51 protein-coding genes and 2 pseudogenes (1 of these 53 running past the window's edge) are annotated in these 57,671 nt (G+C 67.2%); 27 read left to right on the top strand and 26 right to left on the bottom strand.

Annotated elements, in window-relative coordinates; translation table 11 throughout:
- Together secA and ACH438_RS00260 are read left to right on the top strand one after the other, a co-directional pair.
- Window positions 1-2,801, top strand: the 3' portion of a protein-coding gene (gene secA, locus ACH438_RS00265) for a preprotein translocase subunit SecA (RefSeq protein ID WP_396999481.1). Its footprint begins 37 nt before the window's first position; the window shows 2,801 of its 2,838 coding nt (coding positions 38-2,838); its start codon lies beyond the left edge, outside the window; its stop codon occupies window positions 2,799-2,801.
- A gap of 456 nt (window positions 2,802-3,257) precedes the next feature.
- Entirely contained in the window at window positions 3,258-6,434 is a 3,177-nt protein-coding gene (locus ACH438_RS00260; protein WP_396999479.1) for an AAA family ATPase, read from the top strand.
- 5 nt (window positions 6,435-6,439) lie between these two features.
- Here the strand turns inward: ACH438_RS00260 and ACH438_RS00255 are convergent, their stop codons facing one another.
- The 6 genes from ACH438_RS00255 to aroA form a co-directional block, all read right to left on the bottom strand.
- Window positions 6,440-6,757, bottom strand: coding sequence for a hypothetical protein (locus ACH438_RS00255; RefSeq protein WP_396999477.1), 318 nt, complete (start codon window positions 6,755-6,757; stop codon window positions 6,440-6,442).
- A gap of 49 nt (window positions 6,758-6,806) precedes the next feature.
- The gene (locus tag ACH438_RS00250; protein WP_396999475.1) at window positions 6,807-7,316 is read right to left on the bottom strand and encodes a nitroreductase family deazaflavin-dependent oxidoreductase; all 510 of its coding nucleotides are present in this window, start codon (window positions 7,314-7,316) and stop codon (window positions 6,807-6,809) included.
- Window positions 7,317-7,405: 89 nt separating this feature from the next.
- Window positions 7,406-7,840, bottom strand: coding sequence for a YbaB/EbfC family nucleoid-associated protein (locus ACH438_RS00245; RefSeq protein ID WP_396999473.1), 435 nt, complete (start codon window positions 7,838-7,840; stop codon window positions 7,406-7,408).
- Between the two features lie 86 nt (window positions 7,841-7,926).
- Window positions 7,927-8,289 carry a hypothetical protein gene (locus tag ACH438_RS00240; RefSeq protein ID WP_396999471.1) on the bottom strand — a complete coding sequence of 121 codons (363 nt, stop codon included), beginning with the start codon at window positions 8,287-8,289 and terminating at the stop codon, window positions 7,927-7,929.
- Window positions 8,290-8,348: 59 nt separating this feature from the next.
- Complete coding sequence (gene rsgA / locus ACH438_RS00235) at window positions 8,349-9,356, bottom strand: ribosome small subunit-dependent GTPase A (RefSeq protein ID WP_397000684.1); 1,008 nt, start codon at window positions 9,354-9,356, stop codon at window positions 8,349-8,351.
- The gene (gene aroA, locus ACH438_RS00230) at window positions 9,353-10,708 is read right to left on the bottom strand and encodes a 3-phosphoshikimate 1-carboxyvinyltransferase (RefSeq protein WP_396999469.1); all 1,356 of its coding nucleotides are present in this window, start codon (window positions 10,706-10,708) and stop codon (window positions 9,353-9,355) included. The genes rsgA and aroA overlap by 4 nt, the downstream gene beginning before the upstream one ends.
- A 105-nt stretch (window positions 10,709-10,813) precedes the next feature.
- Between aroA and ACH438_RS00225 the strand changes: the two genes are divergently transcribed.
- On the top strand, window positions 10,814-11,107 hold the full coding sequence (locus ACH438_RS00225; RefSeq protein WP_396999467.1) for a hypothetical protein: 294 nt from the start codon (window positions 10,814-10,816) through the stop codon (window positions 11,105-11,107).
- 45 nt (window positions 11,108-11,152) lie between these two features.
- On the opposite strand, the gene ACH438_RS00220 is transcribed toward ACH438_RS00225, so the two are convergent.
- Window positions 11,153-12,661 carry an aldehyde dehydrogenase family protein gene (locus tag ACH438_RS00220; RefSeq protein WP_396999465.1) on the bottom strand — a complete coding sequence of 503 codons (1,509 nt, stop codon included), beginning with the start codon at window positions 12,659-12,661 and terminating at the stop codon, window positions 11,153-11,155.
- A 235-nt stretch (window positions 12,662-12,896) separates the two neighbouring features.
- On the opposite strand from ACH438_RS00220, the gene ACH438_RS00215 reads away from it, so the two are divergent.
- Window positions 12,897-13,664: an SOS response-associated peptidase gene (locus ACH438_RS00215; RefSeq protein WP_397000682.1), complete on the top strand. Its 768-nt coding sequence runs from the start codon at window positions 12,897-12,899 to the stop codon at window positions 13,662-13,664.
- Between the two features lie 25 nt (window positions 13,665-13,689).
- Here the strand turns inward: ACH438_RS00215 and ACH438_RS00210 are convergent, their stop codons facing one another.
- The 4 genes from ACH438_RS00210 to ybaK form a co-directional block, all read right to left on the bottom strand.
- A complete protein-coding gene (locus ACH438_RS00210; RefSeq protein ID WP_396999463.1) occupies window positions 13,690-13,992 on the bottom strand; it encodes a hypothetical protein in 303 nt (100 codons plus the stop codon).
- Window positions 13,993-14,281: 289 nt separating this feature from the next.
- Complete coding sequence (locus ACH438_RS00205; RefSeq protein WP_397000680.1) at window positions 14,282-15,895, bottom strand: MDR family MFS transporter; 1,614 nt, start codon at window positions 15,893-15,895, stop codon at window positions 14,282-14,284.
- A 71-nt stretch (window positions 15,896-15,966) separates the two neighbouring features.
- Complete coding sequence (locus ACH438_RS00200) at window positions 15,967-16,506, bottom strand: MarR family winged helix-turn-helix transcriptional regulator (RefSeq protein WP_396999461.1); 540 nt, start codon at window positions 16,504-16,506, stop codon at window positions 15,967-15,969.
- Between the two features lie 147 nt (window positions 16,507-16,653).
- The gene (gene ybaK / locus ACH438_RS00195; protein WP_396999459.1) at window positions 16,654-17,166 is read right to left on the bottom strand and encodes a Cys-tRNA(Pro) deacylase; all 513 of its coding nucleotides are present in this window, start codon (window positions 17,164-17,166) and stop codon (window positions 16,654-16,656) included.
- Window positions 17,167-17,466: 300 nt separating this feature from the next.
- Between ybaK and ACH438_RS00190 the strand changes: the two genes are divergently transcribed.
- Together ACH438_RS00190 and rsrA are read left to right on the top strand one after the other, a co-directional pair.
- Window positions 17,467-18,132 carry a sigma-70 family RNA polymerase sigma factor gene (locus ACH438_RS00190; RefSeq protein ID WP_397000678.1) on the top strand — a complete coding sequence of 222 codons (666 nt, stop codon included), beginning with the start codon at window positions 17,467-17,469 and terminating at the stop codon, window positions 18,130-18,132.
- Window positions 18,133-18,140: 8 nt separating this feature from the next.
- Window positions 18,141-18,404, top strand: coding sequence for a mycothiol system anti-sigma-R factor (gene rsrA / locus ACH438_RS00185; protein WP_397000676.1), 264 nt, complete (start codon window positions 18,141-18,143; stop codon window positions 18,402-18,404).
- 80 nt (window positions 18,405-18,484) lie between these two features.
- Here the strand turns inward: rsrA and ACH438_RS00180 are convergent, their stop codons facing one another.
- On the bottom strand, window positions 18,485-18,559 hold the full coding sequence (locus tag ACH438_RS00180; RefSeq protein WP_153805149.1) for a 50S ribosomal protein bL37: 75 nt from the start codon (window positions 18,557-18,559) through the stop codon (window positions 18,485-18,487).
- A gap of 90 nt (window positions 18,560-18,649) precedes the next feature.
- Between ACH438_RS00180 and ACH438_RS00175 the strand changes: the two genes are divergently transcribed.
- Entirely contained in the window at window positions 18,650-18,865 is a 216-nt protein-coding gene (locus ACH438_RS00175) for a biotin/lipoyl-binding carrier protein (protein ID WP_396999457.1), read from the top strand.
- Between the two features lie 117 nt (window positions 18,866-18,982).
- Complete coding sequence (locus tag ACH438_RS00170; RefSeq protein WP_396999455.1) at window positions 18,983-20,497, top strand: sensor histidine kinase; 1,515 nt, start codon at window positions 18,983-18,985, stop codon at window positions 20,495-20,497.
- A gap of 265 nt (window positions 20,498-20,762) precedes the next feature.
- Here the strand turns inward: ACH438_RS00170 and ACH438_RS00165 are convergent, their stop codons facing one another.
- Together ACH438_RS00165 and ACH438_RS00160 are read right to left on the bottom strand one after the other, a co-directional pair.
- On the bottom strand, window positions 20,763-21,017 hold the full coding sequence (locus tag ACH438_RS00165; RefSeq protein ID WP_011211115.1) for a WhiB family transcriptional regulator: 255 nt from the start codon (window positions 21,015-21,017) through the stop codon (window positions 20,763-20,765).
- Between the two features lie 258 nt (window positions 21,018-21,275).
- On the bottom strand, window positions 21,276-22,214 hold the full coding sequence (locus ACH438_RS00160) for a diacylglycerol/lipid kinase family protein (RefSeq protein WP_396999453.1): 939 nt from the start codon (window positions 22,212-22,214) through the stop codon (window positions 21,276-21,278).
- 228 nt (window positions 22,215-22,442) lie between these two features.
- Here ACH438_RS00160 and ACH438_RS00155 point away from each other — a divergent pair, with 228 nt between their 5' ends.
- The gene (locus ACH438_RS00155) at window positions 22,443-22,871 is read left to right on the top strand and encodes a hypothetical protein (RefSeq protein ID WP_397000673.1); all 429 of its coding nucleotides are present in this window, start codon (window positions 22,443-22,445) and stop codon (window positions 22,869-22,871) included.
- 95 nt (window positions 22,872-22,966) lie between these two features.
- Here ACH438_RS00155 and ACH438_RS00150 read toward each other — a convergent pair whose 3' ends face one another.
- The 4 genes and pseudogenes from ACH438_RS00150 to ACH438_RS00135 form a co-directional block, all read right to left on the bottom strand.
- On the bottom strand, window positions 22,967-23,446 hold the full coding sequence (locus ACH438_RS00150; protein ID WP_396999451.1) for a GNAT family N-acetyltransferase: 480 nt from the start codon (window positions 23,444-23,446) through the stop codon (window positions 22,967-22,969).
- Window positions 23,447-23,456: 10 nt separating this feature from the next.
- Complete coding sequence (locus tag ACH438_RS00145; RefSeq protein ID WP_396999449.1) at window positions 23,457-24,059, bottom strand: acid phosphatase; 603 nt, start codon at window positions 24,057-24,059, stop codon at window positions 23,457-23,459.
- Window positions 24,060-24,125: 66 nt separating this feature from the next.
- On the bottom strand, window positions 24,126-25,346 hold the full coding sequence (locus tag ACH438_RS00140) for a PQQ-binding-like beta-propeller repeat protein (RefSeq protein ID WP_396999447.1): 1,221 nt from the start codon (window positions 25,344-25,346) through the stop codon (window positions 24,126-24,128).
- Window positions 25,347-27,043: 1,697 nt separating this feature from the next.
- Window positions 27,044-28,630, bottom strand: a pseudogene (locus ACH438_RS00135) (DEAD/DEAH box helicase); the annotation flags it as partial.
- Between the two features lie 469 nt (window positions 28,631-29,099).
- Between ACH438_RS00135 and ACH438_RS00130 the strand changes: the two are divergent.
- The 3 genes from ACH438_RS00130 to ACH438_RS00120 all read left to right on the top strand — a co-directional run bounded on the left by ACH438_RS00130 (window position 29,100) and on the right by ACH438_RS00120 (window position 31,313).
- Entirely contained in the window at window positions 29,100-30,155 is a 1,056-nt protein-coding gene (locus ACH438_RS00130) for an alpha/beta fold hydrolase (protein ID WP_396999445.1), read from the top strand.
- A 114-nt stretch (window positions 30,156-30,269) separates the two neighbouring features.
- Entirely contained in the window at window positions 30,270-30,971 is a 702-nt protein-coding gene (locus ACH438_RS00125) for a ferritin-like fold-containing protein (RefSeq protein ID WP_396999443.1), read from the top strand.
- Window positions 30,972-31,085: 114 nt separating this feature from the next.
- The gene (locus tag ACH438_RS00120) at window positions 31,086-31,313 is read left to right on the top strand and encodes a DUF3107 domain-containing protein (protein ID WP_396999441.1); all 228 of its coding nucleotides are present in this window, start codon (window positions 31,086-31,088) and stop codon (window positions 31,311-31,313) included.
- A gap of 94 nt (window positions 31,314-31,407) precedes the next feature.
- Here ACH438_RS00120 and ACH438_RS00115 read toward each other — a convergent pair whose 3' ends face one another.
- Window positions 31,408-32,073 (bottom strand): TetR/AcrR family transcriptional regulator, encoded by a 666-nt coding sequence (locus ACH438_RS00115; protein ID WP_396999439.1) that lies wholly within the window; start codon window positions 32,071-32,073, stop codon window positions 31,408-31,410.
- 382 nt (window positions 32,074-32,455) lie between these two features.
- Here ACH438_RS00115 and ACH438_RS00110 point away from each other — a divergent pair, with 382 nt between their 5' ends.
- The 3 genes from ACH438_RS00110 (at window position 32,456) to ACH438_RS00100 (ending at window position 35,879) form a co-directional block, all read left to right on the top strand.
- On the top strand, window positions 32,456-33,499 hold the full coding sequence (locus ACH438_RS00110; RefSeq protein ID WP_397000671.1) for a DUF3152 domain-containing protein: 1,044 nt from the start codon (window positions 32,456-32,458) through the stop codon (window positions 33,497-33,499).
- A gap of 116 nt (window positions 33,500-33,615) precedes the next feature.
- On the top strand, window positions 33,616-34,800 hold the full coding sequence (gene moeZ / locus ACH438_RS00105; RefSeq protein ID WP_396999437.1) for an adenylyltransferase/sulfurtransferase MoeZ: 1,185 nt from the start codon (window positions 33,616-33,618) through the stop codon (window positions 34,798-34,800).
- A 227-nt stretch (window positions 34,801-35,027) separates the two neighbouring features.
- A complete protein-coding gene (locus ACH438_RS00100) occupies window positions 35,028-35,879 on the top strand; it encodes a TIGR02569 family protein (protein WP_396999435.1) in 852 nt (283 codons plus the stop codon).
- A gap of 139 nt (window positions 35,880-36,018) precedes the next feature.
- Here ACH438_RS00100 and ACH438_RS00095 read toward each other — a convergent pair whose 3' ends face one another.
- Both ACH438_RS00095 and ACH438_RS00090 read right to left on the bottom strand, forming a co-directional pair.
- Entirely contained in the window at window positions 36,019-37,356 is a 1,338-nt protein-coding gene (locus ACH438_RS00095; RefSeq protein ID WP_396999433.1) for an MFS transporter, read from the bottom strand.
- Between the two features lie 344 nt (window positions 37,357-37,700).
- Entirely contained in the window at window positions 37,701-38,372 is a 672-nt protein-coding gene (locus tag ACH438_RS00090) for a FadR/GntR family transcriptional regulator (protein ID WP_396999431.1), read from the bottom strand.
- Between the two features lie 65 nt (window positions 38,373-38,437).
- Between ACH438_RS00090 and ACH438_RS00085 the strand changes: the two genes are divergently transcribed.
- The 6 genes and pseudogenes from ACH438_RS00085 (at window position 38,438) to ACH438_RS00060 (ending at window position 46,830) form a co-directional block, all read left to right on the top strand.
- Window positions 38,438-39,727 (top strand): CynX/NimT family MFS transporter, encoded by a 1,290-nt coding sequence (locus tag ACH438_RS00085; protein ID WP_396999429.1) that lies wholly within the window; start codon window positions 38,438-38,440, stop codon window positions 39,725-39,727.
- Window positions 39,728-39,890: 163 nt separating this feature from the next.
- Window positions 39,891-41,381 (top strand): nitrate/nitrite transporter, encoded by a 1,491-nt coding sequence (locus ACH438_RS00080; RefSeq protein WP_396999427.1) that lies wholly within the window; start codon window positions 39,891-39,893, stop codon window positions 41,379-41,381.
- 25 nt (window positions 41,382-41,406) lie between these two features.
- A complete protein-coding gene (gene nirB, locus ACH438_RS00075) occupies window positions 41,407-43,971 on the top strand; it encodes a nitrite reductase large subunit NirB (protein ID WP_396999425.1) in 2,565 nt (854 codons plus the stop codon).
- A 65-nt stretch (window positions 43,972-44,036) separates the two neighbouring features.
- Window positions 44,037-44,429 (top strand): nitrite reductase small subunit NirD, encoded by a 393-nt coding sequence (gene nirD / locus ACH438_RS00070; protein WP_396999423.1) that lies wholly within the window; start codon window positions 44,037-44,039, stop codon window positions 44,427-44,429.
- Window positions 44,426-45,571 (top strand): annotated as a pseudogene (locus ACH438_RS00065) (uroporphyrinogen-III synthase); the annotation flags it as partial. The gene nirD and the pseudogene ACH438_RS00065, both read left to right, overlap by 4 nt.
- A 461-nt stretch (window positions 45,572-46,032) precedes the next feature.
- Entirely contained in the window at window positions 46,033-46,830 is a 798-nt protein-coding gene (locus ACH438_RS00060) for a sirohydrochlorin chelatase (RefSeq protein WP_396999421.1), read from the top strand.
- A gap of 7 nt (window positions 46,831-46,837) precedes the next feature.
- Here ACH438_RS00060 and ACH438_RS00055 read toward each other — a convergent pair whose 3' ends face one another.
- A complete protein-coding gene (locus tag ACH438_RS00055; RefSeq protein WP_396999419.1) occupies window positions 46,838-47,467 on the bottom strand; it encodes a TetR/AcrR family transcriptional regulator in 630 nt (209 codons plus the stop codon).
- 120 nt (window positions 47,468-47,587) lie between these two features.
- Here ACH438_RS00055 and ACH438_RS00050 point away from each other — a divergent pair, with 120 nt between their 5' ends.
- A complete protein-coding gene (locus ACH438_RS00050) occupies window positions 47,588-48,478 on the top strand; it encodes an SDR family NAD(P)-dependent oxidoreductase (RefSeq protein WP_396999417.1) in 891 nt (296 codons plus the stop codon).
- Here ACH438_RS00050 and ACH438_RS00045 read toward each other — a convergent pair whose 3' ends face one another.
- Window positions 48,479-49,114: a TetR/AcrR family transcriptional regulator gene (locus ACH438_RS00045; RefSeq protein ID WP_396999415.1), complete on the bottom strand. Its 636-nt coding sequence runs from the start codon at window positions 49,112-49,114 to the stop codon at window positions 48,479-48,481.
- A gap of 95 nt (window positions 49,115-49,209) precedes the next feature.
- Here ACH438_RS00045 and ACH438_RS00040 point away from each other — a divergent pair, with 95 nt between their 5' ends.
- The 5 genes from ACH438_RS00040 to ACH438_RS00020 all read left to right on the top strand — a co-directional run bounded on the left by ACH438_RS00040 (window position 49,210) and on the right by ACH438_RS00020 (window position 56,051).
- Window positions 49,210-50,595, top strand: coding sequence for a flavin-containing monooxygenase (locus tag ACH438_RS00040; RefSeq protein ID WP_397000669.1), 1,386 nt, complete (start codon window positions 49,210-49,212; stop codon window positions 50,593-50,595).
- A complete protein-coding gene (locus ACH438_RS00035; protein ID WP_396999413.1) occupies window positions 50,592-51,740 on the top strand; it encodes a serine hydrolase domain-containing protein in 1,149 nt (382 codons plus the stop codon). The genes ACH438_RS00040 and ACH438_RS00035 overlap by 4 nt, the downstream gene beginning before the upstream one ends.
- A 112-nt stretch (window positions 51,741-51,852) precedes the next feature.
- Window positions 51,853-53,511: a class I adenylate-forming enzyme family protein gene (locus tag ACH438_RS00030; RefSeq protein WP_396999411.1), complete on the top strand. Its 1,659-nt coding sequence runs from the start codon at window positions 51,853-51,855 to the stop codon at window positions 53,509-53,511.
- A 6-nt stretch (window positions 53,512-53,517) separates the two neighbouring features.
- Window positions 53,518-55,278 carry an amidohydrolase family protein gene (locus tag ACH438_RS00025; RefSeq protein WP_396999409.1) on the top strand — a complete coding sequence of 587 codons (1,761 nt, stop codon included), beginning with the start codon at window positions 53,518-53,520 and terminating at the stop codon, window positions 55,276-55,278.
- Entirely contained in the window at window positions 55,275-56,051 is a 777-nt protein-coding gene (locus ACH438_RS00020; protein WP_396999407.1) for an SDR family NAD(P)-dependent oxidoreductase, read from the top strand. Before ACH438_RS00025 ends, ACH438_RS00020 begins: the two co-directional genes overlap by 4 nt.
- A gap of 39 nt (window positions 56,052-56,090) precedes the next feature.
- On the opposite strand, the gene ACH438_RS00015 is transcribed toward ACH438_RS00020, so the two are convergent.
- From ACH438_RS00015 to ACH438_RS00005, 3 genes are read right to left on the bottom strand one after another with little or no spacing between them, the layout of a single operon-like run.
- Complete coding sequence (locus tag ACH438_RS00015; protein ID WP_396999405.1) at window positions 56,091-56,756, bottom strand: Uma2 family endonuclease; 666 nt, start codon at window positions 56,754-56,756, stop codon at window positions 56,091-56,093.
- 51 nt (window positions 56,757-56,807) lie between these two features.
- Window positions 56,808-57,206, bottom strand: a complete 399-nt coding sequence (locus tag ACH438_RS00010; RefSeq protein ID WP_396999403.1) for a type II toxin-antitoxin system VapC family toxin — start codon at window positions 57,204-57,206, stop codon at window positions 56,808-56,810.
- Complete coding sequence (locus tag ACH438_RS00005; RefSeq protein ID WP_396999401.1) at window positions 57,203-57,478, bottom strand: type II toxin-antitoxin system VapB family antitoxin; 276 nt, start codon at window positions 57,476-57,478, stop codon at window positions 57,203-57,205. The genes ACH438_RS00010 and ACH438_RS00005 overlap by 4 nt, the downstream gene beginning before the upstream one ends.
- Window positions 57,479-57,671: the final 193 nt, after the last annotated feature.

Genomic DNA, 57,671 nt, shown 5'->3' with positions numbered 1-57,671 from the left:
GTGAAGGTCGCACGGTCAAGCGGCTTGCGAACCTGGCCGATGAGGTCATCGCCCTGGACGAGGAGTACTCGGCGCTGTCCGATGCCGAACTCCGGGCCAAGACCGAGGAGTTCAAGGAGCGCTACGCCGACGGCGAGTCCCTCGACGAACTGCTCCTCGAAGCCTTCGCCACCGCGCGGGAAGCCTCCTGGCGAGTCCTCAATCAGAAGCACTACAAGGTGCAGATCATGGGCGGCGCCGCCCTGCACATCGGCAATGTGTCGGAGATGAAGACCGGTGAGGGCAAGACCCTCACCTGTGTGCTGCCCGCCTACCTCAATGCCATCAGCGGCGAGGGCGTGCACGTGGTCACCGTCAACGACTACCTCGCCAAGCGCGATGCCGAGTGGATGGGCCGCGTGCACCGTTTCCTCGGTTTCGAGGTCGGTGTGATCCTCGGCGGTATGAGCCCGGCCGAGCGCCGCGTGGCGTACGCCGCCGAGATCACCTACGGCACCAACAACGAGTTCGGCTTCGACTACCTGCGCGACAATATGACCCACTCGCTGGACGATCTGGTCCAGCGCGGGCACAACTTCGCGATCGTCGACGAGGTCGACTCCATCCTCATCGACGAGGCCCGTACCCCGCTGATCATCTCGGGCCCGGCGGACGCCTCCTCGAAGTGGTACGCGGAGTTCGCGCGCATCGCGCCGCTGCTGAAGAAGGACCTGCACTACGAGGTCGACATCAAGAAGCGCACCATCGGTGTGCACGAGGCGGGCGTCGAGTTCATCGAGGATCAGCTCGGTATCGACAACCTGTACGAGGCCGCGAACTCGCCGCTGGTCAGCTACGTGAACAACGCCATCAAGGCGAAGGAGCTGTACACCCGCGACAAGGACTACATCGTCCGCGACGGCGAGGTCATCATCGTCGACGAGTTCACGGGCCGAATCCTGGTGGGCCGCCGCTACAACGAGGGCATGCACCAGGCCATCGAGGCCAAAGAGGGCGTGGAGATCCAGCCGGAGAACCAGACTCTCGCCACCATCACGCTGCAGAACTACTTCCGTCTCTACGACAAGCTGTCCGGCATGACCGGTACCGCCGAGACCGAGGCGGCCGAGCTGCACCAGACCTACGGCCTGGGCGTGGTGCCGATCCCGACCAACAAGCCGATGATCCGCGCCGACCAGTCGGACCTGATCTACAAGACCGAAGAGGCCAAGTACTCGGCCGTCGCCGACGATATCGTCGAGCGGCACGAGAAGGGCCAGCCGGTGCTGGTCGGCACCACCTCGGTCGAGCGTTCGGAGTACCTGTCCAAGCAGCTCACCAAGCGCGGTATCCCGCACAACGTGCTGAACGCCAAGTTCCACGAGCAGGAAGCGCAGATCGTGGCCGAGGCGGGCCGGCCGGGCGCGGTCACGGTGGCCACCAATATGGCCGGTCGTGGTACCGATATCGTGCTGGGCGGCAACCCGGACATCATCGCCGACATCCTGCTGCGCCGTGAGGGCTTCGACCCGGTCGAGACCGCCGACGAGTACGAGGCGCGCTGGCTGCCCACCCTGGAACAGGTGAAGGAGCAGACCGAGGAGGACGCGGAGGCGGTGCGTGAGGCCGGCGGCCTCTACGTGCTCGGCACCGAACGGCACGAGTCGCGGCGCATCGACAACCAGCTGCGCGGTCGTTCCGGCCGGCAGGGCGACCCGGGCGAGTCCCGCTTCTACCTGTCGCTGGGTGACGAGCTGATGCGGCGCTTCAACGGCGCGGCACTCGAGACCATCATGACCCGCCTGAACCTGCCGGACGATGTGCCGATCGAGGCCAAGATGGTCTCGCGCGCGATCAAATCCGCGCAGACCCAGGTCGAGCAGCAGAACTTCGAGATCCGCAAGAACGTTCTGAAGTACGACGAGGTCATGAACCAGCAGCGCAAGGTGATCTACGCCGAGCGCGCCCGCATCCTCGAAGGCGAGGATATGGAGGGCCAGGTCCAGGAGATGATCACCGACGTGATCACCGCCTACGTCAACGGCGCCACCGCCGAGGGCTACGTGGAGGACTGGGATCTCGCCAAGCTGTGGACCGCGCTGAAGACGTTGTACCCCATCGGGATCGACTACAAGGACCTCACGGGTGAGGCGCAGACCGGCGAGCCCGGCGACCTCGACCGCGAGGAACTCCTGGAAGCCATCCTCGAGGACGCGCACGCCGCCTACGAGAACCGCGAGAACGAAATCGACGGTCTCGCAGGCGAAGGCAGCATGCGGAACCTGGAACGCCAGATCCTGCTGTCGGTGCTGGACCGCAAGTGGCGTGAGCACCTCTACGAGATGGACTACCTCAAGGAGGGCATCGGCCTGCGGGCCATGGCGCAGCGCGATCCGCTGGTCGAGTACCAGCGCGAGGGCTTCGACATGTTCGCCGCCATGCTGGAGGGCCTGAAGGAGGAGTCGGTCGGCTTCCTGTTCAACCTGCAGGTCGAGGTGCAGCAGCCGCAGCCGGCGGGCGTGAACGTGGGCGCGGGCCTGCAGTCGCCGGTCGGTAATCGCCCGCTGCCCACCGACGAGGCCGCGGCCAACGGCAATGGCACTGCCGCTCCGGCGGCCTTGCGCGCCAAGGGTATCGACGAGTCGGGTCCGCGTGGCCTGTCGTACTCGGGTCCGGACGAGGGCGGTCAGGCCGCGGTCCGCAGCGATCGTGACGAGTACGGCGCCGAGGACGGCGACGGTGGCACGCGGCGTGAGCGGCGTGAGGCGGCGCGTGCCGCGTCCAAGCAGGATCGGGCGCCGAAGTCGAAGCGCCGCCGCTGATTTCCGACTGTTCGTAGCGTGATTTTCGGGCGCCCGGGTGATTTCACCCGGGCGCCCGATCCGTACGGCCGCAGTGTCGTCCGTACATCCGGAATTTCCGAAGACTTCGGTATTGCTCTATCTTTGCGGGCATGCAAAATTGGTCGCGCGGTGATTCGGCGTGCGACCCTGCATTTCGTGGATTCGCTGTGATGTGCGTCGCAAACTACGGCGTGCGATCCGATTCCCCGGTGTGGTTTCCCGATTTCCCCGTCCCGTGCGACGGCCTGTCTACCTCGGTCGTCGCTGCCGGCCGGGATATTAAGCGAGGCAGCGACATTCGGTATCGGCCGGTGAATCGGTCACCGTATCGGTCACCGCCGGGCGGCAGGGTTTAACCCCAGGAATTAACCCATTTTGGGGGACTTCAAACCTGTTATTTGATTGCAGCTTGTTAGCTACGATAAATTGCCATTTGTGCATCAGAGAGAAGCGCTGTACGGGCGGGAACAGGAGCAGATCCAACTGGATCGAATGCTCACCGCAGCGCGTTGCGGCAATGGTTCGGCCGCAGTCCTTTACGGAGAACCGGCAGTAGGCAAGACCACAATTCTGGGGGATGCGCTACAACGAGCCACCGATTTCCGAATCCTGCGCTGTCGTGGCGCATACGCCGAGTCCGAACTGAGTTTCGCCGCACTGCACGAACTCCTGCTACCCGTCACCGGACGGCTGGCCGCACTACCCGACCCGCAGGCTCGCGCGCTGGGCGCCGCACTCGGCAGCGACCCCGGACCGGCGGACCCCTTCCTCGTCCGCGCGGCCCTGGTCACCCTGTTGACCACGCTGGCCGCCGAAATGCCGCTGCTGCTCATCGTCGACGACGCGCACCTGGTCGACGACGCCACCGCGCACGCGCTCGTCTTCGCGCTGCGGCGGCTGTCGGCCGCGCCCGTGGTGCTGTTGTGCGCCATGCGCTTCGATCCCGCCGGCACCGTCTGGCGTGGTCTCCCCGCACTGCCCATCACCGGCCTCGACGAAGCGGACGCACGCCGCCTGGTGGAGGAACAGTGCGGCCCGGTGGGCGCCCTCCGGGTGGCCCGCGTCCTCGAAGTGGCGCAGGGCAACCCGCTGGCCCTGCGCGAATTGCCGAGCATGACAGCGGAACTCGCCGGCGCCACCCGCGGCTCCATGCTGTTCGGGCCGCGCCTGCGCGCCGTCTACCACGACCGCGTCGCCGGCCTGCCCGGCCCGGTACGCACCCTGCTGACCGTGGCCGCCGCCGAAACCCGCGGCGTCCACCGCGTCGTCTCGGTGTCGGCCGGCGCCCTCGGAGTCACCACCGCCGCATGGGAATTCGTGACCCGCGAACACCTGCTGTCCGTCGGTGACGGCTGCGTCGACGTCCTGGACCGCCTGCTCTGCGCCGCCGTCCACGATGCCGCCACCCCCGCTGAACGCCGCGCCGCCCACCTGGCCATCGCCGCCGCCCTCACCGCGCCCGGCGAACAGGACCTGCGCGTCTGGCATCGCGCCGTGGCCGCCGAATTCCCCGACGAAGCCCTCGCCGCCGCCCTCGCGGACAGCGCCGAGCACGCCCGCTACGGCTCCCTGGTGGCCGCGGCCATGCTCCGCCAGGCCGCCGCCATCACCCCCGAACCGGACGCCGCCGCCCGCCGCCTGGCCGCCGCGGCCCGTTTCGCCTGGGCCGGAGGCGATATCGAATCCGCCGACTCCCTCCTCGGCCGCGCCGCCGACCGCATCTCCCCGGAAGGCCTGGCCGTGGCCGGCCGCGGTCTCGCCGGCCTCCTGGAATTCGTAGCCGGCCAGCCGGAACGCGCCGCCGCCCTGCTGCACCGCGACGCCGCCCTGGTCAGCGACCCCGAAACCGCCGCGCACCTCCGCGAATTGGCCGCCCAGGCCCGCTGGGCCGCCGGCCTGGAAGACCCTCCACCCCCGACCCCTCTCACCCTCGGCCCCGACCTCGCGGCGATCCCCGTCCACACCCTGCGCACCGGGACGCCCGCGCTCGTCGCGACCCCCCTGGCCGTCGCTCTCGCCGCGCCGACCGCGGTCGCGGAGACCGCCGCGGCACTGTCCACCTCCGGCCTGCCCGTCGACACAGCCGCAGCTGTTGCGGTGGACGAGACGGCTTTGCCCGCTGACACTCTCGCGATAGCCGCCGCATCCGGTGGGGGCGGCCTACCGGCTTCGCCCATCCCGATGGGCGTGCCTTTCGCGGCGGCCGGGATGTCCGCGCCGGTCGCTGATTCCGCTGTGCCGATCGCAGTCGTCGAGACGGCTTTGCCCGCTGACACTCTCGCGACGGCTGCCGGCGCCCGGATCGCGGTGCCGAGCACAGTCGTTCGTGGTGCCGGAGCAGCGGGCGAGGCGCCGGGTGTGGTCATCGGCGGTGCCGGGGCCGCGGTCCTGCTGCCCGGTGCTGCCGCGGGTGGTGCCGGGGACCGGATCGTGCGGTCCGGCACCGGGACTCGGGTGGCCGATCCGGAGGGGCCGGGGGATATGTGGCAGGGGATGGGGGCGGCCGACGCCATTCTGCGGCGGTTGCCGCCCGCGCCGCTGGTGTTGTTGTGGGGGCTGGCGGGGCAGGCGATCGAGCCGTTCGGGGCGGCGGTGGCCGGGTTGCGGGCGGCGGGGGCGCATCCGGCGACGGTGTGTCTGCTGCCGCAGCTGGCGATCCTGCAGTTCGCCAACGGGCGGTGGGCGGAGGCCGAGGAGACGCTGGCCGAGGCGTTCGAGCTGGCGCGGTCGGTGGGGACGGCGAACGTGCTGGCGCAGTGCTACACGTTGCGCGCGAAGATCGCTGCGCTGCGCGGTGATTCGGACACCGTGCTGGAGAGTGCGGAGCGGGCGCTCGCCATCGCGCGGCCGCATCGTGCGCATGCGCTGATCGCCTCGGTGCATTGGCATCTGGGTTTCCATGCCTTGAGCAAGTCGGATCCGGAGGCCGCGTATCTGCGGTTGCGGACGCTCGCGCAGCCCGGTCATGATGCGCGGCATCCGACCTATGCGCGGCTGGCCGCGCTGGACATGGTCGAGGCGGCGAGTCGGGTCGGGCGGCTGGAGGAGGCGGCCGCCTACGCGGAAACCATTCAGGCGTGGGCGATTCGCTCGCGCGCGGATTGGGCGATCTCGATGGCCTATGCCTGCCGCGCCCTGCTGAGCGCGGACGATCGCGCCGATCACTGGTTCCAGCGCGCCCTGGCGCCGCGCCGTGCCGCGCCGGAGCTGACCACTGCCCGCATCCATCTGCTGTACGGCAAGTGGCTGCGCCGCATGCGCCGCCGCGGTGACGCCGCCGAGCACCTGCGCACGGCGCGTGATTCCTTCGAGCGCATGGGCGCCACCGAATGGGCGCTGCGCGCTCAGCAGGAACTCGAACTCACCGGCCGCCGTCTCGCACCCGCCGCGACACCGGGTGCGGGTTCGGTGCTCACGGCCCAGGAGACCCGCGTCGCCCGTTTAGCGGCCCAGGGTCTCACCAACCGTGAGATCGGCGCCGAACTGTTCCTCAGCCCGCGCACCGTCGGCCACCACCTGTCCCGCATCTTCGGCAAACTCGGCCTGAGCCGCCGGGCGGAGTTGGTGGACATCGATTTCGACAACGGCATGCGCATCGTCCGCCCGCGCTGAGCCGGTCAGTCGAGGTCGACGGATTCGCCCCAGTAGCGCGGGTCCCAGTTGATCAGGATCATGCCGGCCACGCTGCCCGCGCAGGCGCCGCAGGCGTCGACCTGGATGAGGTGGTCGACGTCGGTGTCGCCGGCGAGGACGGCGCGGGTGGAGAGCCAGACGGCGTGCAGGTGCAGGGCGGCGGGCCGGCTACAGCGCACGCAGTCGGGCAGTGCATGTGCCGGATCGTTGCGGCCCACCCGCACCTCGGGCGTCACGGGCGCGCCGGGCCCCAGATCATCGTCGAGGAGCGGCGAGAATTGCTTGCGCTCACGGTCTTCCACGCGGGAAGGCTAGCGACTTCCGGGCGCACCCGCATCCGGTACGCCCGGTTCAGGCCCGGGTGAGTTCGAACAGCCGGAATACCCGGTCACCGGCCAATCGCTGTTCCATCTCGTAGCCGGGCCAGAATTCGACGGCGCGTTGCCAGGCCCGTTCGCGTTCGGCTCCGGTGAGCCGCCGCACCTTCACTTCGAATCGTTCGCCGAGGATGTGCAAGTCGGCGCGTTCCGCGTGCAGCAGGTTTGCCGACCACGAAGGATGGTCCGGTTTGCCCCAATTCGATCCGACCAGCAGGAACGCCGTGTCGTCCGCCGAGAACGGCACGTACAGCAGCGTCACGGTGCGCGGCACGCCGCTGCGCCGGCCGGGCACCGTGATCTCCATGGCCGGTATCCCGGCCACATCCAGAATCCCCTTGCGCCCCTTGGTCAGCCGCCGGCTGACCCGCTCCAGCACCTTCACCACCGGGCCGGAACGCATGGCGAGCGGCCGCCGCGCGATCGCGCGCCCGATCGCCGGCAGCACCTTCCGCTGTTTGCGTGCACCTTGCCCAGACGCCATGCCCAATTATGTGTCCATACCGCTCGACACCGCGGCGCCCGGCCGGGTGCGAGTTGTCAAGGTCACCATCCGGTCCGCCATCACATCTTTCACGGCCGCCACCGCGCCCGCTCCCATTCGTCCTGCCAGTCGTGCGGTCCCGCGGTGTTTCCCGGCCAGCCCCGTTCCACCGCCCGGGTCTTGGTCTCCGCCTCGCGTAGCCCGGCCTGCGCCGCCTCGTGGAAAAGGGCAGCCGCATACGAACTCTCGGTCAACTCCCGTTGCATTTCGTCCGCCTCCGCTCGTGCTCGAGTACAAGCCTCCGACTGCGCCCGCGTCACCCACAGCGCCAGATCGTCCATGGTGAATCCGGCCAGGCTGTCCGCGATGTACAGGCCCGTCAACGTCCCCCGCACATCCACTTCCGCCCGGATCCGTCCTTCCGCGGCCTCGCCCCTGCCGCGGATCTGTTCCACGCGTTCCTCGATCACCACTGCCCGCAGCATCAATTCGGTGAGTGCCGCGTCCGCACTGCTCGTGGTCACGAAATCCTCCTCGGGAGTACGAGTGTGGTCGGGGCGAGGGCTGCGACGATACCCCGGCACCCGGTCGTCGGCCGGTACCCGCGGATTCACCGGTTGCGGATGTCGCCGCCCGCGGGCCGGGCGATGAGGTCGCGGAGCCGGGTGACTGCCGTGGTCAGGGCGGCGGCCCGGGTGGTGTCGAGGTCGTCGAAGGCGGCCAGCGCCGCGATCAATCGGACATCGTAGGTGCGGGCGCGCGCGTTCGCGACGGACTGCAGTGTGGGATCGCCCATATCGGGTGCCCGGACGTGACCGTCCTCGGCTACCAGGCAGCCATCGGCCGTGGCCGCGTCGGCGATGGAGACGACCGCCTCCCGGGCGGCGCTGAGATCGGTCAGTGCCGTGGCGACGGCGAGGAGTTTCGCCGGGTCGGTCGCACGTACCTGGGACACCGTGGCCAACGCGCCCATTTCCTCCCTCTGTGCCGGTTATGCACAAAAGGTATCGAATGAGCTATTTCGTAGCTAGCTTAAGCGTCGGAGTTTCCGCGGAACCACGGATCATTGGAGTTCAACGCGACCAGCAGGCGCCGAATCGCCGCCACCCGCAATTCCTTACCCGGCAGATTGTCGAGCGCGCACTCCGGATCGGCGGGCGGACCCAGATGGGTGCACCCGCGCGGGCAGTTCTCGATGGCATCGGCCAGATCCGAGAACGCCTGAATGACATCGTCGGGCGTAATGTGCGCCAACCCGAACGACCGTACACCTGGAGTATCGACGACCCAGCCGCCCTCGGGCAGTGGCAATGCCACCGACTGGGTGGACGTGTGCCGGCCCTTGCCCACCCCGGACACCACCCCGACCGCCCGATCCGCGTCCGGCACAAGACGATTCACCAAAGTCGACTTCCCCACCCCGGAATGCCCGATGAGCGCGGTCAGCTTGTCGTCCAGCAATTCCAGCACCGGTTCGAGCGGATCCTCCACCCCGCCGTACACGATGATGAGATCCAAATCCTCGAAGGTGGCGGCGAATTCGGATTCCGCCGCCAGATCGTGTTTGGTCAGGCACAGAATCGGTTGCAGCCCACCGACATACGCGGCGACCATGGCGCGCTCCACGAAACCGGTGCGCGGCGGCGGATCCGCCAGCGCCACCACGATGAACAACTGCTCGGCATTCGCGACTACCACCCGCTCGAACGGATCGGTGTCATCCGCGGTGCGCCGCAACACCGTTCGCCGTTCGGAGACCCGCACGATGCGGGCCAGCGTGTCCGGCTTGCCGGACAGGTCGCCGACCACATCCACCTGATCGCCGACCACGATGGGATTACGGCCGAGTTCCCGGGCGCGCATGGCGACCAGGTGCCGCTCCGGATCGTTGTCGAGCACACAGCCCCAGCGGCCGCGATCCACCGAAACCACCATGGCCGCTTCGGCATCCAGGTGTTGTGGCCGGGTCTTGGTCCGGGGCCGGGAACTCTTTCCCGGCCGCACCCGGACGTCGGACTCGTCGTACTCCCTGCGGCTCAGTGTCCCGCTCCCGGCCCGCCGGGGTGTCCCGCTCCCGGCCCGCCGGGGTGTCCCGCTCCCGGCCCCGCCGCATGGCCCTCATCCGTGCCCGCGAGCATCCCGTGCCACAACACCACGAAGTTCGGCAGCGTCTTGGCGGTCGTACCGATGTCCTCGATCCGCACGCCCGGCACCTTCAGCCCGATGATCGCGCCCGCGGTCGCCATCCGATGGTCGGCGTAGGAATGCCACTGCCCGCCGGTGAGCGGTGCGGGCACGATCTGCAGCCCGTCGTCGGTCTCGGTGACCTTGCCGCCGAGCCGGTTCAGCTCGGTGGCCAGCGCCGCCAGCCGGTCGGTCTCGTGCCCGCGCAGGTGCGCGATGCCGCGCAGCCGCGACGGCGAATCCGCCAGTGCCGCAAGGGCGGCCACGGTCGGGGTGAGTTCACCGACATCGTGCAGATCGATATCGATGCCCGCGAGCCGTCCCGGCCCGCGCACGGTCAGCGTGTTCTCGAAGAAGCGGGCCTCCGCGCCCATCCGCACCAGGATCTCGCGGATGACGTCGCCGGGCTGGGTGGTGATCCGCGGCCAGTGCGGAATGCTCACCTCGCCACCGGTGATGGCGGCCGCGGCCAGGAACGGGGTGGCATTGGACAGGTCCGGCTCCACTTCCCAGTCCACGGCGCGGATGGGGCCGGGGGAGACGGTCCAGGTCTGCGCCTTGCGCGGATCCGTCGGCGCCTCTACGCGGACGTCGGCCTGCCGCAACATCTGCACCGTCATCTCGATGTGCGGCATGGACGGCAGCCGCGCGCCATCGTGGTTCACGGTGACGCCCTGTTCGAAGCGTGCGGCCGAGAGCAGCAGCCCGGACACGAACTGCGAGGAGCCGGACGCGTCGATGGTGACCGGCCCGCCGCGCAGGCTGCCGGTGCCGTGCACCACGAAAGGCAGTGTGTTGCCGTCGATGTCGAGGCCGAGCGAGCGCAGGGCGTCGAGGATGGTGCCGAGCGGCCGCACCCGGGCCTGCTCGTCGCCGTCGAAGGCCACATCGCCGTGCGCGAGCGCGGCGACCGAGGGCAGGAACCGCATGACGGTGCCGGCCAGCCCGCAATCGACCATGGCGCTGGTGAATTCGGCGGGCGGGGTGACGGTGAGCGTGTCGCCGTCGCCTTCGATGCCGGTACCCATGGCCCGCAGCGCATTGATCATGAGGTCGGTGTCCCGGCTGCGGAGTGCGCCGGTGAGGGTGGACGGCCGATCCGCCAGCGCGGCGAGGATCAGCGCCCGGTTGGTGATGGATTTGGACCCGGGCAGGGTCACGGTCGCGTGGACGGGAGCTTCGACAGAGGGCGCGGGCCAGAAAGTCACCAGCCCATCTTCCCAAACGATCGAGGGCGTTTGGGGCTCCGAGTCCTATTCGGACCGATTCGAGACCCTGGACGTATACGTATATAGGTACGTATACTGGGTCCCGTGTTCGATCCCATCTCCTTGATCGCCGGCGCCGCACTCCTCGGCGGCGGCTGGGTGGCCGGCCGTGTGAGCCGCCGCAGGTCCGCGCCGAAACGGCAGCCCACCGAGGCGCTGTGCGGCTGCGGCCACGACCTGGCGCTGCACGACCGCGAGTCCGGCGTCTGCCACCAGGAAAAGATGCGCAAGACGGGATACGGCATCAAGGAATGGGCCCGCTGCGGCTGCCAGCGCTACACGGGCCCAACCCCGATCGAGGATTTCTTCACACCGCCGACATTGCCGCCGGCCGTGTGAAGGGGTTTCAGGGGGAACCCCTGAGAGCTTCGAGAGTTGTATGAATTACTTTGCGCGCCCGTGGATCAGGGGTACCAGCTTGCGCAGCAACCCCATGGTCCGATCGGTCCGCGAGTACGACAGCAGCGCCATGCCGGGAATCGTGAACCGCTGCACCGCGATCGAATGCGGCCGTGAGAATTCGAGCAGCCCGGGCGCGCCGTGGATCCGCCCGATACCGGAATCGCCGACGCCACCGAACGGCAGCCCGGAGATAGCCGCATAGGACAGCACGGAATTCACGGAAGTGCACCCGACGTGCAGCCGCCGCGCGATCTCCATGCCCTGCTTCTTCGAGTACACCGCCGACCCGAGCCCGTACTTGCTCTTGTTCGCCAGCTCCACGGCCTCGTCCACGCCGTTCACCGTGCGAATGGTGACGGTCGGCCCGAAGGTCTCCTCGGCCACCGCATCCGAGGACTCGTCGGCATCGACGATCACCACGGGTTCGATGAACGGCCCCTTGACGGATTCGGGCCCGCCGAGCACCGCCGTGCCGCCGTTCTTCAGCGCGTCGTCGATGTGCCGTCGCACGATGTCGATCTGGCTGGGCATGGTCATCGGCCCGTACGAGGCCTTCGCGCCCGAGCCCGGCTTGATATCGGTGAGGATCCGCTTCACCTCGGTGACGAACTGGTCGGCTATCGACTTGTCCACGTACACCCGCTCCACGCCCGCGCAGGTCTGCCCGGAATTGGAGGTGGCGCCCCACGCGACCGCGTCGGCGGCGGCCTTGATGTCGGCGTCGGCGGCCACGATGACCGCGTCCTTACCGCCGCATTCCAGCAGCACCGGGGTCAGCCTCTCGGCCGCGGCGGCCATGATCTTCTTACCGGTGGCGGTGGAGCCGGTGAACGCGATCTTGTCCACGCCGGCCTGTACGAGTGCCGCACCGGTCGCGCCGAAGCCGTTGATGGTGACGAAAACCCCGTCCGGCAGTTCGGGATTCGCCTCGGCGAAGGCCGCGGCGAAGAAATTGCCGATGCCCGTGGAGAATTCGGACGGCTTGAACACCACGGTATTGCCCGCGGCGAGCGCGTACGCGATGGATCCGTTGGGCGTGTAGATCGGGTAGTTCCACGGTCCGATCACGCCGACGACGCCGACGGGCCGGTATTCCAGGTGCGCGGCGAAATTCGCCATGAACGCGCCTGGCGCGACCTTCTTCGGCTTCAGCACCTTCTCGGCATTGGCGGCGGCCCATTTGATGTGCTCGAGCGCGAGCATCAGCTCGAGGAAGGCGTCGTCGAGCGGTTTGCCGTTCTCGGCGTGGATGAGCTCGCTGAGCTCGTCGGACTTGGCGACCAGTTTGCTGCCCCAGCGCAGCAGATGCTTCTTGCGCTCGGCGTAGGTGAGCGCACCCCAGGTGGCAGCGGCGGCGCGGGCCTTGGCGACGGCCACGCGCACCGCCGTCTCATCGTCGATCTGGTAGGTGGCGAGGGTCTCGCCCGTGGCGGGATTGACGGAGGTCAGCGTGTCGGCCTGACCGAGCGGGGCGGTTTCGGTTGCAGTCATGGTTCGCGGCAGTCCCTTGATGAGAGTGTGATGGGACGAACGTCTCACACGGCGAAACTGAAGTCAATTGCCATCAGATAAGTGCATCACAAAGTTCGCGGCGCGTCTCGTTCTGGACTGAGTGGAGCGGGGGAGCGCAGCGGAGGAGCGGAGGGAGGGAAGAACGAGACTTCCGGCGCCGCGAACCGCCGCGACGAAGGAGCGGCAGATCAAACAGAGTGGCAGCATGGTCGACATGTGCGGTAGGTATGCGACCACGACGAATCCCGCGAAGCTGGCCGTCGAACTCGATGCCATCGACGAGACGGGCGATACCGGCTTCAACCCCAACTACAACGTGGCCCCCACCAACCAGGTACTCACGGTCGTCGAACGACACGACCGCGATCACCCGGACGATCCGGCCACGCTCCGGATCCGCGCCATGCGCTGGGGCCTCATCCCGCCCTGGACCAAGGCGTCGGAACCGGGCCTGCCGGCCAAGGGCAAGCCACTCTTCAATGCCCGCGCCGACAAGGCCGCCACCACCGCGTCCTTCCGCGACGCGGTGAAGAAGCGGCGCTGCCTGGTCCCCATGGACGGCTGGTACGAGTGGGTGACCGAATCCGATTCCCTCGGAAAGGCCGTCAAGCGGCCGTATTTCATGTCCCGCGCCGACGGCGGCCGCCTCTACATGGCGGGCCTGTGGTCGGTCTGGCGCGACCGCAGCCTGGGCGACGAGGCGAAACCCCTGCTCTCCTGCACCATCCTGACCACGGACGCGGTCGGCGAACTCACCAAGGTGCACGATCGCATGCCGCTGCCCATGCCGCGCGAGCATTGGGATGCCTGGCTGGATCCGGATCATCCGGCGCCCGAGCAACTATTGGAAACGCCTGACGCCGAAGCGGTTTCGGGCATCCTCCTGCGCGAGGTGCCGTCCATGGTGAACAGCGTGAAGAACAACGGCCCCGAACTATTGGACGCGGTAGACGAACAGGCCGGTCAGATCACCCTGATCTGACCGGCCCGCAAACGCTTTCGCGCGTCTAACTGCACTTGACCGTCGGCAACGCGATATTCAGCGAGCACTTCAGCGTGTCCGCGATCAGATCGAGAATCTTGGTGGTCAACCCGCCACCGAGCTTCTCGGCCTTGTCGAGGTGCTCTTCCTTCTTCGGCTGCTGCCCGCTGCCCTGTCCCGGATCCGGGAAGCTCGGGTTCAGTACCGGCACCACGATCGCCGATTCGGCGGCGGCCGTGGCCGCCGTGATCGGCCCAGCGGCCGACGCGATCAGCAATGTCCCGGAGAGGGCGACAACGGTGTTGCGAAAACGCCGATGAGAAGCCATAAACCGCATCACATCCTAGGGTCGAAGGACACGCCGACTCACAAAGAACTCCCTGTCCGTTCCCAAGTAACTCACAGAAAATCGCCCGAATTGTGAAACGTGCCCGGATCCGGCGTGTGGGGACCACCTACTCTCGTGGGGCTCTCGGGGGCTGGCGCCCCCGAACCCCGGAATCGGCCTGCGCTCGCGCGTGGCGACAGGGGGCTGTCGCCCCTAACCCCCTCAACAGCAATGCCCCCGCTGCTTACCAGCAGCGGGGGCATTGTCTGTATTCGCGAGGCTGACCAGGTCAGCCGATGGCGGGCTCCATGGGCACCTCGTCCTTGCGGGCCTGGAGGCCGCCCGCACTACGCAGCGGGACTTCCTTCCAGAACAGCACCAGGATGAAGCCGAGCAGCGCCACGAAGGTCGCCGACAGGAACACCGTGTCCATGGACTTGGCGAAGCCCTCCTTGAACGGGTGCGCCAGCGTCGGATCCAGCTTCTGGATGATCGAGCTGTCGTTGAGCACCTGGCCCGCGACGGCCGGATCCTTGTTGACCAGGCCCTGGGCGACTTCCTTGTCGACCGGGTTGCTGCCCGTCATCGCGTTCTGGATGGCGACGGAGTACTCCTTGTCGTGCGAGGCGTGCTCCAGTGAGGTGGTGATGTTGCCGGTCAGCTGGGTGAACAGCACGGACAGGAACACCGCCACGCCCAGGGTGCCGCCGATCTGCCGGAAGAAGGTCGCGGCGGCGGTGGACACGCCCATGTCCTTGGGCGGCAGCGCGTTCTGGATGGCCAGGGTGAGCGGCTGCATCAGGTTGCCGAGACCGAAGCCGGTGATGGCCATGAAGATCATGGTCTGCCACAGCGCGGTGTCCGCGGACACGAAGTGCAGCAGGAACAGTCCGGTGGTCAGCAGTGCCGCGCCGGTGGGCGGGAACCACTTGTAGCGACCGGTCCGGGCGATCAGCTGGCCGGCCAGGATCGAGCCGGACATCATGCCCGCCACCAGCGGCAGCATCAGCAGGCCGGCCTTGGTCGGGCTGGCGCCCTGCACGACCTGCAGGTACTGCGGCAGCAGGGTGATGCCACCGAACATGGCCGCACCGACGACCACCGAGATAACCACGCCGAGGGCGAAGGTCGAGCTCTTGAACATGCGCAGCGGGATCAGCGCGGCGTCACCGAGCTTGGCTTCGATGGCGATGAAGGCGAGGACGCCCAGCGCGCCGAGGATGTAGCAGAACATGGCATGTCCACTGGTCCAACCCCATTCGCGGCCCTGTTCGGCCACGACCAGCAGCGGCACCAGGCCGATGGCCAGCGCGAGGATGCCGAACCAGTCGATCGGCACCTTGTTGGCGGGCCGCTTCGGCAGCTTCAGCACCTTGGTGACCACGGCCAGCGCGATCAGGCCGATCGGCACGTTGACCAGGAACACCCAGCGCCAGCCGGTGACGCCCAGGATCTGGTTGGCGCCGGACAGCACGCCGCCGATGACGGGGCCGATGACGCTCGAGGTGCCGAACACGGCGAGGAAGTAGCCCTGGTAGCGGGCTCGTTCCCGCGGCGACACGATGTCACCCATGATGGTCAGCGCCAGCGACATCAGACCGCCCGCGCCGAGGCCCTGGAAGGCCCGGAAGGCGGCGAGTTCGTACATGGACGAGGCCATCGAACAGGCCAGTGAGCCGACCACGAAGATGGTGATGGCCGCGAGGTAGAACGGCTTGCGGCCGTACATGTCCGAGAGCTTGCCGTACAGCGGGGTGGCCAGCGTGGAGGTGATCAGGTACGCGGTGGTGACCCAGGCCTGCGCCGAATAGCCGTGCAGCTCATCGGCGATGGTGCGGATCGAGGTCGAGACGATGGTCTGATCCAGGGCGGCCAGCAGCATGCCCAGCACCAGGCCGCTCATGATCACCAGGATCTGCTTGTGGGTGAAGCCGGCGGAATTGACTTCCGGCTCGGCGACTTCCGCTGTTGTACTCACTGCTTCTTCTCCGATGGTGCGTAAAAGGACTGAAGGTCTCTGTGGGCCGAGAGCTCGGTCAGCATCTGCTGGCGGGTGTGCTCGTAGCCGTCGATGAAGCGGATCAGCAAGGCGGCGAAGGTTTCTCGCTCGGTGGCTGACCAGTCGCGCATCACCTGGTCCAGGGACTCGTTGCGGCGGACCCGGATCTGGGTGGCGACGGTGCGCCCGTCCGCGGTGATCGCCAGCACGCTGACCCGGCCGTCGGCGGGATCGGCGCGGCGCTCGATGAGTCCGCGTTTGACGAGGGCCGCCACTTGCCGGCTGATGGTCGAGGCGTCCGAGTAGAGCGCCTCGGCGAGTGCGCCGGAGCGCATCGGGCCGCCGTGGATCAGCTGGAACAGGATGGCGTAGGCCGCGGGTTCGATCTCGCCGTTGGTGGCGGCGGCGATCTGCGCATTGGTGCGGTCGCGTAGCTTGCCCAGGCGGCCGATCTGGTAGCCGATGGTGTCTACGAGTTCGTCGGCGCTGTTCGTGATCGCCGGGTCATCGGTCATCTCGGGGCCACCTCCTTGCAAAACTCAACTTCTTGCCTGAATCAACTGCTTGCGGCAATCAACTAGTTGTACTCCGCAAGTATTCCCAGATGGTTGACCCAGGGCAAGTTATTTCCGGAGGAGGTGTCTCAGCTCACGGCGGCGTGCTCACCGGACAGCGACGGGCGAGGTTACCGCACCTGTGAGTCGTACCAGGTCAGCGGGTGCCAGCTCGATCTCCAGCCCGCGCTTCCCGGCACTGCACAGCACCCGATCCCACTGCAGCGCGGACTCGTCGACGACGGTCGGCAGCCGCTTCTTCTGCCCGAGCGGTGAAATCCCGCCCAGCACATAGCCGGTCGTGCGTTCGGCCTTCGCCTTGTCCGCCATGGCGGCCTTACCGCCGCCGAGCGCCGCGGCCGCCGCCTTGAGCGACAAGGTCGTCGGCACCGGCAGTACGGCCACCGCGAGCACGCCCGAACCCAGCTCGATCACCAGGGTTTTGAAAATCTGCTCGCCGGTAACCCCGAGCGCCCCGGCGAGTGCCTCGACGGCTTCCACACCGTACGAATCATTTCGCGGATCATGCGCATACGCGTGCACCCGATGATCTACCTTCGCTTGCACCAGCGCCTTGATCGCCGGGGTGGAGCCCTTGATCGCCGGAGTCGAAGCAGCCATGACCTTCACCTTAGAGACCATCCGCAAGCGGATTTTCACACTGTGGGAACAGGGATCGGGCCGCGCCTGTTGCATGCGTTACGCGCTTCGCAGCAACCGCAGGGCCCACGGCGTGCCGGCGCAGCATCCATCACGAAGGAGGAGTCGGTGACCGTCTTGGTCGAAGAGCCCCTCGTTACGCTACCGGCCGGTTTCCTGGCCGAATCCCTGTTCGCGGTAGATTCAATTGCTACGGCGATCGAAGGGATCAGTGTGACGAGCGACGACGACAATGTCGATCGCCTGCGCGATGACGAAGTCATCGATGACGGCGACGATCGCGCAGTCGAACACGGCGAAGCGGATGAGGACGGTGCGCGCAGCGCCGAATCCGCCGTCGATCTGGCACAGCGGTTCGAGCGTGACGCGCTCCCGCTGCTGGACCAGCTCTACGGCGCCGCCTTGCGCATGACGCGCAACCCGGCCGATGCCGAGGATCTGGTGCAGGAGACCTTCGCCAAGGCGTATCAGGGGTTCCGTTCCTTCCGGGAGGGCACCAACCTGCGGGCCTGGCTGTACCGCATCCTCACCAACACCTACATCAACTCGTATCGGAAGAAGCAGCGCCAGCCCGCGCAGTATCCGACCGACGAGATCACCGACTGGCAGCTGGCCTCCACCGCCGAGCACACCTCCACCGGTTTGCGCTCGGCCGAGATGGAAGCCCTCGAGGCGCTGCCCGACGACGACATCAAGGCCGCTCTGCAGGAGCTGCCCGAGGAGTTCCGGATGGCGGTGTACTACGCCGACGTGGAGGGCTTCCCCTACAAGGAAATCGCCGAGATCATGGGAACCCCCATCGGTACCGTCATGTCCCGTCTGCACCGGGGCCGCAAGCAGCTCAAGGGCCTGCTTTCGGACGTGGCGCAGGAACGCGGATTCAACCGGTCGGGCAGCAATGGCGCGCGTGAGGAGGTAACCCAGTGAGCGACGAGATGGATGATCTGGACTGCTCGGCGGTGCTCGCCGATGTCTGGCTGCTCCTGGACAACGAGTGCGACGGGGCCGCCAAGGAGCGGCTGCGTGAGCACATCGATCGCTGCTCGCCGTGCATCGAGGCCTACGGCCTGGAGGAGAAGCTGAAGTCCCTGCTGAACCGCAAGTGCGGCGGCGATCGTGCGCCGGATGCCCTGCGTAAGCGGCTGACCATGGAAATCCGGACGAGTTACGTCGAGACCCGGATCGAAACGGCCGAATAGGACACATATATACAGCTGAGCGGCACCCTTCCCGGTGGGAAGTGGTGCCGCTCAGCAGTTTTCGAGCTTGTAGCGATAGCTCAGGCGTTCGGCCGCTTGCCGTGATTGGCTGCGTTCTTCTTGCGGCCACGCTTCTTACGTCCACGCTTACCCATAGGTAATCTCCCTTCAGTCGGTCGCCATTCTTTCACGTGTGGTTGGCTGTACCTTCAGGGGCTACAGGTCACTCGAACGGAGAGGTGTGCATGGCTGAGGAAGTGCTGGCGGAGATGGTGTCGACGGTCCAGGAGATCTTGGTTACCGTCGGTGATGCCGTGCAGGCCGACGACCCGGTCGTCATGCTGGAGTCCATGAAGATGGAGATTCCGGTGATCGTGGAGTCCGCGGGCACGGTGGCGTCCATCAATGTCAAGCCGGGTGACGTGCTGCAGCCCGGTGACCTGATCGCCGTCATCTCCTGACCTGAGCGGTTTGTCGCTTTTGCCCCCATGCACCGGTCGCTTGACCGGTGCATGGCCGTTTCCGGGCACCGGCCGTGGGAACATACCCTCGACTTGGGAACTGAGGAGCGTGGGTGCATGTCGACACTGAGCGATCTACTGGCCGAGCACACCGACCTACCGGGTGCCGCCGTCGATCATCTGCAGCGGGTCGTGGGGGATTGGCAATTGCTGGCGGATCTGTCCTTCGCGGATCTGCTGCTGTGGGTGGGGACCGGTCCGGTCGCGGACGGCGCGGACATCGTGTGCGTGGCGCAGTGCCGCCCTACTACCGCACCCACCGTGCACCCCGAGGACCTGGTCGGCTCCATCGCCCTGAAGGAAGCCCACCCGCAGGTCTACGAGGCCCTGCTCACCGGTGAGATCGTCCGCTCGGACGCCGACACCGAGACCACCGGCGTCTACCACCCGCATCCGGTGCACGCCATCCGCGAGGCCATCCCGGTGCGCGTCGGCGACGACGTGATCGCCATCCTCGGCCGCGACACCGATGTGCAACGCCGGAAGATGCGCTCCAGCCTGGAGATCGCGTACATGTCCTGCGCGGACGACCTCTGCCAGATGGTCGCCGACGGCACCTGGCCCGCCCTGGAGGACCGCACCGGCGCCCACTCCAGCCCGCGCGCCGGGGACGGGTTCATCCGCCTCGACACCGAGGGCACCGTCGTCTACGCCAGCCCGAACGCGCTGTCCGCCTACCACCGCATGGGTTTACAGAACGATCTGGTCGGCCAGGACCTGGCACTGACCACCCGTTCCCTCATCACCGACCCGTTCGACGCGCAGGAGGTGGTCGGCGATATCCAGGCGGCCCTGGCCGGAAAGGCCGGGCGCCGAATGGAAGTCGAGGCGCGCGGCGCAACGGTGCTGCTGCGCACCCTGGTCCTGCGCCCGCACGGCGAATTGGCCGGTGCCGCAGTGCTGGTCCGCGATGTCACCGAGGTGAAGCGCCGCGACCGCGCCCTGCTCTCCAAGGACGCGACCATCCGCGAGATCCACCACCGCGTCAAGAACAACCTGCAGACCGTGGCCGCGCTGCTCCGCCTGCAAGCCCGCCGCACCGAGAACGAGGAAGCGCGACTGGCATTGACCGAATCGGTCCGCCGCGTCACCTCCATCGCCTCGGTCCACGAAATGTTGTCCATGTCCGTTGACGAGGAAGTGGACCTCGACGAGGTCGTGGACCGCCTGCTCCCGATCATGGCGGACGTCGCCACCGTGCACACCGCCCGCATCAAGGTCCGCCGCGCCGGTTCGCTGGGAGTTTTCTCCGCGGAACGCGCAACCCCCCTGGTAATGGTCCTGACCGAACTCGTGCAGAACGCCATCGAGCACGCATTCGACGCCGGCGAAAACGGCACCGTGACAATCCGTTCCGAACGCTCCGCCCGCTGGCTAGACGTCATCATCAGCGACGATGGCCGCGGATTGCCCGACGGATTCAGCCTCGAGGCATCCGACCGGTTGGGCCTGCAAATTGTCCGAACCCTCGTCACCGCAGAACTCGGCGGCTCCATCGGCCTGCACCCCGGAGCCGATGTCGGAACGGATGCTGTACTGCGAGTTCCGCTGGGCCGCCGCTCCGCCCGCTGACCTGAAATATATTCGTGCGCAACGAATTGTTCGTTGAAAAATTGCGCCCGATCGTTTGTTCGAATAGTCCCGTTGAGTGGAATTGCGATTGCCCCTCAACGGGGCAGAGCCCCCAAAAGTCGCTAGGGGGTTCGGGGGCGAAGCCCCTGAGGGCTACGAGAGTTGTCCTTTACACAGTGAAGCCCGGCACCTGTGTTGGTGCCGGGCCGAATTGCGTTGCGACCGAGAGGCTGGGGTTTCGGTCGTAACGCCTGTCGTCAGCGTGTTAGACGACGGTACGGGTACGGGTGCGGGCGTTGCGACGCTTCAGCGCCCGACGCTCGTCTTCGCTCATACCACCCCAAACGCCTGCATCCTGCCCGGACTTCAGGGCCCAGGACAGGCAGTCGGCGGTTACAGGGCAGCGAGCGCAGACCAGCTTGGCATCGGCAATCTGCGCGAGCGCCGGACCACTGTTACCCACCGGGAAGAACAGCTCGGGGTCCTCGTCACGACAGATGGCCTTGTGGCGCCAGTCCATTCCTCTGCTCCTTTGCTAGGGCGCGCGTCTACCGCGGCCCTTCGGGTTTGTGGTCCGTTCACTTGTGCGACTCGAATGTTTCCGCACGGTTGCTTGTGAATGCTTTCACGAACACCGTAGATGTCAAGAGATACACAGTGCACCGTGGGGAAGCTCACGCTGTAAGACCCCTACATGGGGGGTCTGCCGTGTCATTTGTACTCGCTCTAGCCGGTTTTCGCAGCACAACAGCGATGTTTCTCAGGTGTGTCGAGCTTGCTAGGGCTTCGGCGCGACCACCTCGAGGATATCCGGGACGGCTGTGAAATTCACCATGTTGCGCCGGCCGATGAAGTCGCCGTCGATTTGCAACCCGATGGGCCGCTCGGACTCGATCAACACGCCCGGAACATCGTCCTCGCGAAACAATTTGTGGCCCTTGGGATCTCCATTGGCGATCAGCAACTGCCGGGTGAGGAGGAGGGTGGACAGGATGCCCATGGTGCGCATGGCAAACACTCCGAGACCCGTTTCGAAGCTGGTCCCCGGGTTGGTGACCACGGGCGTGTTGTCGAGGTATGTCCATGGACTCGCGTTGGTTACGAACGCGTAGTGCACATCCGTGATCGGTTCGTGACCGGGAATCGTCAGACGTACCTGCGGGGCATGCCGTTTGGTGCGGAAGAACTGTTTCACCGTGGTGCGCACATAGCGGGTCGGAGTCGCGGGCTTACCGTTCGCGCGCTTCGCGTCGATGGCCTCGCACACATCCGCGTCGAGGCCGACGCCGGCGCTGAAGGTGAACCAGCGGTCATCGGCGACGCCCAGTCCGATGCGGCGATCGGCCTCGTCGCGCAGCAGATCGATGAGCTGATTGGTGGCGGTCACCGGATCCGGTTCGATGCCGAGCGAGCGCGCGAACACATTCGCGGAACCGCCCGGAATGATCCCCAGCCGCGGCAGCCATTCCCGCTGTCGCGCACCCGGCAGCGGCAGAAAACCATTGATGGTTTCGTTCACGGTGCCGTCGCCGCCGTGCACCACGATCAAATCCATCCGGGTGTCCGCGGCCCACTGCGCCAATTCGGCCGCGTGCCCCCGATGCTCGGTCTGCACCACGGTCAATTCCGTGCGGCTTTCCAGCGCGTGCGCAAGCAGATCGCGAGTGGACCGAGTGGTCGATGTGGCATTCGGGTTCACGATCAGCAACGTCCGCACAGCGTCTATCTTGCCTCCGCTTCGCTCCGGCGGGTTCGCGGCCCCGATGTCTCGTTCTTCCCTCCTCCACTTCGCTCCCCCGCTCCAAGGCGGAGGTCTATCAAGCCGCAGTCCAGAACGAGACGGCCGCGAACCATTAAGGGCCACTTCAGGAGTAGTTCTGCGCAGTGCGAGTGCGCTCCCGACTACGCGCGGTCGTAGGCTATCGCCGTGGCTGAGGAGAATGGCGTGGCCGAGGGAAACGACGGCGGCAAGGATGTCGCGGCGGTCGTGCCGAACACCATCCGGGCGGCGGGCGCGCTGACCGCGTTCGAGGGCACGGTCGGCGTGGTGGTGGCGATCGTGTTCATCGTGCGTGCGGCGACGGGCGCCGACCAGCATGTGGTGAACGGTTACGGGACCGCGGCGTGGCTGGCGATTCTCGGCGGCGCGGTGCTCGCGGCGGGTATCGGGCTTTTCGTCGGTAAGCGGTGGGGTCGCGCCATCGCCGTCATCGCGAATCTGCTGTTGCTGCCGCCGGCCTGGTACATGATCACTTCGCATCAGCCGTTCTTCGGGATTCCGCTGGGGCTGATCGCGATCGCCGGACTGGTGTGTCTTTTCGCGCCGCCGTCGAGCCGGTGGATGGCCGCCGGGTACGAATTCTCGGGCGAATAGATCATTTCGGGACAGCCCCGCTGCAGTGATTCTGCAGTAGCTCGTAAAGCCCGCTGAATGGCTCACTGCCGCGTTTTCGGGGCTGTCCGGACCTTCTAGTCGTCCGCGTGTGACGCCAGACGCGCGAGTGCCGCGCCGGAGAGCCGGTATCCGGTCCACTCGTGCTGATGCTCGGCGCCGATGGATTCGTAGAAATCGATCGACGGCGTGTTCCAGGTGAGCACCGACCAGTCGACGCGTGCGTAACCCTGCTCGACCGCCTCCCGGGCCAGCGCGGCCAGCAGGTCCCGGCCGAGACCGCGGCCCCGGGCCTCCGGCTGCACGAACAAGTCCTCCAGGAAGATGCCGTGCACGCCCTTCCAGGTGCTGTAGTTCAGGAACCAGATGGCGCAGCCGACCACGCCCTGATCCGATTCGGCCACATGCGCGTACAACGCCGCGCGCGGGCCGAACAGCGCCGTCTCCAGCTGTTTCGCGGTGAGGGTGCATTCGTCGCGCGCCTTCTCGTATTCGGCGAGGTCGTAGACGAGTTGCACGAGCGCGGGAATGTCGGCGGGGGTGGCGCGGCGGATCATCGGGGTCCTTTCAGAGATCGTCGAGATGGGCGATGAGGTTGTGCGCCCGCAGGGTTCGGGCGTCGTGCTCGTGGCCCAGCAGGCTGATGCCCGCGGTGGACATGAAGAACCGCTGTCCCTGGCACACGTCGAATTCCAGCCAGCGGGCGATGAGGGCGCGGGAGAAGTGCCCGTGCCCGACCAGCACCACATCCCGATCCCGCAGTGCGGGTTCGACTTTCGCGAGCATCCGGTCGGCGCGGGCGGTCACCTGCGCGGCGGATTCACCGCCGGGGACGACGCCCTTCCAGATGGTCCAGCCGGGATCCTGCTCGCGGATCTGCGCGGTGGTGAGGCCCTCGTAGTCGCCGTAATCCCATTCGGCGAGATCCTCGTCGGTGCGGTCGGCGGGGATGCCGGCCAGTTCCGCGGTGTGCACGGCGCGCTGCCGGGGGCTGGATATCACCAGCGGATCGCGCAATTCCAGCCCGGCGATGATCTTCCCGGCCTCCCGCGCCTGCACTTCACCGGTCGCGGTGAGGGGGAGATCGGTGCGGCCGGTATGCCTGCCGTTCGCGGACCACTCCGTTTCCCCGTGCCGCAACAACACCAACCGGAACTCGCCACCGCTCATGCAAGCGATCATGCCGGACGCCCGTGACACCCGTGCGGTCCGGCCCCTGCCGTGCGCCGTGCCGCGTCAGGAGCCCAGCGCGTACATGGCATTGCCGCGGCGTTCCAGCACGATCGAGCCGACCACGGACAGGGTGATGGGCTCATTGTGATAGTTGCTGCGCTGCACCGGGATTCGAGCGGTCTGCACGCCGGTGGCGGGATCCAGCGCGGCCAGCCCGTCGGGCACCGGCACCAGCACCTTGCCGGCCATCAGGGCTGGCGTGCCGAGCACATGCTGCACACCCCACAGCGGGTCGAAAGTGGTGGAGTTCAACGCGATCAGAGTGTCGCCGGTGAAAACGAAGTACGCGTTCGCGATATGCGCGACCAGTGCGTTGTCGGCCATCGGCGCCGTGAGCGCGTGGGTGCCGATGAGATTGCCGGACACGTCGTACACCGCGAATTCCGGTGGCGTGCCGGAGGTTCCGGGCAGATACACCAGCACCCGGCTGTCCGAGGCCGCGAGCACCCGCGCGCCGTTGATCGCGCCGCCGGGCTCGTTGAGCACCTGCGAACTGTATTCCTCCGGAACCGTGCCGTCCTTCGGCGCCGGATTCTGAATCGTGAGCCGGTCCGCGTTCTCCTTGGGACACCGTTCCAGCACCGCCAGCCGGCTCGGTGCCGAGGCGGCCGACAACAGCGTGCACCCGGTGCGCGGCTGCGTATGCGGATTCACCGGAGCGTCGACGTACCCGTATTCGAGCGTGCGCACCAGATCCGAGCGCCACATCTCCAGCCGATTGTCACCGAGCGCCAGCATGTAGGTCCCGTCCGGCGCCAGCGACACATGATCGTCCATATAACTGGACCGCGCCGCCAGCCGAGTCCCGGTCTCCGCGTTCAGAAGCGTGGTCTGACTGCATCCACGCTCATCCCGATACGTGGCGATAACCGTCCCGAACTGCACCTCCGCCGCACACAACGGCAGCTCCCGCTCGTACTTCCACACCTGCTGCCCGGTCTGCGGATCCCGCCCGGTAACGGTCCCGCCATCCGCGGTAACCGCCACCGCCCCCACCGAAAGCGCCCGCCCGGCCACCCCATCCGCCTGCTGCCACAACTCGTGCAACTCGGTAGGCAACGCGGTCGCCGGAGCCGGCGCAGCCAACGTCTGCGCCGCGGGCACCGACTCCGTCCCCCGGACATCGCTGTCCCACACAATGACCACTATCGCGATGGCCACCAGAGCGGCGATCGCGACAGCGGTGAGAATATCGGCGCGTGTCCGCCGCTCGGGTGCGAGCACGACAGCGAGACTAGCCGATCCACCCCCCGACGCCGAGGCCCCAACCCGAACCCCACCACCCCGGCCCATTCCCAGCCCCAGGTCACCGCCCCGGTTCCCGCCATCCTCCGCCACAGCCGAACAGTCAGTGCGGCGGACACCGATTCGGCCCTGCGGATACTGCTGTGCCACCCCGCAATGAGCATCGCCCGCCGCAACGGCTTCGAGGAGCCGGTGCGGCGGGCGATGGGTCTTTTCCGTTATGCCGAGGCTGCGACTGCCTCGTCGGCTGTCACGCCGGCGCTCACGGCCTTGCTGCGGGTCCGCTTCTTCGGCTTCTCGGCAACGGGTTCGGCCGGGGCCGCCTCCGTGGTGGCGGCTTTGCGTGCCGTCCGCTTCTTCGGGGCGGCCGGCACGGCCTCCGCCGCTTCGGTGGACGCCTCGGCGGCCTTGGCGCGGCTCGCGCGCTTCTTCGGCGCGGCCTTGGCCTCGGCCGTAACCTCTACGGCCGCAGTCCCGTTCACCGTGGTGTCCGCGGCGGCAGCCTTGGTGGTCCGAGTGCGCTTGCGCGGGGCCGGGGCAGCTTCCTGTCCGGCGTCCGCCACCACAGTCGGCTCGCTCGCCGCGGCGGTGTCGGCCGTGGCCTTGCTGGTCCGCTTGCGCGGGGCGGCCTTCGGCGCCTCGGCGGTGGCCGAGTCCTCCGTCGCTACGGCCGTCGCGTCCGGGGATCCGGCGGTGCGGCGGGCGCGCTTCTTCGGTGCGGCCTCAGCGGCAACGGCTTCCGGCGCGGCAGCCTCAGCCGAGGCGTTCACAACTTCGGCCGCAGCGGTGGTGCTGCGAGTGCGCTTGCGCGGTGCGGCCTTCGGTGCGTCGACGGTGTCAGCTGCCGAAACGCCTTCGGTCGATGCTTCGACAGTCGTCGCATCCGCTGCTCCCGCGGCTCGCCGAGCGCGTTTCCGCGGTGCGGGAGCCTCGGCAACGGCAGGCCCGGCGAGGTCGGCCGTGGTGTCCGCGGTCTCGGCCGCGCCGGTGGTCGCTTCGGCTGCCGCCTTGCGGGTCCGCTTGCGCGGGGCCTCGGCCTCGGTGGCAGCCGGTGCGGTGGCCGTGTCGGTCGTGGCTTCCGAGGCTGGCTCGGCCGTCTTGGCGCGGCGGGTGCGCTTGCGCGGTGCCTCGGTGGTCGCGACCGAATCGTCGGCGGCGGGGCCGTTGCCGGCGGCCGTCGCGGTGGCATCGGTCACGGCCGAACCGTTGGCGGCCGCGGTGGCCGTGCTCGGTGCGTGGGTGTCCGGTGCGTGCGAGAAGAGCGACGTCTGCACGCCGACTGCGCCGTTAACCGCGACGGTCGCACCGTTCGTGGCGTCAGCCGAGCCCTTGGTGCGGCGGGTGCGCTTGCGCGGGGCCTCGGTGATGGAATCCGTTTCGGCGGAAACCTTTTCGGAGTTCACCACTGCCGCATCGGCGATCACGGCCGGTGCTTCGGTCGCGGCCGACGCTGTGGCCGTGTTCGCGGTGGAAACCTCAGCCTGGCCGTCAGTGGTCGAAACCTCGTCCCGGCGGGTGGCATCGGCGTCGCTGCGCGACTCGACGGTGCCGTCGGCGTCCGTCTGGCCGCGGCCGCCACGGCGGTTGCGGCGACGGCGACGGCCGCCTTCGGTGTTGCCGTTGGCCTCGTTGCCGTTGTCCTCGATGGCCGGATTCTGCTGTGCCGCTTCGGTATTCGAAGTCGTCTCGGCAGTGCCGTTGGTGACCGCGGCGGTGTTGTCGCCGGCGCCCTTGCCGCGGCGGCGACGGCGGCGACGGCGGCCGGGCTTGTCTTCGTCGGCCGAATCACCTTCGGAGACAGGGGATCCGGTGGTTTCGAGGACGGCTGCTTCGCCGTCGAGCGGGCGGCCACCGCGGGTGCGGCGGCGGCCGCGGTCGCGGGGGGCGCGGGATTCGCGCTCGACCACGACGGCGTCGTCGTCGCGTTCGGGCTTGCGCTTGCGCAGGACGCCGGTGATGCCCTCGGGGATGCCGAGTTCGGCGTAGAGGTGCGGGGAGCGGGAGTAGGTTTCGACCGGCTCGGGGATCTTCAGGTCGAGGGCGGCGTCGATGGAGGCCCAGCGCTTGAGTTCGTCCCAGTCCACCAGGGTGATGGCGACACCGGCGCGGCCCGCGCGGCCGGTGCGGCCGATGCGGTGCACGTAGGTCTTCTCGTCCTCGGGGCACTGGTAGTTGACGACGTGGGTGACGTCGTCGATATCGATGCCGCGGGCGGCGACGTCGGTGGCGACGAGGACGTCGATCTTGCCTTCGCGGAACTTCTTGAGCGCCTTCTCGCGGGCGATCTGCCCGAGGTCGCCGTGTACCGCGCCGACGGCGAAGCCGCGTTCGGCGAGATCGTCGGCGACCTTCTGCGCGGTCCGCTTGGTGCGCGCGAAAATCATGGTGGCGCCGCGGGTTTCGGCCTGCAGGATGCGCGCGATGAGTTCGCTCTTGTCCAATGCGTGTGCGCGATAGACGAATTGCTCGATGCGGTCGTGCACGGCCGAATCGTGCGGTTCTTCCGCGCGAATGTGTGTGGGCCGGTTCAGGAATGTCCGTGCCAGCGTGATGATCGGGCCCGGCATGGTGGCCGAGAACAGCATGGTCTGCCGCTGGTCGGGAACCATGTTGAGGATGCGCTCGATATCGGGCAGGAAGCCCAGGTCGAGCATTTCGTCGGCCTCGTCGAGCACCAGCACCTGGACCTTGCCCAGGATCAGATGCTGCTGTTCGGCCAGGTCCAGCAGTCGTCCCGGCGTGCCGACGACGACGTCGACGCCGCGGCGCAGGGCCTCGATCTGCGATTCGTAGGGCCGGCCGCCGTAGATGGCGGTGACGCGCAGCGGTGTGCCGTCGGCGGCCTTCACGTGCTTGGCGGCGTTCTCCAGGTCGGAGGTGACCTGTACGCACAGCTCACGGGTGGGCACGATGACCAGTGCCCGCGGGGTGCCGTCGAGTGCGATGGTGCCGGAGCTGCCGGTGCTGATCCGATGCAGCAGTGGCACACCGAATCCGAAGGTCTTGCCCATGCCGGTGCGGGCCTGTCCGATGAGATCCTCACCGGCCAGTGCGAGCGGCAGGGTGAGTTCCTGAATCGCGAAGGTGCGTTCGATGCCCATTTCGGCGAGTGCGCGCACGATTTCGGGGCGCACATTCAGTTCGGCGAAGGTGGGGGCGGTGTGGGTTTCGTCGAGCTCCGCGGTGAGCAGCGTGTCCGCCACGCCCGGTTCCGGCTCTACGGTGATCTTGCTCAGGGTTCTTGCCTTTCCTCGTGATCGCATCTCGCGCGCACGAGGTGTGGGGCGGACCGGCCGGTCCGCGACGACCACTGATCCGTTGTCGCGCCGCTGCGGGATGCCTTTCCGGGATCGTCCTGGGCCGGGCATCGACCTGGCGCGGCGTGCAGTGCTGCGGATCGGAGTGCGCGCACATTTTCCGTGGACTACGGCCATCGGCCCGGGTTCACCGTGTCTGGGGCAAACTCGTTCGGGCGAAATTTTCGCTGTCCGCGGAGATTGTAGCGTGATAGATACTTCGCCCTGTTTTCCGCCACCGTAATTGCCGGGCATTATTGCGCTGGTAGGGGTGGAAATCGAACGTTCGGGCGAGTGGGGTGCGGGACTTCGCATCTCCGTTAAGGATTGCGGCGCACCGTAATTCGCAGCAGGATGCAGCCTGGGCGAGTGTGCGGAGAGTTGGATTGCTCACATATGTGTTACAAGGTGTAGCAGTATGTGCGAAGTTGTGCGGGTGAGCTTGGCAGACACCGTGAGCACCGCCGCGCGCAATGCTGTGACATCAGCACGCAATGCGTGGGCTCTTACCTTCGGCGACGGTATCGCCGACCCCGAACCCACCCCCTCGACCGTGCTGCACGATGCCCCGCATCGCGAGCTGCGCCGCTACGACGGCGCGAGCGCCGACGCCCCGGCCGTGCTGCTGGTGCCGCCGCTGGCCGCGCCCGCCTTCTGTTTCGATCTGCGCCCCGATCAGAGCCTGGCCCGGTTCCTGCTGGACACCGGCCGCGCCCCCTACCTGGTCGACTACGGCGACATCACCTTCGAGGACCGCCGCATGGGCTTCGAGGACTGGGTGGACGACATCCTGCCCGAGGCCATCCGCCAGGTTTCCGCCGATCGCGGTGGCCGCCCGGTGGATCTGGTGGGCTGGTCGATCGGCGGCGTGCTCGCCCTGCTGACCGCGGCCGCGGATCAGGCCCTGCCGATCCGTTCCGTCACCGCGGTCGGCGCCCCGCTGAGCTACGACCACATGGTCGGCGTGCGCGAGCTGCGCGCCCTGACCTGGCTGGACGGCGGCTGGACCGCCACCGCCGCGATCCGCGCGGCGGGCGGCGTCTCGGCGCGCCTCACCCGTATCGCCTATCGCGCGACCGCGTGGGAGCGAGAACTCAAGCGCCCCTTCTTCATTGCGAGCAATCTCGCGGATACGGCGACGCTGGCCCGGATGGAGACCATCGACCGGTTCCAGAATTCGCTGCCGGGTTATCCGGGCCGGTTCTACAACCAGTTGTGGAGCCGTTTCATGCTGGAGAACGATATCGGCAAGGGCGTCGTGCACCTGGGTGAACGGGAGATCGCCGTCGCCGATGTGACCGTCCCGGTGCTGCTGGTCGGCGGCCCCAATGACGTGATCACCGCGGCCGCCGCGGTCAAGCACGGTCTGAAGACGCTGACCGGTTCGCCGGATGTGCGCTACGAGACCGCTCCGGGTTCGCATCTCGGCATTCTCACGGCCCGCGAGACCACCTGGACGTACCTGGACAAGTTCCTGCGCGACCAGGCCTGAGCCGTACACGAAAAACACAGTGGCGCATGGTTTTCCGTGCGCCCCGGGATTACGCCGCGGGTGTCGTCGCCGATGGGTGAATGCGCACGTCCGGGGCGGGCTAGGGTGGGACCCATGGGAGCAAATTCGCCTACCGCGCTGGGCGCCGAGCCGGAATCTGCTGACGGCAAGATCGCCGCCGCGCACCCCGGAGTGACCGATCTGTTCGCGGTGCTCGCCTATGGCGAGATCTCCGCCTTCTACCGTCTGGCCGAAGAGGCGAAACTCTCGCCGTCGCTGCGCGGCAAGGTGGCCGTCGCCAAGATGGCCGCCAATGAGATGGCCCATTTCCACACCCTCGAGCAGGCGCTGGCGGATCGTGGCGCGGAGGTGTTCGACGCCATGGCGCCGTTCGTGCGCGCCCTGGACGCCTATCACGCCTCCACCGACCCCTCCACCTGGCTGGAGTCGATGGTCAAGTTCTATGTCGGTGACGGTATCGCCGCCGACTTCTACACCGAGATCGCCGGCGCCCTGGCTCCCGAGGTCGCCGACGTGGTGCGCGATGTGCTGGCCGAGACCAGTCACTCCGAGTTCGTGATCGAGGAGGTGCGCACCGCCGTCTCCCAGAACCGCTCCGAGCGCGACCGCCTCACCCTGTGGGGCCGCCGTCTGCTGGGCGAGGCGATCACCCAGGCCCAGTACGTGATGGCGCAGCGCGACGACCTCACCGAGCTGGTGCTCACCGCGACCGGTGATCTGAACGGCATCGCGACGCTGTTCGAGCACATGCAGGACAGTCACGCCGAGCGCATGCGGCAGCTCGGTCTGGGCTAGGCCGTTCGCGGTGGCGGTCGTTCGCTGAGAGCGCACGGCCGTCGGTGCCGGTACCGCGGCGCGCTCGACTAGCCTGATCAAGACAGCACAGGACTCTAGGTTCGGAGGTTGGCCGTGGAGGTCAAGATCGGTATTTCGGATAGCCCGCGTGAGCTCGTGATCAACAGCTCGCAGACCCCTGCCGAGGTCGAGGCGCTCGTCGCCGGTGCTTTCCAGGGTGAGGGCGGCGTCGTGTCGCTCACCGACGAGAAGGGCCGCAAGTACCTGATCCAGGCTTCGAAGGTCGCCTATGTGGAGATCGGCACCCCGTCCTCGGGTCGCGTCGGCTTCGCGGCTGTCTGATAGACGAACAAGATTGGCCCGCCGAGGTTCTCGGCGGGCCATTTCTTTTTGTCCGATTCGCTGTCCGATTCGATTCAGCGAGAGTGCTTATAGCTCAATCGATCGGGTGCAGCGGCACATTCTTGAGCCCACCCCAGCACAGCGAGACGGTCGTGTCGACGGCCTCTTCCTTGGGGATGGGGCGATCGGCCTCGAGCCAGTAGCGCGCGCTGAACTGGCTGGCGCCGACGAGCCCGACGGCGAGCACGCGGGCGCGGTAGGGGTCCAGGCCGGAGTCGTGCGCGACGAGGTCGAAGACGGCGTCCACGCAGGCCTCGGTGGCCTGTTCGACGCGGCGTTGCACCTGCGGCTCATTGGTGAGGTCGGATTCGAAAACCAGTCGGAAACCCTGGGTTTCGTGGTCGACGAAGTCGAAGTAGGCCTGTACGGCGGCGCGGACGCGCTGCTTGTTGTCGGTAGTGGAGCGCAGCGCCTGCCGCACGCTCGACACCAGGGCGTCGACGTAGTTCTGCAGCACGGCCAGGTACAGCTCGAGTTTGCTCGAGAAGTGCTGGTACAGCACGGGTTTGCTGACTCCCGCACATTGGGAGATTTCGTCCATTCCGGAGGCGTGGTAGCCGCGTAGCACGAAAACCTCGCTCGCCGCGGCGAGTAGCTGTGCGCGGCGCGCCTCGCGGGGCAGGCGGGTGCCGCGCTTGCTCGGCGCCATGGCCTCGGACGACATGCGATGGCTAGTCATCCGGTCCACGAGGTCAGTCATTCCGATCTCCCAGTCGATTCCCGGTAGGAAGGAGGTCACCGGGGGTATCTCCCGAACGATACTCGCTCGTGGGTCCGGTGCCGATCCTGGTTCCGAATATTTGGTGTGCTGAATCTTGTCGATCCGCACAATGCCGTGGCCGCTCGCTCAGTGCTGTCGGCAGTGTGGTTGCCGCAACCGATTATGCGAGGCCGATCACACTTGTGTAGCACATGTGCCGATTTGTGAGGTGTACCCCATTCGCGTGAGATATCTCGCAGGGAGTCGAGTAGGGGTGTCGGGACCGGACCCTCGCCCCACGTGGCGACGGGCATTCTGTGAGAGTCTGATGGGCGTGAAGCGCCGAGGTAGACCCACCGGGCCGATCTACGATCCGCTCGGTATGTACTCCGCGGACAGCGCACCGCAGACCGGCCCGTCGGTTCCTTCTCTGGTCGAAGATCCACCTCCCGGAGACGACCGCCTGCCGCTGCCGCATCAGCCGCTGCGGGCCAGCTGGGACCCGACCGCGATACCGGAAGGCGGCAACGGCCGCCCGCGCCCGGAACGCGAGACCAAGAAACAGAGCGGGCTCGGCAGATTCGTCTCCACCTACGGCTGGCGCGCCTACGCCCTCCCGGTCCTGCTGGTGGTCACCGTGCTGGTGGCCTGGGACGCCTTCAGCGGCCACGGCGGCACCGGTTCCGGCGTTCCCGGCTTCGGCCGGCTGAGCGACCACACGGACAAACCGACCGGCATTGTCGGCGGCCTGCCACCCAAGGGCGACGGCGTCTTTCCCTCGAACCTGCCCGCGGGCGCGGTTCCGGGCGGCGGCCCCTACACCGATACCGCCGCCGGCACTTGGCATGTGGTCCCCGGCAGTACCGGGCAGATCGGGCAGGGCACCGAACACGTCTTCGCGTACACGATCGAGGTCGAGGACGGCGTGGACACCTCCAGCCTCGGCGGCGACGACGCGATCGGCCGCATGGTCGACGCCACCCTCGCGAATCCCAAGTCCTGGACGCATGATCCGCGTTTCGGCTTCCGCCGCATCGACCACGGCAATCCGGACTTCCGCATCTCGCTGACCTCCCGCGACACCACGCGCAAGTCGTGCGGCTTCGAAATCCCCATCGACTCTTCCTGTTTCAATGCCGATATCGGCCGGGTCGTGCTGTCCGAAGTGCGCTGGGTGCGTGGCGCATTGGCCTTCGAGGGCGATGTCGGTTCCTACCGCCAGTACCAGATCAATCACGAGGTGGGGCATGCCATCGGCTACCACCAGCATCAGCCCTGTGAGACCGACGGCGGCCTGGCGCCGGTGATGATGCAGCAGACCTTCGGCACCCGGAACAACGACATCGCCAAACTCGATCCGGAGGGCGTCGTCCCGATGGACGGCAAGACCTGCAAGTTCAACCCCTGGCCCTATCCCCGCGCCTGACCCTGGCCGGATTCCGCCTGCCCGCCCGGAATAGGCTGGGGAAGAACGGCCCGAGCCGCGGTGTTGCACAGATCTGCCGCGAGTATTCGGCGAATTCGATTGAGGAGTCCGCAGACGTGTCATCGCATCAGTCCCTGCCGCCCCTGGTGGAGCCGGCCGCGGAGCTGACCCGGGACGAGGTCGCCCGCTACAGCCGTCACCTGATCATCCCGGATCTCGGGGTGGACGGGCAGAAACGTTTGAAGAACGCCAAGGTGCTGGTGATCGGTGCGGGCGGGCTGGGTTCCCCGGCACTGCTGTACCTGGCCGCCGCCGGAGTGGGCACCCTGGGCATCGTCGAGTTCGACGAGGTGGATGCCTCGAATCTGCAACGGCAGATCATTCACGGCGAATCCGATATCGGCCGGTCCAAGGCCGACAGTGCGCGCGAGTCGATTCTGGAGATCAACTCCGGAATCAACGTGGTGCTGCACAAGATTCGCCTGGAACCCGAGAACGCGATCGAACTGTTCGAGCAGTACGACCTGATCGTGGACGGCACCGACAACTTCGCCACCCGCTACTTGGTCAACGATGCCGCCGTGCTGGCGCACAAGCCGTACGTGTGGGGCTCGATCTACCGCTTCGAGGGTCAGGTCTCCGTCTTCTGGGAGGACGCCCCCGACGGTCGCGGCATCAACTACCGCGACCTCTACCCCGAGGCCCCGCCGCCGGGCATGGTCCCCTCCTGCGCCGAGGGCGGCGTGCTGGGCGTGCTGTGCGCGTCGATCGGTTCGATCATGGTGACCGAGGCGATCAAGCTGATCACCGGTATCGGCGACCCGCTGCTGGGCCGCCTCATGGTCTACGACGCACTCGATATGACCTACCGGACCATCAAGCTGCGCCGCGATCCGGCCCGGCAGCCGATCACCGAACTCATCGACTACGACGCCTTCTGCGGTGTGGTCTCCGAGGAGGGCCAGGCCGCCGCGATCGGTTCGACGATCACCGCGCGCGAGCTCAAGGAGATGCTCGACGCGGGCAAGGATGTCGCGATCATCGATGTGCGGGAACCGGTCGAGTGGGACATCGTCCGTATAGACGGGGCGACATTGATCCCCAAGGACCGCATCCTCTCCGGTGAGGCGCTGGCGGAGTTGCCGCAGAATCGTCCGATCGTGTTGCACTGCAAGACCGGCATCCGTTCGGCCGAGGCTTTGGCCGCGCTCAAGCGGGCCGGTTTCTCCGATGCCACGCATTTGCAGGGCGGCATCATCGCCTGGGCCAACCAGGTCGATTCCTCGCTACCGGTGTACTGATTCCGGCCGCGGCGATCACGACACGCCGCAAGCCGGAAAAGCTGGCTGAGCACCGAATACTGAGCGACGATTGCCAAAGTTGGCGACTGATTTCGTAACGATTCGGGTAACTCACCGGGTACCGGATAAATCGGGTACGAGTTCAACCGCCGGTCGCCACCGGAAATGGCCACGGCATACGGGTCTGGCCTCGAGTCGCGGAGAGGCGGGACAGGACGCGCGTGACCATGACTGCTGTGGAACCTCCGGAGCATGTGCGTGCGACCTTCGGGCTGCGCGAGGAAGTGCCGGTTCCGCTCGGGAACTGGGACGGCGGGTGGCGCTGCGGGGACGTGGTGCTGAGCCCGGTGACCGATCACGCGCGCGCCGCGTGGTCGGCCAAGGTCCGGGAAGGCATCCGGGTGGACGGGCTACGCCTGGCCCGCCCCGTGCGGGCCACTGACGGCCGCTATGTCGTATCCGGTTGGCGCGCGGACACTTACCTCGAAGGCGTGCCCGAACCCCGGCACGACGAAGTGGTGTCCCTATCCCTGCGCTTGCATCAAGTGACCGCGAAGCTGGAGCGCCCGCGCTTCCTCGCGCAACCGCCGATCGCGCCCTGGGTGGATGTGGATGTGTTCGCCGCCGCGGATCGGGCCGCGTGGGAAGCGGTTCCGCTGCGCAGTCTCAAGATGGGCGGCATGCTGCCCGCCACCTCGCCGGACGGTGATCGCAGCCTGCATCTGATCACCCAGTTGTCCACGCTGCGTAAACCGGTGACGACGCCCGCGCAGCTGGTGCACGGCGATCTGTTCGGAACCGTGTTGTTCTCCGGTTCTTTCGCGCCGGGCCTGACCGATATCACCCCGTACTGGCGTCCCGCGCCGTGGGCGGCCGCGGTGATCGTGGTGGATGCGCTGTCCTGGGGTGGCGCGGACGAGGGTCTGCTGGAGCGCTGGGGTGATCTGCCGGAATGGTCGCAGATGCTGGTGCGCGCGGTCATGTTCCGGCTGGCGGTGCATGCCCTGCACCCGCGTTCGACGCCGGAGGCGTTCCCCGGTCTCGCGCATACGGCGGACATGATCCGGTTGGCGCTCTAGAGATTTCGGGAGTTCATGAAAGCGCTGTCGCGCCGCAGCGGATGAGTTTCGCTCGGCGCGACAGCCTTCCGGGGATCCGAGGGCGCGAGACCTCGAATGCCCCTGGCTCGGTTGGGGAGTCGGACAGGTCCGGTAGGCGTCAGACGTTCGCGTGAGCCAGCGAGGGAGCGCGGCCGATTGCGAAGGATGAGCGCAGGTAGAACCACCAGGTGAACGCGCCCATCACCAGAAAGGCCACGGCGTAGGCCCAGAAAGCTGGCGCCATGCTGCCGAAGTGGCTGTTGGACAGGCGCAATGCCTGCTGCAGTACCCAGCCGCCGCCCGCGCCTACCGCGCCGATAACCCCGATCGCGGCACCCGCCTGGCGTTTGGCGGAGGCGGCCGCGCTGGAGGGGGCCTGGCCGAGTTCGCTGGCGCGCCGCCTGGCCTCGGCGCCGAAGATCATGGGGATCATTCGGTAGGCAGACCCGTTCCCGATGCCGGTGAGAACGAAGAGCAGCAGGAACGACAGCAGATAAAGCGGGAAGTTCTTGATGGACAGTGAGGCCATGATCAGTGCGATACCCAGCGCCATCCCGCCGAACACGTAGAAGGTGATCTTGGCGCCGCCGACCTTGTCACCGATCCAGCCGCCGAACGGGCGGCTGAAGGAACCTACGAAGGCTCCGAGGAAGGCCAGGTTGCCCAGAGTGCTCATCCAGCCGATCTTGGCCAGCTCGGGGAAGTTGGCCTTCAGCAGCGTGGGGAAGGCGAAGGAGAAGCCGATGAACGATCCGAAGGTTCCGACGTAGATGAAGGCCATCACCCAGGTGTGCCTGTTGCTCAGCGCCAGTCGGTAGGACTCACCGTCGGACTTGGCGTGGCTGATGCTGTCCATGCAGCGCAATGCGCCGGTCATCGCGACCAGGATGAACGGTACCCATACCAGCACCGACAGCGTGATGCCGAGCCGGTAGCCGGCGGGGTCCTTCGCCAGTAGGTGGGTGCCGAGGGTGATGATCAGCGGCACGATGAGCTGGGTCTGCGCGACTCCCATATTGCCGCCCGCCGCATTGATGCCGAGCGCGGTGCCCTTCTTGCCCTCCGGGTAGAAGAAGTTGATGTTGGCCATCGAAGAGGAGAAATTTCCACCGCCCACGCCGGCGAGGGCGGCGAGCAGCATGAACACCCACATCGGCGTGCCCGGCTGGTTCACGAACCAGACGAGTCCCAGGGTCGGGAACAGCAGCATGCCCGCGCTGAACACGGTGAACGCCCGTCCGCCGAATTTCGGGATGGCGAACGTGTATGGCACGCGCAGCGCCGAACCCACGAGGGTGGGGGTGGAGGTGAGCCATAGGGCGTTGCTCACTGCGGTCGGGTCGCCCTTCCCGAGTCCTGCGAGGAAGCCGAATCCGGCCGCGCCCATGGCGGTGACGACACTTCCCCAGATGACCCAAATGCTGAAGCCGAGATTCTCGGCGAAGACGGAGAACATCAGGTTCTTACGGGCTGTTTGTTTTCCTCCGTTTTCCCAGAATTCATTGTTGTCGGGTTCCCAGTGATCGATCCACCGGCCCCGCCTCTGATAAGTGATTGACGTGGGTGGAGCTTCAGTGGCTGTCATGCGTAACTTTCCTCTCGAGCCCTCGACCGCCCTCATCGCTGCTCTCGGCCACGGAAAGTCTTCCGGGGTAAGGGCGTTGCGGTCGCATCAACGTTACGAACCCGGGTTTACAAAGGAAATATCTTCGATGACGACTGCGGGAAATTCAGCTCACGTCTGGACGCGCACCGTGGTGACCTTTCGGTTACCCGGCGGATTCGGTGCTCGCGGGTGGTTCAGCGGGTCTCGGGGAACTCTCCGATGAGCCGGGCGAGGAAGCAATTGGCCGCGCGCGCAGCGCCTTCCGAGTCGCCGTCGACGATGGTGCGCACCAGTTCCTCGTGCTCCTCGTGGTACTCCTCGCCCGCGCGGGTGGAGCGGGAGCGGATGACGGCCTCGATGACCGGCAGCAGCGAATCGTAGAACTCCAGGTATACCGCGTTGTGGCTGGCGACCACGATGGCGCGGTGCAGTTGCACATCGGCCTCGATGGCGGCTTCGATATCGGTGTCCCAGTTGACCCGTCGTTCCTCGAGCAGTCGTTCGAGTTCGGCGACATCGGCCTCGTCGCGGCGGCGGGCGGCGAGGGCGGCGGCGGTGGTGTCGAGGGCGCGGCGCAGTTCGAGGACATCGTGCTGCTGGGCGTCGGCGAAGTACTCGGTGAGAGTGCCGCCGAGGGTGGAGGTGGAGATGACGTAGGTGCCCGAGCCCTGCCGGCGTTCCACCATGCCCGCGTGCACGAGGGCCTGGACGGCCTCGCGGACGGTATTCCGGCCGGTGCCGGTGAGCTCGGTGAGTTCCGGCTCGGTGGGGATACGCGATCCGACGGCCCAACGGCCGGAACGGATTTCGTCTCGAAGCTGCTCGGTCACCTGCGCGATGAGGCTCGTACGCCGGACTGGTTGCACGGGAGACAGCGTACCGTGCCTCACATTCTTTGCATCACATCATCGGGTCATCCTATGATTTTCGGGTGACTGCGACGATTGATTCGATGACGGCCTCCGAGCGGGGCCGCACTGCTGCCCCCGGACACACCCTGTCCGGCGGGCACATCCGATCCAGGCGCGCCCTCGTCGAGGGGCGGCTGCTCGTGCTCGCCGCCATCCTCATGTCCGCGCTCACCCTGCGTGTCGCCGTCACCGCCTTCACCCCGCTGGCCAAGCAGATCGGCCAGGACATCGGCTATTCCACCGCCGTCGTCGGTGTGTTCGGCATGATCCCGACCGCCATGTTCGCCCTGGCGGGCCTGATCACCCCGATCCTGACCCGCCGCCTCGGCCTGGAGGCGACCGCGCTGACCGCCATGCTGCTGACCGGCGTCGGCTCGGCCGTGCGCGCGATCGTCCCCGACACCTGGGAGCTGCTGCTCTTCTCCGCCCTGGCGCTGTCCGGCATGGGCATCGGCAATGTGGTGATCCCGCCCCTGGTGAAGCGCTACTTCTCCGACAAGCTGGCGCTGCTGTCCTCGCTCTACATCGTGGCGGTCCAGCTGGGCACCGTGCTGCCGGCCATGGTCACCGTCCCGGTCGCGCAGGCGCACGGCTGGCGGATCTCGCTGGGCATGTGGGCGGTGCTGGCCTTCGTGGCCGCGCTGCCCTGGCTGGCGGTACTCCGGGTGCGCAAGGACGCGGCCCTGGCCGACACCACCGAAATGCCCGCGGAGGCAGCGGAATCCACCGGCAAGGTGTGGAAGTCGCCGCTGGCGTGGGGCATGGCCTTCATGTTCGGCATGACCTCGCTGATCACCTATTCGCTGTTCGCGTGGATGCCCACGATCTTCACCGAGGCGGGCGCGAGCGCGGGCTTCGGCGGCAGCATGGTCGGCCTGTTCGCGCTGTTCGGCCTGGGTGCGGCGCTCGCCGCGCCGATGGTGGTGGGCCGCATGAAGAATCCGTTCCCGATCGTGATCGGCTGCGCCGTCTTCTTTCTCGCCGGTTTCGCGGGTCTGCTGATCGCGCCCATGAGCGTGCCGCTGCTGTGGGTGCTGTTCCTGGGCCTGGGCCCGTCGACCTTCCCGATGGCGCTGACGCTGATCAACCTGCGCACCCGCACGGGTGCCGGGTCGGCGGCGCTGTCCGGCTTCACGCAGGGCGTCGGCTACACCGTGGCGTGTGTCGGCCCGCTGCTCTTCGGTGCGCTGCACTCGATGACCGGCGGCTGGCTGGCGCCCTTCGCCTTCCTGGTGGTGGCGGTGGTCGTGCTGCTGGTGGGCGGCTGGCTGGCGTGCAAGCCGCAGCTGCTCGAAGATACCTGGAACTGATCACGAAACTCACACAGCTCGCGCAGGTCCGGTGAGGTTTCTCCCTTCTCACCGGACCTGTTCGCGATAGGTGAGCAACCGTTGATTCAACGGTCATCGGTCGCAGCATTGCGGCAATACCCGTTACCTACGTTGGGGTCATCCGAAATTCAGGAGGCCCGCCTTGAAGCTGCTGACGCGCAATCGCGACATCGAACACTGGGATGCCGAAGACGTCGTGGCATGGGAGAACGGCGGTAAGGAGATTGCCCGCCGCAATCTGATCTGGTCGGTGTTCGCCGAGCATGTCGGGTTCTCGGTGTGGTCGATCTGGTCGGTCATGGTGCTGTTCATGCCGGCCGCCACCTTCCATATCGATCCGGCCGGGAAATTCTTCCTGGGCGCGATGCCGACGCTGGTCGGCGGCTTCATGCGGATTCCGTACACCGTGGCCACGGCCCGGTTCGGTGGCCGCAACTGGACCATCGTGAGCGCCCTGCTGCTGCTGATTCCGACGCTGCTGACGCTGTACTTCATGAATCAGCCGGGCACCTCGTACACGACGTTCATGATCGTGGCGGCGTTCGCGGGCCTGGGCGGCGGCAACTTCTCCTCGTCGATGTCCAATATCAATGTCTTCTATCCGCAGCGGCTCAAGGGCTGGGCGCTGGGAGTGAACGCGGGCGGCGGCAATCTCGGGGTGCCGGTGGTGCAGTTGGTCGGGCTGGCGGTCATCGCGGCGCTGGGCAACGCGTACGGCAATGCCTCGGTGGTGTGCCTGGTGTACCTGGCCCTGATCGTGCTGGCGGCGCTGGGTGCGGCGCTCTACATGGACAACGTCAAGAACCAGAAGGCCGACCTGTCCTACATGCTGAAGGCGCTGGGGGTGCCGCAGTCGTGGGCCATCGCGTTCCTCTACATCGGGACCTTCGGTTCGTTCATCGGTTACGGGTTCGCGTTCGGTCAGGTGCTGCAGATCAGTTTCAAGGCCGGCGGTGAGAGCGTCGCGGCGGCCACGCTGCATGCGGCGCAGATCGCGTTCATCGGCCCGCTGCTGGGGTCGCTGGCCCGGCCGTACGGCGGTAAATGGGCGGACCGCCTCGGTGGCAGCAAGGTGACGCTGTACACCTTCGCCGCAATGACTTCCGCGGCCGTGGTGGTGGCGCTGGCGAGCACCATGGGTGATCGCACCGGGAGCCCGAAGGGCGGCGTGCTGCTCGCCATGATCGTCGGCTTCACCTTGCTGTTCGTCATCTCGGGTATCGGCAACGGCGCCGTCACCAAGATCATCCCTTCCGTGTTCGAGGCCAAATCACGTGGCCTGGAAGGTGATTCAGCAGACAAGGCCGCCTGGGCGCGCAATACCTCCGGTGCGCTCATCGGTTTCGTCGGTGCGGTGGGCGCCCTCGGCGGCGTCGGCATCAACCTGGTGCTGCGCTCCTCCTACGCCTCCACCAAGTCCGCTACCACGGCTTTCTGGGTCTTCATGGCCTTCTACGTGCTGTGCGCGGTCGTCTGCTGGGCGGTGTTCATGCGCCGGCCGGGCACGCAGCCGGCCGATCAGACGGCCGCCGGCGCCGATGAGACGTTCGTCATTGCCGAAGCCGAGACCTTGGTATTGCGCGCCGAGGGCGAAAGCCTTGGTGCAGCGGACACTTCGTCGGCGCGAGCCTGACTCGACCACTCCGAAAGGGACCGTCATGACCCACTCGATCGAACGCAGGACCGCGGTTGTCATCGGCCACGGCATGGTCGGGCACCGCTTCGTCGAGGCGCTGCGCTCCCGCGACGAGGCCGGCGCCTGGCAGGTGGTCGTGCTCGGCGAGGAGCGGCTGGCCGCCTACGACCGCGTCGGACTCTCCTCCTACGTGGGCGTCTGGGATGACGCGCATCTCGCGCTGCCGGGCAACGAATACGCCGGCGACGATCTGGTGGATCTGCGCCTGGGCGTGCGCGCCGACAGCATCGACCGCGCCGCCCGCAAGGTGACCACCTCCGCCGGTGACGTGATCGGTTACGACGCACTGGTTCTCGCGACCGGGTCGTACGCCTTCGTGCCACCGGTGCCGGGGCACGACGCGGACGGCTGCTTCGTCTACCGCACGCTCGAGGACCTGGACGGCATTCGCGCGGCGGCCGAGGCGGCCGGGCCGGGCGCGCACGGCATCGTGGTCGGCGGCGGCCTGCTCGGCCTGGAGGCCGCGAATGCGCTGCGCCTGCTGGGCATGACCCCGCACGTGGTCGAGTTCAGCCCGCGGCTGATGCCCGCCCAGGTGGACGAGGGCGGCGGCGCCATCCTCGAGCAGCTGGTGACCGAGCTGGGCCTGCACGTGCACACCGGCGTCGGCACCTCGGCCATCGAAACCGTCACGGACGCACCGGCTGCCGAGCGGTTGAACGTCAAGTTCTCCGATGAGAGCGAAATCCGTGCCGCCCTGGTCGTTTTCGCGGCCGGTATCCGCCCGCGCGATCAGATCGCCCGGGAGGCGGGGCTGGAGATCGGCGCCCGCGGCGGTGTGATCACCGATCTGGGCTTGCGCACCTCGGACCCGAACATCTACGCGGTCGGCGAGGTCGCCGCGGTGGAGGGCGTCTGCTACGGCCTGGTCGCCCCCGGTTACAACACCGCCGAGGTGGTGGCCGACCGCCTGGTGGGCGGCGCGGGCGAGTTCCCGGGCGCGGATCTGTCCACCAAGCTGAAGCTGCTGGGCGTGGACGTCGCCAGTTTCGGTGACGCGCACGGCGTCACCGAGGGCGCGCTGTCGGTAGTGCTGCACGATGCGGCCAAGGGCACCTACGCGAAACTCGTTGTCTCCGATGATGCCAAGACCCTGCTGGGCGGCATCCTGGTCGGTGACGCCACCCAGTATTCGGCGCTTCGCCCGCTGGTCGGCCGCCCGCTGCCCGCCGAGCCGGCCGCGCTCATCTCGCCGGCCGGTGCGGAACTGGGCGCGGACGCGCTGCCCGACGATGCGCAGATCTGCTCCTGCAACAATGTGTCCAAGGGCGCGATCTGCGGGGCGATCGCGGACGGCGCGTGCGATATCGCCGCGGTCAAGGGCTGCACCGGTGCCGGAACATCGTGCGGCGGTTGCGTTCCCATGATCAAGAAGCTGCTGGAGCAGTCCGGTGTGGAGATGTCGAAGGCGCTGTGCGAGCACTTCGGGCAGTCGCGCGCCGAGCTGTTCCACATCATCCAGTCGACCGGTATCCGCACCTTCTCGGCGCTGATCGCCAAGTACGGCAAGGGATCCGGCTGCGATATCTGCAAGCCGACGGTCGCCTCCATCCTGGCCTCCACCTCCAGTGATCACATTCTCGACGGCGAGCAGGCCGCGCTGCAGGACACCAATGATCACTTCCTGGCGAATCTGCAGAAGAACGGCACCTATTCGGTGGTGCCGCGCATGCCCGGCGGTGAGGTGACGGCGGATCAGTTGATCACCATCGGCCAGATCGCCAAGGACTTCGGGCTTTACGTGAAGGTCACCGGTGGTCAGCGCATCGACCTGTTCGGCGCGCGGGTGGAGCAGCTGCCGCTGATCTGGCAGCGCCTGGTCGATGTGGGCATGGAATCCGGTCACGCGTACGGCAAGTCGCTGCGCACGGTGAAGTCCTGCGTCGGGTCGACCTGGTGCCGGTACGGGCAGCAGGATTCGGTGGGCATGGCGGTGCTGCTCGAAAAGCGTTACCGCGGTTTGCGTTCCCCGCACAAGCTGAAGCTGGCGGTGTCGGGGTGCGCGCGTGAGTGCGCGGAGGCGCGCGGCAAGGATGTCGGCGTCATCGCCACCGAGAACGGGTGGAACCTGTACGTGGGCGGCAATGGCGGTCTCAGCCCGAAGCATGCCGTGCTGCTGGCCGGTGAGCTGGACGACGAGACGCTGATCAAGTACATCGACCGCTACCTCATGTTCTACATCCGCACCGCGGACCGGTTGCAGCGCACCGCGCCGTGGCAGGAAGCGCTCGAGGGCGGCATCGACTACCTGAAGGCGGTCGTGTGCGAGGACAGCCTGGGCATCGCGGACGAGCTGGAGGCCGCCATGGCCAAGCATGTCGCGGGCTACAAGGACGAATGGGCCGCCGTCCTCGAGGACGAGGAGAAGCTGTCGCGCTTCGTGTCCTTCGTGAACGCGCCGGACGAGGCCGATCCGACCATCGGTTTCGACGACAGCGGCGAGCGCAAGGTGCCGGTGCTGCTCGGCATCCCCGACATCCCGGTCGGTGTGGCCGATACCGCAATTCCGGCCACGCAGGAGAAATGACAGCTTAACCGCCTGGAAACAGGCCGTCGGTACCAATAAGTAAGGCGTTCGGAGGAGAGTTACCGATGACCGTGATCGACACACCCAGCACTGCCACCAGCATCACCGGCTGGACCCAGGCCTGCCGGTTGGACTATCTGATTCCCGGCCGCGGCGTGGCGGTCCTTTTGAAGGGCGGCCGTCAAGCGGCGCTCTTCCTGGCCACCGACGGCACGCTCTTCGCCGTCGGCAATATCGATCCGTTCGGCCGGGCGGCGGTCATGTCGCGCGGCATCGTGGGTGATCGCGGGGGAGTCCCGGTGATCGCTTCGCCGCTGCTGAAGCAGGCGTTCTCGCTCGTCGACGGGCGTTGCCTGGACGATGCGAGCCAGTCGCTGCCGGTGTACGCCGTCCGGGTCGTGGACGGTGTGGTCGCGGTGTCCAACGACCCCTTGCGGTTCACCGGCGGTACGGCATGACCGAGGTCGACGCGGGTACCCCGCTGGCCGGGTTCACGGTCGGCATCACCGCCGCACGGCGCGCGGACGAGCTCGGCACCCTGCTGGCCCGCCGGGGCGCGACCATTCAGGCCGCGCCGGCGATCCGGATCATTCCCCTGTCCGACGACACCGAGCTGGAGCGGGTGACGCGCCAGCTGGTGGCGGATCCGCCGCAGATCAGTGTGGCCACCACCGGTATCGGCTTCCGCGGCTGGATGGAAGCCGCGGAGGGCTGGGGGCTGGCCGAAGAACTGCACACCGCACTGGCTTCCACGCGTCTGCTGGCCCGCGGCCCCAAGGCCAAAGGCGCCATCCGCGCGGCGGAGCTGCGCGAAGAATGGTCTCCCGCTTCGGAATCCAGCGCCGAGGTGCTGGATCATCTACTGGCCCAAGGGGTCGAAGGCGTCCGCATCGCGGTGCAGTTGCACGGTGCGACCACCGAATGGGAGCCGGTGCCGGACTTCTGCGAGGTCTTGCGTTGCGCCGGAGCGGATGTCGTCCCGGTCCCGGTCTACCGCTGGGTCCCGCCCGACGACCGCACCCCCATGGACCGCATGCTCGAGGCCATCGTCACCGCCGCCATCGACTGCGTGACCTTCACCAGCGCCCCCGCCGTCGCCTCACTCCTCATGCGCGCCAAGGAAACCGGCCTCCTGGAAGCCGTCCTGCACGCCTTCCGCACCCGCGTCCTCCCCGCCTGCGTCGGCCCCATCACCGCCGCCCCCCTCGAGGAACTCGGCGTGGCCACCTCCATGCCCGCCCGCGCCCGCCTGGGCGCCCTGGCTCGCCACGTGGCCGAGGAACTCCCGCGCCGCGCCAACCGCATCCCCGCCGCCGGCCACACCCTCAGCGTCCGCGGCGCCTGCGTAGTAGTCGACGGCCAGGTCCGCCAACTGGCTCCCGCCCCCATGGCATTGATGCGCTCCCTGGCCCGCCAGCCCGGCCGCGTGGTCTCCCGCGAGGACCTCCTGGCCGCCCTCCCCGGTGGAGGCGACGACACCCACGCCGTAGAAACCGCCATAGCCCGCCTCCGAGCCGGCCTCGGCACCCCCAAGGCCATCCAAACCGTCGTGAAACGTGGCTACCGCCTGGCCCTCGACCCCGCCGAGTGCATGGACAACCCCCACCCGACCATCGCGACCCCACCCGCCCGCCAGCCGCTCCCGGCCCGGCCCCAGGTCCCCGGTGCGCGGCGCGATTTCCCGTCCCAGATTTCCGGCACGCGCCCGCCCAACTTCGATATGCCGACCGCAAGTCCCGCACAGCCTCAGGCCAATACGCAGCGTCCTGTCGTGCCCGCGCCGGTCCCGGCGTCCCGGCAGAATCTCGGCGCCCGCGCGCTCGGCGCCTCACACCCGGCAGCGGGCGGTGGGGCGCGCCCCACGATTCCGCCCCGCTCGGTGCCCGCTGCGCCGGCAGCGAGTTCTGCTGCCCGCCCCGACACTTCTGGACACGCTCCGGGGCCGGGTTCGCCGGTCGGCGGTTCTGCTGCGCGCCCTGAGGTTTCGTCGCGGCCGGTGGTTCCGGCGCGGTCGGCCGGGCAGCCCGGTGGGGCGGTGCGTGGGCGTGCTTCGGGGGTGTGGTGAGTAGCCCGGCGCTGGTGCTGGTGGCGCATGGCACCAGGAGCGCGAAGGGTGTGGAGATGATTGCCGAGCTGGCTGAGGCCGTGGCTCGGGAGCTGGGTGCGCCGGTTCCCGTGCGTGGTCTCGCGGGCGAGGGTGCAGGGACGGATGCCGGTGCCGTTTTCGGGGCTGCACCGGCATCGTTACTTTCGGCGCCGGTGGTTCGCACGGCGTTCGTGGATGTGCTGGGGCCGGCGCCCGCCGAGGTGCTGACGGATCTGGGTTCGGTTCCGGCCGTGGTGGTTCCGGCGTTTCTGGCGTCGGGGTATCACGTGTATCAGGATGTGCCGCGGGAAGTGGCCGCCAGTGCGCATCCGGCGGTCGCGGTAACCCCCGCTATGGGGCCCGATCCGATGCTGGCCATGGTCATGCGGGTGCGCCTACGGGCAGCGGGCTGGCGGCCGGGTGATGCGGTGGTGTTCGCGGCGGCGGGTTCCTCGGATGCTCGTGCGCGGCACGATGTCCGGCGGGCGGCGGGCATGCTCGCCGAGCAGATCGGTGCGCCCGTGCAGGTGGCCTACATCGCCACCGGTGAGCCTCGGGTCCCGGAAGTTGTTGCGTCCGTGCGCCAGTCCGGTGCTCGGCGCGTTTTCATCGCGTCTTATCTGCTGGCGCACGGTCTGTTCCATCAACGCCTGCACGAGGCCGGTGCGGACGGTGTGGCCGATCCGATCGGCACCCATCCCGCGGTGGTGCGTTTGCTGGCCGACCGTTATCGCACTGCCGCAGGCGCTTTGGCGCCGGTGCGCGTCGCCTGAGCTGAGCTCAGGACTGCCGGTCGGCCGAAGGATCGATAGCGAGCAGGGTCAGTAGCGGTTCGACGAGGGTGAAGATCTCGTCGATCCAGCTCTGCGGTTCCGCCGGTTCGACGAGGCAGTCGATCGCGATCCCCTTGCCCAGCGCGAGGATCAGCCCGGCGAGCACCTGCGGGCGGATGGGTACCGCGACTTCGAGTTCGGCGGTGACCTGTTCGATCAGTTCGGTGAGTTCGCGCCGTGCGTTCTGATCGCGTTCCGCGAGTTGTGCGGGCAGGGTCCGGCTGTGCCGGGCGGCGAAGGCGAGTTCGGCCTTGAACAGTGCCCATTGCGGATCCTGGATCGTGGCGGCCATCCAGGTCCGGAGGGCGGTGATGCGTTCGGCGACGGTGCCGGTGGCCATGATGTGGCGGACGGCCTCGAATTCCTCGGCGGTGTGCTTGTCGAGCACGGCGAGGGCGAGGTCTTCCTTGCTCGCGAAGTTCGAGTAGACCGCGCCGCGGCTGTATCCGGCTGCTTCGGCGACCTGATTGTTCGAGGTGGCGGCGTAGCCGTCGCGCAGGTACAGGGTGGCCGCGGATTCGATCAGCCGGGCACGGGTCTGCGCCTGGGACTGCGGGCGGCTCATCCGTGTGGGCATCCGGGAAGTTTATCGGGCTCGATTCGGCCGGTGAGGTGGCCTAGACTGCTTCAGATGTCAGCGACATTTGAATGTCGCTGACATTTAAGCCGATCCGCCAGGAAGACTGAGGAGCACACCGTGCCCAGCTACGAAGAACGCACGATCGTCGGCAAGCAGATAGTGATCACCGGCGCCACCAACGGCATCGGCAAGGAGATCGCCCGTGCGATGGCACGGCGAGGCGCGAACCTCACGCTCGTGGCGCGCAGCGAATCGAAGGCTCAGGACACGCTCGTGGAACTGGCGGCCGAACCCGGCGCGGTCGGCCGCCTCGACTATGTGCTCGCCGACCTGGCGGATCTCTCTTCGGTGCGCACGGCGGCGGCGCGAATCGTCGCCGATACCTCGCAGATCGACATCCTCTTCGACAACGCGGGCGTGCACAGCTTCGAGGCGGGCATTACCCGCGACGGATACGAGCTGATGGCCGGGACCAACCACCTCGGCCCGTTCCTGCTGACGCATCTGCTGCTCGATCCGCTGATCGCCGCCGCCCCTTCGCGCATCGTGGTGACGGCATCGGAAGCGCATCGCGCCGCTGCCCGCCTGCGTCCCGAGGATTTCGCGGAACCGTTGCGCCACAGCGCCATCGGCTCACAACCCATCTACGGGCGTTCGAAACTGCTGAACATCCTGTTCACCGAGGAGCTGGCCCAGCGGCTCGCCGGGACCGGCGTCACCGTGAACAGCTTCTGCCCCGGCGCGGTGGCTTCGGGACTGATCCGGAGTAGCCGCGTCATCTCCGCGGCGGCTCGAACCTTGTCGCACACACCGTTCGTCCGCACCCCCGAGCAGGGTGCGCAGATGGGGATTCGCCTGGCGCTCGATCCGTCGCTCACCGAAACCACCGGGCAGTTCTACACTTCCACGCCGGGCCTGCGGTTCCTGCCCGCCGTACCGGCCCGGCGCGATAAGTCGTTGCGCACCAGCACTTTCGATCGAACCGCGGAGCTGGTCGGGCTCGGCTGATCAGGCGCCGGGCGATTGCAGGGCCGGGAACCAGATATCGGTGAGGACATTGGCCGCCTCGTCGGCGGAGACGTCGATGGTGCCCTGCATCGCCCAGCGTGTGAAGAACCGTTCCAGCTGCGCGACGAGCAGTTCTATGCGCAGTCGCGCCTCGTCCTGGCGGTCGGCGGGCCACCGGGACAGGTACGAGGTCATGACATTGGGGAGCGCGAGGATCCCTTCGCGGGCGACCTCGCGGAATTCGGGTTCGAGCGCGGTGGCCTCGTCCCAGGCGGGGAGCAGGTCCTTGTATTCCTGGAACCAGTCGATGGCGCGCCGCATCCAGGCCGCGAATTCGGTGCGGGATCCGGTGTCGAGGACATGGTCCAAGTCTTCGTAGAAATGCTGGACGCTGGGCAGCGTGCCCTGTTCGGCGATGGCGCGCAGGACATCCGGTTTACCGGTGAAGTGCAGGTAGAAGGTGGCGCGGCTGCAGCCGACGGCGGCGGCGATGTCGTCGACGCGCACGGTCGCGTAGCCCTGGGTGGTGAACAGCTGGGTGGCGGCTTCGATGAGCCGGCTGCGGGTGAGGCGTTTCTGTTCGTCGCGCAGCGAGGTGCGGCGCGGGGTGTTCTGGTCTTCGTCGGTCCGGGTCACGCTTGAATAATAGACGCAAGTTCACTCACTAGACACGCTGTCTAGTGAGTGTTAGCGTGTGTGTCACATCACGTCCGGAGAAGGATTGAGTGACATTGGAAACACGTGAGTTGCCCCGGGTGTGCGTCATCGGCGCCGGCCCGTCCGGAATAACCGTCGCAAAACGACTGGCCGAGTACGGGATTCCCTTCGACTGCTACGAAGCGTCGGACGAGGTGGGCGGAAACTGGTACTTCAAGAACCCGAACGGCATGTCGGCCTGCTATCAGAGCCTGCACATCGACACCTCGAAATTCCGCCTGCAATTCGAGGACTACCCGGCCCCGGACGAGTGGCCCGACTTCCCGCATCACACCCAGTTGCACCGGTATTTCAAGGATTACGTCGATCATTTCGGCTTCCGCGATCGAATCATCTTCGGCAACAAGGTGATCTCCGCCGAGCGCGATGCGGACGGCCTGTGGGTGGTCACCACCGACGCCGGCCGCACCGAGACCTATGACGTGCTGCTGGTCTGCAACGGCCACCACTGGGACCCGCGCCTGCCCGACTATCCGGGTGAATTCGACGGCATCCTCATGCATTCGCACGCCTACAACGACCCGTTCGATCCGATCGATATGCGCGGTAAGCGGATCGTGGTGGTGGGCATGGGCAATTCGGGCCTGGACATCGCCACCGAACTGTCGCAGCGCTTCATCGCCTCGAAGTTCTACCTGTCCGCCCGCCGCGGCGTCTGGGTGCTGCCCAAGTACGTGAACGGCCAGGTCGGCGACAAGCGGTCCATGCCGGCGTGGATTCCGCCCAAGATGGCGTTGAAGATGAAGCAACGCTTCGTGGTGAAGAACCGCGGGCAGATGGAGGATTACGGCCTGCCCAAGCCGGATCACCTGCCCTTCGAGGCGCATCCGTCCGCGAGCGAGGAATTCCTGCACCGCGCCGGCTGCGGCGATATCACCTTCAAGCCCGCCATCACCCGATTGGACGGCGACAAGGTGCATTTCGCCGACGGCAGTGCAGAGGAGGTCGATGTGGTGGTGTGCGCCACCGGATATCACATCAACTTCCCGTTCTTCGCCGAATCGGAGCTGCTGCCCGATGAGCGCAATATGTTCCCGCTGTACCGGCAGATGATCAAGCCGGGTATCGACAACCTGTTCTTCCTGGGGCTGGCCCAGCCCATGCCGACGCTGGTGAATTTCGCCGAGCAGCAGTCGAAGCTGATCGCCGCCTACCTGACCGGCAATTACCGCCTGCCGTCGGAGACGGAGATGAAGGAGAGCATGCGCGAGGCGGAGGCGGCCCGTTCCGGCCGTTACTACGATTCCCCGCGGCACACCATTCAGATCGAATTCGAGCCGTATGTACGGGAGCTGGAGCGCGAGATGGCGCGGGGCGCGAAACGCGCCGCGACGCACGGCTATACGCTGCCGGTGCCGGCGCGTGCGGCGGGCGCCCAGGTGCGGGAGGGCGCGGCGTGAGCACTGTCGCGGGTTTCTGTACCGACGAATTCGCCGGGGTCCGTGCGGCTTTCGAGGAGCAGGTGGATTCCGGCGCCGAACTGGGCGCGTCACTGGCCATCACGGTGGACGGCACTCCGGTGCTGGATCTGTGGGGTGGTTACGCCGATCCGGAGCAGACGCGGCGCTGGGGTGCGGACACCCTGGTGAACACCTTCTCGATCACCAAGACCATGGTGGCGTTGTGCGCGCTGCTGCTGGTCGATCGCGGCGAACTGGATGTGCATCAGAAGGTGTCGCACTATTGGCCGGAGTTCGCGGCCAATGGCAAGGCCGATATCGAAGTGCGGCATCTGCTTTCGCACACCTCGGGCGTCTCCGGCTGGGAAGCCCCGATCGTGCTGGCCGATATCTATGACGCCGAGGCCGCCGCCGATCGTCTGGCGGCACAGGCCCCGTGGTGGGAGCCGGGCACCGCGTCGGGCTATCACGCCATGAACTACGGCCACCTCATCGGCGCGCTGATCCAGCGCATCACGGGCCGCTCGCTGCGTCGTTTCTTCGCGGAGGAGCTGGCCGGCCCGCTGGGCGCGGACTTCCACATCGGCACCGATGCCGAGGATTTCGGCCGTATCGCCACCTTGATCCCGCCGGAGCTCCCGGAGTTCGATCAGTCGTTGCTGCCGCAGGACAGTGTCATGTTCAAGACCCTGTTCCAGCCGCTGCTGGATTTCGCGGAGGTCGGCACGCCGGAGTGGCGGAGCGCGGAACTGGGCGGCATGGGCGGTCACGGCAATGCGCGGTCCATCGCCCGCTTGCAGTCGCTGATCAGTAATGGCGGTGAGCTGAGTGGCCGCCGTTTCCTGTCGGGCAAGACCATCGACCTGATCTTCGAGCAGCAGTCCGACGGTGTGGATCTGGCGATCATGCTGCCGCTGCGGTTCGGGATCGGTTACGGCCTGCCGCAGTCGCAGACGGCCCCGCACGTCCCGGACGGCCGGGTGTGCTGGTGGGCGGGTCTGGGTGGCGCGATGGTGGTGAACGATCTGGATCACCGGGTCACGTTCGCCTACGCCATGAATCGGATGGCGGCGGGCCTGATCGGTTCCGATCGCGCGGACGCCTATCTGAAGGCCACCTTCGACGCGGTGCGGGGACAGTCCTGATGTCCGGGAAAAGTTGCACGCCTGCGCCAGATTTTCGGCCGTTCATGCCCGCGGGCCCGGCTTGCTCGGGCAAGCTGCGAAGGTTCCCTGACGAATCGCGAGGACTTGATTCATGACGAATGCCGTTGACCTCCAGGCGCTCGCGGCGAAGGTCGCCGCGGGCCTGACCGGGCCGGGCGGGCCGTTCGAGCTGACGGTCGAACAGGTGCTGGGCGCCCCGATCCCGGTCTTCCGGAACCGCGCCCGCTCACTGCTGGAACTGCTCGAGGGGTCGCGCGAGCTGGGTGACCGCGACTATCTGGTGGCGGCGGGCCGGCGGCTCACCTTCGCCGAGCACTACGCGGCGGCGGGCGCGCTGGCGGCGGCGCTGCGGGAGCGGTACGGCCTCGGCAAGGGCGATCGGGTCGGCATTCTGGCCGCCAATGCGCCGGAATGGGTGCTCACCTTCTGGGCGGCGCAGCGGCTGGGCGCCATCCCGGTCGGGTACAACGCCTGGTGGGCGCCGCGCGAGATCGCCTACGGGCTGGAGCACACCGCGCCGAAGGTGGTGATCGCCGATGCCAAGCGGGCGGCGCTGCTGGCCGAGACCGGGACCGATATTCCGGTGCTCACCATGGACGGCGATCTGCCCGCCCTGCTGACCGAGTTCGCGGGCGGCAATCCGGAAGCGACCGTGGGCGAGGATGATCCGGCGATCATCCTGTACACCAGCGGCACCACCGGACGACCCAAGGGCGTGGTGCACACGCAGCGGAACATGGTGGCGGTCAGCGACTATCACCGTTTCAACGATGCGATGGCGGCCGGTTTCCGGGGTCTCGCGTGGGACGGTTCACCGGCGGGCCGCCGCTTCCTGGCGACCATGCCGCTGTTCCACATCGCGAGCCTGCACAATCTGGCGGTGCCGCGGATCGCCACGGGTGACGCGGTGGTCTTCCCGTCCGGTTCCTATGATGCCGATTCGGTGTTGCGGCTGGTGGAGACCGAGCGGGTCACCAACTGGGCGGCGGTGCCGACCCTCGCGAATCGCCTGCTGAGCCTGGATATCTCGCAGTACGACCTGTCCTCGCTGACCGCGTTCTCACTGAATTCGGCGCCGTCCTCGCCGGCCCTGCTGCAGCGGCTGCGCGAGCACTTCCCGGTCGCCTTGCAGGGCCTGACCACCAGTTACGGCTGCACGGAGAGCGGTACCGCCGCGACCGTGGCGACGCCGCCGGAGCTGGCCGCGGATGCGGAAACGGTGGGGCGCGCGGTGATCGGCGTCTCGATCGAGGTCCGCGATCCCGACGGCAAGCCGGTGCTGGACGGCGTCGAGGGCGAGATCTGTGTGCGCAGCCCGTACGTCATGCTCGGCTACTGGAACGACGAGGGCGCCACCGCGGCGTCCATCGATGCGGACCGCTGGTTGCGGACCGGCGATTTCGGTGTACTGCGCCAGGGCCGGCTCTATATCTCCGGTCGTCGTTCGGATCTGATTCTGCGCGGTGGCGAGAACGTCTATCCGCAGGAGATCGAGAATGTCCTCGACGAGCATCCGGCGGTGCGGGAATCGGCCGTCATCGGCGTCGCGCACGAGGATCTCGGGCAAGAGGTGGCGGCGATCGTCGTGGTCGACGCCCCGGATTCGCTGACCGAGGACGAATTGCGCGATCATGTGGCCAAACAGCTGGCCTACTTCAAGGTGCCGGCCCGCTGGCTCATCACGGCGGAACCCTTGCCGCGCAATGCGACCGGCAAGGTGTTGCGCCGACAACTCGCTCTGGGGGATTGAAAACCCATGTACGACACCATTATCAAGGGTGGCCGCTGGTTCGACGGCACGGGTGCGCCGTCCGCGATCCGGCATCTGGGCCTGCGGAACGGGCGGGTCGCCGCCGTGAGCGCGGAGCCGCTGGACGAAACCGGTTGTGCGCGTGTCATCGACGCGACCGGGCAGTGGGTCATGCCCGGCATGATCGATATCCACACCCATTACGACGTCGAGGTGCTGCTGGATCCGACGCTGTCGGAGTCGCTGCGGCACGGGATGACCACCATTCTGCTCGGCTCCTGCTCGCTGTCGACGGTGCATGTGACCGGCCAGGACGCGGGTGACCTGTTCGGGCGGGTGGAGGCGATTCCGCGGAAGCACGTGGTGGCCGCGGTCGACGACACCAAGTCGTGGACCAGCGCGCACGGTTATGTGCGGGCGCTGGAGTCGCTGCCGCTGGGCCCGAATCTGGCCGCGTTCATCGGTCATTCGGATATCCGGGCGGCGCAGCTGGGCCTGGAACGGGCCACCACCCCGGACGTGCAGCCGACGGCCGCCGAGCTGAAGGCCATGGAGCACAAGCTGATCGAGGCCCTCGATGCCGGTTTCGTCGGCATGTCCTCGCAGCAGCTCATGTTCGACAAGCTGGACGGTGAGGTGTGCCGGTCGCGGACGCTGCCGTCCACCTACGCGACCACGCGGGAACGGCGGCGGCTCAACCGGATTCTGCGGGATCGCGGCCGGGCCTTGCAGGGCGGACCGGATGTGGCGCGGCCGCAGAGCCTCATCGCCATGGCGGCGAGCACGCTCGGTTTCTTCCGGCCGAAGCTGAAGGTGAGCCTGCTGTCGGCCGCCGACATCAAGGCGATTCCGGGTGTGGTGTTCCTGCTGTCCGGGATCGCCCGGGTGCTGAACCGGCTGGGCGGCGACTTCCGCTTCCAGCATCTGCCGGTGCCGTTCGAGGTGTACTCCGACGGCATCGATCTGCCGGTGTTCGAGGAATTCGGTTCCGGTGCGGCGGCCCTGCATCTTTCGAACGAGCTGGAACAGCGTCGTGAACTGCTCGCCGACCAGGAGTACCGGCGCTGGTTCCGCAAGGATTACGAGAAGAAGTGGGGCCCGCGAGTCTGGCACCGCGACTTCTTCGACGCCGAGATCACCGAATGCCCCGACGCGAGCGTGATCGGCAAGAGCTTCGGCCAGGTCGGCGAGGAGCGCGGCGCGCATCCCGTGGATGCGTTCCTGGATTTGGTCGTCGAGTACGGCTCGAAGGTCCGCTGGCGCACCACCATCTCCAACCACCGCCCCGAGGTCCTCAACAAGCTGGCCGCCGACCCCGGCCTGCAACTGGGCTTCTCGGACGCGGGCGCGCACCTCCGCAATATGGCCTTCTACAACTTCGGCCTGCGCCTGCTCCGCCGTGTCCGCGACGCCCAGCAGGCCGGAACCCCGTTCATGACAATCGAACACGCGGTCCACCGCCTCACCGGCGAACTCGCCGACTGGTACGACCTCGACACCGGCCACCTTCGTGTCGGTGACCGCGCCGACGTCCTGATCCTCGACCCGGTACACCTGGACGAGTCCCTGGACGCCTACGCGGAAAACCCGATCCCCGAGTTCGACGGCCTCTCCCGCATGGTCAACCGCAATGACGCCACCGTCACCGCGGTCCTCGTGAACGGCGAATACGTCTTCGGCAACGGCAAGAAGGCCGAGCATCTCGGCACCGAACGCACCGGCGAGTTCCTGCGCGCAGGCCGCCACGGAACGGAGACCCACCGATGACCAGACGCTTCGAAGGCAAATCAGCCGTCGTGACAGGCGCCGCCTCCGGCATCGGCGCCGCCGTCACCGCCGCCCTGCTGGCCGAGGGCGCCTCGGTGGTGGGCCTCGATATCGACGAGGCCGGCCTCCAGAAGCGAGCCGCCGAATGGGGCGACTCCTTCGTCCCGGTGGTCACCGACGTGACCATCGAATCCGAAGTCGAATCCGGCATGGCCACGGCGGCAACCCGTTTCGGCGGCCTCGACGCGGCCTTCAATGTCGCGGGCGGCTCCCGCATCGGCGCCATCACCGAATTGACCGAAGCCGACTGGGATTTCACCGTCGACCTGGTCCAGAAGAGCGTCTTCCTCTGCACCAAACACGAAGCGCGGCACATGAAGGAGCGCGGCGCCGGCGCGATCGTCAACATCTCCTCCCTCGACGGCCGAGTCCCCATGCCCGGCGGCAGCCCCTACGCCACCGGCAAGGCGGGCGTAGTCATGTTCACCAAGAACGCGGCCCTGGAGCTGGCGCAATACAAGATCCGCGTCAACTCCGTCCTGCCCGGCTTGGTCGATACGCCGCTGGTGGCCGCCGTCATGGGCTACGAACCCGCCAAACAGATGTTCCTGGAACGCATTCCGATGGGTGTAGCCGCCACCCCCGAACAGATCGCCGGTCCCGCATTGTTCCTGGCCTCCGAAGAAGCCTCCTACATCACGGGAATCGACATGGTCGTAGACGGCGGCTGGGAACTCAGCAACTTCCCCAACCTGGCCAAACTCGCAGGCTGACACCCCAACCCGGACCCCTTCTGCGAGAAGCGGTCCGGCTCAGGGTTCGAGTTCCGTCCAGGGGATGTCGATCGGGAACGGGAAGATGGTGTGAATTCCGCTGGTGTTCTTCGGGTTCCACTCGTCGATGAGGATGTAATTGGCTGGGTGCAGTGGCTGGACTCCTGCCGGCAAGGATCCGGGTCCGGTCTCCAGGGCGTAGGCGCGCACGGTGTCGATGCCATGGACCGGTTCGGCGGCGTGTGAGAGCGCGACCTCCCAGTACCACGGGATTCGTGCCTCGGCGTAGCGGGCCTTCTTTGCTTCGATATCGCTGTACCGATTGCTGGGGGACAGGACTTCGCCGGCGAGTAGTACATCATCGCCGCGAATGTCCTGGTATCTGTTGGCCAGGCACCGGTAGATCAGGACGTCCGGAGTGACGAAGTCGGACTTGCCGGTGGGTCCGAAGAAGATACTGGTCTCGGTTGAAGCACGCCAGCATTGGTCGCGATCTACCGACATCGACTCTCGAGCATGATGCCGCAATGCGTTCCATATTGTGTTGGTGTAGTCCTGATGCTCGGCCGGACCACGCCGCACCCAGACGACCCGTCCATTCCACAACTCGATCTGGCCCGCTACCTCTTCGGGTAGCTGTTCGAGCTCCTCCCATGTCATGAACTCGGGAAGCCCGGGTGGCTCGCAGTAATGCCCTATCGACATGATGCTCATCCTAACCGCGCGTGCGTTTCGACCAGGCGAAATCCGTTGACCTCAGTCGTGGAGGGCTGAGCGGATGTCGGTGTGGATGAAGTCGTTTCCCTTGTACAGCAAGGGTTTATCGGTGGTGATGGCCAGGGCGTAGGCGAAGCAGTCGCCGAGGTTGAGCTGGGCGCGGTGGCCGCTGCCTTTGCCGAAGTCACGGTAGGCGGCGCGGGCTATGGCGGCCTGCTCCACGGTGATCGGTTGTAGGTCGATGCGCAGGCGCTTGATCAGTTCGTCTGCGCGGCGGGCGACGATGGGGTCGGGGTGGCGATCGACCTTGATGGCTACCTCGAGATGATTGACGACTGACATCATCGGCTGTGCTGCCGAAACGATTGCCTTCAGGAACGCCGGGCGTTCGGGCTCTTCTTGCAGGATTGCAATCACGGCTGAGGCATCGACGATCACGCCGGCATGCCCTCTTCGTCAAAGAGGTCGTCCGTGGACAGGGTTGCCCGGAATTCGGGTGTCATCCGGGAATGGAGATCGGCGAGGATGACTTCGATCTCCTGCAGTTGCACGTTCATTCGCGGATCGGTTCGCTCTTGATCGACGGCATCGAGGTCTCGCAGCATCCGGGTCATCGCTTCCTCCACCACGCTGGTCTGGGACAGGCCGGTGCGTCGTGCCGCCTCGCGGACGAGGGCATGGACGTGTTCGTTCTTGATGTTCAGGCTCATCGTTCCTCCTCCTGTGCCACGAACGACACCGTGTCTACCATTCTAGATTCGAATGGTAGACGCGGTGGAGGAATGGCAGTTCAAGCCGTGGGTTCGGAGCCGCGGTAGGTGTAGAGGTCTTGGACGAATTTGCGGCGGAGGGCGGGGATTTTGCTGGTGAGGCTGAAGTAGGTGCGGGCGGCGAAGAGGGCCA

Source organism: Nocardia sp. NPDC020380 (assembly GCF_044386975.1).
GTDB lineage: Bacteria > Actinomycetota > Actinomycetes > Mycobacteriales > Mycobacteriaceae > Nocardia.
The sequence above is the reverse complement of the archived record's forward strand: the minus strand, read 5'-3'. Positions and strand labels throughout refer to the sequence as shown.

What these genes read in the sequence shown, in the direction of transcription:
- ACH438_RS00250 (WP_396999475.1), bottom strand. Translation starts at nt 7,316, where the DNA reads ATGGCGTCTGGGCAAGGTGCACGCAAACAGCGGAAGGTGCTGCCGGCG.
- ACH438_RS00205 (WP_397000680.1), bottom strand. Translation starts at nt 15,895, where the DNA reads ATGAGCGGCCTGGTGCTGGGCATGCTGCTGGCCGCCCTGGATCAGACC.
- ACH438_RS00095 (WP_396999433.1), bottom strand. Translation starts at nt 37,356, where the DNA reads ATGTTCTCCGTCTTCGCCGAGAATCTCGGCTTCAGCATTTGGGTCATC.
- nirD (WP_396999423.1), top strand. Translation starts at nt 44,037, where the DNA reads ATGACCGTGATCGACACACCCAGCACTGCCACCAGCATCACCGGCTGG.
- ACH438_RS00030 (WP_396999411.1), top strand. Translation starts at nt 51,853, where the DNA reads ATGACGAATGCCGTTGACCTCCAGGCGCTCGCGGCGAAGGTCGCCGCG.
- ACH438_RS00005 (WP_396999401.1), bottom strand. Translation starts at nt 57,478, where the DNA reads ATGAGCCTGAACATCAAGAACGAACACGTCCATGCCCTCGTCCGCGAG.
- ACH438_RS00215 (WP_397000682.1), top strand. Translation starts at nt 12,897, where the DNA reads ATGTGCGGTAGGTATGCGACCACGACGAATCCCGCGAAGCTGGCCGTC.
- ACH438_RS00210 (WP_396999463.1), bottom strand. Translation starts at nt 13,992, where the DNA reads ATGGCTTCTCATCGGCGTTTTCGCAACACCGTTGTCGCCCTCTCCGGG.
- ACH438_RS00115 (WP_396999439.1), bottom strand. Translation starts at nt 32,073, where the DNA reads ATGACTGACCTCGTGGACCGGATGACTAGCCATCGCATGTCGTCCGAG.
- rsrA (WP_397000676.1), top strand. Translation starts at nt 18,141, where the DNA reads ATGGATGATCTGGACTGCTCGGCGGTGCTCGCCGATGTCTGGCTGCTC.
- ACH438_RS00100 (WP_396999435.1), top strand. Translation starts at nt 35,028, where the DNA reads ATGACTGCTGTGGAACCTCCGGAGCATGTGCGTGCGACCTTCGGGCTG.
- ybaK (WP_396999459.1), bottom strand. Translation starts at nt 17,166, where the DNA reads ATGGCTGCTTCGACTCCGGCGATCAAGGGCTCCACCCCGGCGATCAAG.
- ACH438_RS00145 (WP_396999449.1), bottom strand. Translation starts at nt 24,059, where the DNA reads ATGAGCGGTGGCGAGTTCCGGTTGGTGTTGTTGCGGCACGGGGAAACG.
- ACH438_RS00055 (WP_396999419.1), bottom strand. Translation starts at nt 47,467, where the DNA reads ATGCCCACACGGATGAGCCGCCCGCAGTCCCAGGCGCAGACCCGTGCC.
- ACH438_RS00240 (WP_396999471.1), bottom strand. Translation starts at nt 8,289, where the DNA reads ATGGGCGCGTTGGCCACGGTGTCCCAGGTACGTGCGACCGACCCGGCG.
- ACH438_RS00165 (WP_011211115.1), bottom strand. Translation starts at nt 21,017, where the DNA reads ATGGACTGGCGCCACAAGGCCATCTGTCGTGACGAGGACCCCGAGCTG.
- nirB (WP_396999425.1), top strand. Translation starts at nt 41,407, where the DNA reads ATGACCCACTCGATCGAACGCAGGACCGCGGTTGTCATCGGCCACGGC.
- ACH438_RS00025 (WP_396999409.1), top strand. Translation starts at nt 53,518, where the DNA reads ATGTACGACACCATTATCAAGGGTGGCCGCTGGTTCGACGGCACGGGT.
- ACH438_RS00015 (WP_396999405.1), bottom strand. Translation starts at nt 56,756, where the DNA reads ATGTCGATAGGGCATTACTGCGAGCCACCCGGGCTTCCCGAGTTCATG.
- ACH438_RS00020 (WP_396999407.1), top strand. Translation starts at nt 55,275, where the DNA reads ATGACCAGACGCTTCGAAGGCAAATCAGCCGTCGTGACAGGCGCCGCC.
- ACH438_RS00110 (WP_397000671.1), top strand. Translation starts at nt 32,456, where the DNA reads ATGTACTCCGCGGACAGCGCACCGCAGACCGGCCCGTCGGTTCCTTCT.
- ACH438_RS00170 (WP_396999455.1), top strand. Translation starts at nt 18,983, where the DNA reads ATGTCGACACTGAGCGATCTACTGGCCGAGCACACCGACCTACCGGGT.
- ACH438_RS00125 (WP_396999443.1), top strand. Translation starts at nt 30,270, where the DNA reads ATGGGAGCAAATTCGCCTACCGCGCTGGGCGCCGAGCCGGAATCTGCT.
- ACH438_RS00200 (WP_396999461.1), bottom strand. Translation starts at nt 16,506, where the DNA reads ATGACCGATGACCCGGCGATCACGAACAGCGCCGACGAACTCGTAGAC.
- ACH438_RS00175 (WP_396999457.1), top strand. Translation starts at nt 18,650, where the DNA reads ATGGCTGAGGAAGTGCTGGCGGAGATGGTGTCGACGGTCCAGGAGATC.
- ACH438_RS00150 (WP_396999451.1), bottom strand. Translation starts at nt 23,446, where the DNA reads ATGATCCGCCGCGCCACCCCCGCCGACATTCCCGCGCTCGTGCAACTC.
- ACH438_RS00220 (WP_396999465.1), bottom strand. Translation starts at nt 12,661, where the DNA reads ATGACTGCAACCGAAACCGCCCCGCTCGGTCAGGCCGACACGCTGACC.